The organism is Gluconacetobacter tumulicola, from assembly GCF_014174215.1.
GTDB classification, from domain to species: Bacteria; Pseudomonadota; Alphaproteobacteria; order Acetobacterales; family Acetobacteraceae; genus Gluconacetobacter; species Gluconacetobacter tumulicola.
Genome location: NZ_JABEQL010000013.1, coordinates 1 through 56,345, shown reverse-complemented (window position 1 = coordinate 56,345; position 56,345 = coordinate 1). Strand labels below are relative to the sequence as shown.

Genomic DNA, 56,345 nt, shown 5'->3' with positions numbered 1-56,345 from the left:
CCGCCCGGGCAGCGATCATGCGGCCGGCCGACCCGGCATGGAAGAGAGGGTGCGACATGGTCGCCTCCGATCAGTTGCGATGCGCCCGACCGTATCCGCACCCCCGACGCCGCACACTCCGAACCGTGCGATCAAATCCGATCATATCCCACTCACGCGCGCCCGATAATGGTCCAGAACCGGCGCAACCCCCTCGGGCGAAAAGGCCCCGTCTTTTCAGGTCCTGTCGGGGGCGTGGTCCCTGTCGGAACGTTTCATCAGGACGGCAAGCACGAGTGCGACCAGCAGCAGCGCGGGAACGTCCCCTGCAAGATGCCCGTGATGCATATCCTGACTCAGCGCCTGCAATGCCATCACAACGGCATGCACAACACTCGACCAGACGGTGAACCAGATGAGGGACCGATTGTCGAAGGGCTTCCACGCCGCGCGGATCAGGAAGACGCCGAGGGTCGCATACACGCCGACGATCATCATGAAATAGTTGCTGGAGGCGGGCGACCCTGTGTGCCAGGCCCACCCGGACGGCCAGACGACCGCGAGCGGATAGACCAGGCAGAACGTCACGCCGAACACGATCAGGGCGGTGGAAAGAAGGCGATCATTGCGAACCATGGCGCTACTCCTGGTCGGGGATGGCAAGGTCAATGCAAGGTCGAACGGGTCCGGCATGCCGGAGATGCGGAACGTGCGACCTGCCGTTGAGAGCGTCCTGAAGCGTCGCGGGTTTTCCGGCAGCTCCTATCCATGAGGGGGGAGCCTTATGGATGGATACCTCTATGCCCGCGCCAGGATGGTATGGGGGTCAGCCTGTGTGCTATCCCGACAACGGCGTGTCGAAGCGTTTTTGCAACTGGGCGGCCTCCTATGTCGGGTGGCCTGCCAAATAGAACACCCGGACCTGTGGTCCTGTGGTGAACCGCCTCGGCTGTTCACCACGGGGGAATAGGCAGGAGGTGCGTACGCCCACTGTGAAACACCTTTCGACCGCCCGACGCCAGGCGGGGCGCGGGAAGGCGTGTCCGCCGAGGCTTTTATCGCCATGCCGGTCCCTGCATCGCGGCTCATGGGGTCTCCGTTCCGAACGGGAGACGCTTTCTCCCTCTGGTGCTTGCCCATCCAAAGGCATTGTCTTTCCTCCCTGTCGAACAAGCCTGGCGTACGCGCAATGCCCTCTATGAGCCCTTGCGAGGGTGGTATGGGGCCAGCCTGTGTGCTATTCTGGTAACGGCGTGTCGAAACGCTTTTTGCAACTGAGCGGCCTCCTATGTCGGGTGGCCTGCCAAATAGAACACCCGGACCTATGGTCCTGCGGTGAACCGCCTCGGCTGTTCACCACGGGGAAATAGGCAGGAGGTGCGTATGCTCAGTGCAAAACACCTTTCGACCCGCCCGACGCCAGGCGGGTCGTGGGGGACGTGTGTCCCTCCTGCTTCCGTCGTCGTCATGTCTTGCGAGGGTGGGGAGCGGATTGGCGATACAAAAAGATGACGATATATCCAATGAAATGTCTGCATCGGACATGGCTGTTGCCCTGGTCCGAGCCTGCGGATGGAGCCGTGCGCGGAAAAAGGCGCATACGCATGTCATGCGATGCATCGAGACGGATCGGACGGACGAGGCGGCATTCTGGATGGCCGTTCGCAACATCCTGGATCATCCGATGAACGTCGATCCAGAAGAGAACGATATGATTCATTGATAAAAAAGGAGTTTTTCGAATGCACGGGGTTCGAATGGAATCCATGGTGAAGACATGGATCGGGCGGAGCCTTCATGAGCGATTCGATCACGTTGTCGAAGAGCCCGTTCCTGAAGCATTCATACGTTTTCTCGATGGAATAGATAGAGATAATGAAATCTGTTCTGCCGTGGCCGAGTGATCCTGCCAGGACGTGGATTTAATTTTAATAACTCACGTAATGTCAGAGCGTAATTGTCCGTATTTATTTTTGAATTCCATGAGTCTATTGATGTTCATTAAAATTACTGAAATGTTGTAACTGAAGGGTGAACGTTGGTTACGCCAGTTCGATTTGGAAAACGCCAGTCGCTTTGCCGCCTGTGGATCGGCAGGCGATTGTGGGTTGGCGCCGTGGTCGCCGTTGTGCTGTCCACCACGATGGCCGGCATCATTCTGGTCCATGTCTGCCAGCGTTTCCTGCACGCCCGGCACAACGTGGCGGGCCTGGAGCAGCTTCGCCAGGTCCTGGACACCGCCAATCGCATCAGCACCGAACGCGCCCCATCGAATGTGCTGATGTCGGGCGAGCCCGGCCTGGCATCCGCCCGCGACAGGCTGCGTGCCGCGCGCGCCGAAACCGACCGTGCCCTGGCGCGCGACGCCGCCATCGTGCCGGCGGCGCAGTTCCAGAATGCCGTGCGCTATCTGGCGCAGGCACGGGTACTGGTCGATCGGGCTGCCAGCCAGGCCCCGGCCGGCTATGATACCGTCCAGCACGCGGTCGATGCCCTCTTCGCGGCTTATGACACCTACCAGGCGGCAATCATGTGGGAGGCCGCCTCACTCATCCGCTCCGATCCCGAATTGGCCGGCTCTGTCCAGCACGCATTGCTCCTTTCCACCCTGCGCGACGATGCCGGGCGCCTGGGGTCGACCATCATCGCGCCCCTGGTCGTCCGGACCGCAATCCCACCGCCCAATATCGCGGCTGGCGACCGCCTGGCCGGACGCATCGCCATGCAGTGGCAGATGCTGGCGCTCAATCCCGACCTGACGGATCGTGGCCCACGCCTGACGGCCCTTCGGACCGAAGCCGAGGCCGCGTTCTTCGGCGATGGGCTGCCGCTGGTCACCCGGTTGATCGCCGAGGGAACGCATGGCGGCGCCTATACGCGAAGCGCCGCCGCATTTTCCAATCATTATGTCGAAACGCTGACGCCACTGGAAATCTGGCGGACCGCCTGCCTGGACACGCTTCTTTCCCATTACAGGCAGAGGGCGCGGCGGGCGCTGGCGCTGGCATGGGTGGTCGGGGCCATGATGCTGGCTGTCGTCGGCCTGATCGCCGGCGGGGTGCTGCTGGTACATCTACGGGTGCTGCGTCCCCTTCTGGAGGCCAGCGAGGCCGTTGTGGCCCTGGTCCATGACCAGCCCGTTCGCCTGCCTCTCCCCCATCGCGGCAGCCCGGAACTGCGGCCGCTCTTCGCGGCCGTGGAGCTTCTGGACGTCAAGCTGCGGGAGCGTGCCGCGCATGCGCGGCTCCTGAAGCACCAGGCCGAGACCGACGAACTGACCCGCCTGCTCAACCGGCGGGCCTTCCGGATGCTGGGGAAACCAAGACTGGATGTCGCGGGATCGGGCAGGCGCGCCTTTCTCATCCTGCTGGATATCGACCATTTCAAATCCATCAACGACCGGTATGGCCATACCGAAGGCGACCGGGTGCTGGCCGCGGTTGCCGCCGTCTTGCGCGCGCATGTGCGACCTGACGATCTGGTCGCGCGGATCGGCGGCGAGGAATTCGCCATCCTGATCCAGGCACACACGCAAGGAACCGCGCTGTCCCTGGCGCACCGCCTGCGCCGGGGCGTGGACGATCTCGAGATCCTGTCCGCCGATGGTGCCAGGATCTCCGTCACCGCCAGTTTCGGCGTCGCGGCGGGTGACGGCCTCCCATGGCGGCAACTCATCGCGAAGGCGGATGCCGCCCTGTATGCCGCCAAACGGGCAGGGCGCAACCGCGTTCGCCTGGCCGAACAGGATGTCTTCAGTTGGCCGCAGCCGCTTCCTGCAAAGACCGATCCAGCGCGACATCTCGCCTGATCGGGGCACCCGGACGATCATGGGCAGGATTGAATCCTGCTCGAAGCCCCGTCCGGATCGGTATATCCGGGCGGGGCGTCTGCTCTTTTTTGAAGAAAAGAAGGGACTTCACCCCTTGGCAAACGCCAGCAGATCCGCATTCAGCCGATCCGCATGCGTCACCGCAAAACCATGCGGCGCCCCTTCATAGATCGTCAGCGTCGCATTTTTGATCATCTTCGCCGCCAGCGCCCCGGTGGCCTCCAGCGGCACCACCTGATCGTCATCGCCATGGATAATCAGTGTGGGTACGTCGATCTTCGCCATGTCCGGACGGAAATCGGTTTCGGAAAAGGCGGTGACGCAATCGATCGTGGCCTTCAGCGACCCCTGAAGCGCAATCTGCAACGTCTGCTCCAGCACACCGTCCGAAACCTGCGCCCCGTGATTGATCCCGTAGAAAACCGGTGAAAAATCCTTGAGGAATTGCGCCCGGTCGGCCCGCAATCCAGCCCGGATACCATCGAAGACGCTCTTCTCCGGGCCAGCCGGATGGTCGTCCGTCTTCATGAACAGCGGCGTCACGGCTCCCAGCAGCGCCAGCTTGGCCACGCGTTCGCTGCCATGGCGGGCGATATAGCGGGTCACGTCGCCACCCCCCATCGAAAACCCGACCAGGATCACGTCGTGCAGATCCAGATGCGTGATCAGTTCGGCAATATCGTCGGCCAGGCGGTCATAATCATGGCCCTGCCAGGGCTGATCCGACCGCCCGAAGCCCCGCCGATCGAAGGCAATGGCGCGAAAGCCGCTTTCCGCCAGATGCAGCATCTGCCCATCCCACATATCGGCGCTGAGCGGCCAGCCATGGCTGAACAGGACGGGCTGCCCCTTGCCCCAGTCCTTGTAATAGAGGCCAACCCCATCGGAGGTGGTAAACCGTGTCATGGTCCCGTCCTTTTCGGATTCGCGTTTGCGGTTACAGGGAATGAAGAAGGTTCAGAGAGCAGGCGTTTTCGCGAACCGGCCCAGCCGCAGGGCAAACCGCCCCGGCCCCGCCACGGCAAGGGCGATCAGCCCGCCGGCAATGCCGATATTCTTGTAGAAATGGATCATCATGTCGTACCGGAGCATCCCCTCCATGGTCCAGAAATGATGGCCGATAAACCCGGTCACAACGGTATAGGCAGCCAGCAGCAGCGCCAGCGGCTCGACGAACACGCCCAGCACCAGCGCCACGCCGATGCCCAGCTCCACACCCGTCGCCACCAGCGCGGACAGGGCAGGCAGGGGCGCACCGGTCTGCGCCATATAGGCGACGGCGCCGGAGTAATCCGACAGCTTGCCCCACCCCATGACGAGGAACAGGACAGAGAGGGCAATGCGGGAAGCGAGCAGCGCTGCATCGCGGGTGGCGGGCGTGATCATGGCAGGTAATTCCTGTGGCAAGGTCCGGTGAAACGGAAGGTTCGTGTCCGTCGGTTGACGTTGCAGTCACGTTATGAGCGATCGGGATGCAATGAAACGGAAACAACAGAAATTCATCGATTCCGTTTCTTTGCATTCGCCGGTCACGCCCCCGCCCGCTGCACGTCGTGGAACGGATAATCGGTGTAACCCCGCGCATCGCCGCCATAGAACGTCGCTCGGTCATACCGGTTGAGCGGCCAGTCATGGCGCAGGCGCGCCACCAGATCGGGATTGGCGATGAAATTCCGCCCGAACGCGATCAGATCGGCATCGCCCGACGCCAGCAGCCGCTCCGCACTGTCCCGCGTAAACCCGCCCGCCGCGATGATCGTTCGCGTAAACAGCGGCCGCAGCGTGGCGACATCGACCGGATTGTCCTCCGCATCCGCCCCGATCCGGGGCTGCACCACATGCAGATACCCCACCCCCATGCGGTCCAGCATCGCCGCGACATACCCGAAGGTCGCATGCCGGTCGCTGTCGGCCATCGACCCATAGGCCCCGCTGGGCGTCAGCCGCACCCCCACACGCGCCGCCCCCCACACATCGACGGCCGCCTGCGTCACCTCGCGCAGAAACCGCGCCCGGTTCTCGATCGGGCCGCCATAATCGTCCGTCCGCCGGTTCGTCCCATCCTGCAGGAACTGATCGGGCAGATACCCATTGGCCCCATGGATCTCCACCCCATCGAACCCCGCCTTCAGTGCCCGCTCCGCCGCATCGCGATAGGCGGCAATCAGCCCCGGAATCTCATCGCGATCCAGCGCCCGCGGCATGTCGTACGGCACGGTGCCGTTCAGCGTCCAGGCCGTGCCCTCCGCCCGAATGGCCGAGGGCGCGACCGGCGCCACACCCCCCGGCTGCAGCACCCGGGCCGACTGGCGCCCCACATGCCACAATTGCAGCACCATCCGCCCACCCTTGGCATGCACCGCATCGGTAATGCGCCGCCAGCCGGCGATCTGCGCATCGTCATAGATCCCGGCCGCACGCTCGAACCCATATCCCGTCAGCGCGACGGGCGAGGCCTCGGAAATCAGCAGCCCACCCGGCGTCGCGCGCTGGCTGTAATAGGTCCGCATCAGGTCATTGGGCAGGTCGCCGGCGCTGGACCGCATGCGCGTCAGCGGCGCCATGACGATGCGATGGTCCAGCCGCATCGGGCCCACGAATTTCGGTGAGAACAGCAGGTCGGTCATATCGAAATTATCCTGTCATCAGCTCGCCACCCGGCGGATGGCGCGGCGGCGAGGGGCCGCCGTTGCAATCAAGGATGGACAGTTCCAGATCGGATTGGCAGACAGGATAATTCCATAGTCACCATTCCAGTCTGGAATAATAATGGACCGTCTCCAGGCCATGACCGCCTTCGTGCGGGTCGTCGAAACCGGCTCGTTCACCGCCGCCGCGCGCCGGATGCACATGGGCCAGCCGGCGGTCTCCAAGGCCATCGCCCAACTGGAAGGCCAGCTCGGCGTCCAGCTCCTGCTGCGTTCCTCCCACGGCCTCACCCCGACCAGCGCCGGCCAGCGCTATTTCGAACGCGTCGCCCGCATCATCGCCGAGGCCGAGGAAGCCGACCGCGCGGCGCGCGACAGCACCGCCAGCCTCGACGGCCGCCTGCGCGTGGCGCTGCCGACAACCTTCGGCCGTATCCAGATCGTGCCCCGGCTGGGCGCCTTCCTGGCCGCCCACCCCAGGCTGGACGTCGATATCGAACTCGACGATCGAAGGGTGGACCTGGTCACGGAAGGCATCGACATCGCCATCCGCATCGGCCCGATGAACGACAGCGCCGTCATCGCCAGACGCCTGGCCCAGGGCCGCCGATCACTGATCGCCACCCCTCAATATCTCGCCACCGCCCCATTGCTGGACACACCGGAAGACCTTCCCAATCACCAGGCGATCCTCTACACGCGCGGCGGCACCCTCAAACCCACCTTCCGCCGCCCCGACGGCACGGAAATGACCATCCCCCTCCACGCCCGCCTGCACCTCAGCGCCGCCGAAGGCATCCGCGCCGCCACCCTGGCCCATCTCGGCCTGACCATCGCCGCCGACTGGATGTTCCAACCCGAACTGGCAAGCGGCACGGTCGTGCGGTGCCTGAAAGACTGGGACCTCACACAAGTGGACCTCTGGGCCCTCTACCCAGCCGGACGGCTGACAAGCGCAAGGGCGCGGACGTTCTCGGATTTCGTGCAGCGCATCGTCAACGCGGCGCCCGAGCAGCGGCCACCGTAGTAGAAAGCGGCAGGCAGAGGCGATCGCGAGCCGCCGTGCAAGACAGCGCAACACCGCAAGCGGGCGTTCCATGCGCGTCAACGCCAACCCCGGCTGGGCGACGCACGCCGAGCCGGGCCCCGATCGGCAGGCTATTTCACCGCCGCCAGACCGGCCTGGGCGATCTGTTCGTCATGATCCGGCGTGTCGACCGAGACGCCGATACCGCCGACCAATTGATCCTTGATGAAAATGGGTTCGCCCCCTTTCATCATGACAAGGCCCTGGGCGCTGAGCAGGGCCGGCCGCGCCCCGGCGATCGCAGCTTCCAGGGTGGCGGTCGGGCGTCGGAACATCACGGCGGAACGGGCCTTGCCTGGTGCGAGCGTTCCGCTGGCCCGCATAAAGGCATGATCCATCCGGATCTGGACGATTACTTCGCCCGCATCGTCCACAACCGCGATTACGCCGGGCGTGTGCAGGGATTCAGCCTGCTGTTGTGCCGCCGCCGCAATGCGCTGCGCGACAGCCAGTGTCAGGACCGGCCGCGTGGGCAGGTCGGGCACGTCCGCGTGCGCCTCCCGATATGGAGCCTGGCACAGGGTCGCCAGCGCCAGGGCGCAGATCGCCATGCTGGTGCGCGTCGTCCGCCGGCCCGGATTCGATATCATGTGTTTCATGGTCATCCCTATCTGTGAACCAAAACGGGCGTGGAGCACGTCGTGCCCCACGCCCTTTGTCGCTGGCGCCGCCCTTACAACGTCTTCTTGACGGGCGACGGTGCGATCAGCCTGCGGAATTTCGCAACATCCTCGGTATTGATGGCAGACGCCTGATTGCCCCAGTTCGAACGGATGAACGTCACCACATCCGCGATCTCCTGATCAGACAATCTGTCACCGAACGGCGGCATCGCGAAATGTGTGGGCTCGCTGACCGTGCTGGGAATGGTGCCACCGATCAGCACGAGATGAAGCAGCGAGGACGGGTCCGCCGCATTCACGACCGGATTGTTGGCCAGGGCAGGGAATGTGTCGTCGTACCCCTTGCCGGACGTCCGGTGGCAGGCCGCGCAATTGTCGATATAGGTCCGTGCCCCGCGCCGGCTGACATTGCCGGCGAACAGTTCCTGTGCCGCCGCCGGGTTGTAGGTAAATGCCGGGCCGGCCTTCGTCGCGGGAATCGTCTTCAGGAAATGGGCGATCGCCTGAAGGTCGGCATCGCTCATATGCTGCGTGCTCTGGAAAACGACATCCGCCATGCCGCCGAAGACGGCGGCATGGCGGTTGCGGCCGGATTTGAGGAATCTGACGATATCCTCCTCGTTCCACGACCCCAGTCCGCTCAGATCATCGCCGCGCAGCGTGTTCGCGGTATAATTGTCGATCTGACCGCCTGCCAGAAAAGCCGTTCCGTCACGCGGCGAAAGCGCCTTCTGCTGCAACGCCATGCCGCGTGGGGTGTGGCAGGTGCCGCAATGGCCCGGCCCTTCCACCAAATAGGCGCCCCGGTCGGCGAGCGCATCGCCATCCGTCGAAGCGACGGCGGGCTGCACCTTCGGCACGAAGACCCAGCGCCACCACGCCAGCGGCCAGCGCATCGAGAGCGGCCAGGAAATGCCGGCCGCCTTGTTGGGTGCATGCGCCGGTTTGAGGCCAGACATGAAAAACGCATAGAGCGCATGCATGTCCCCGTCGCTGATGCGCGAGAAATCCGGATAGGGCATCGCCGGATAAAGCGTTTTGCCATCCTTGCGGATGCCGCGCCGCACGGCCCGCTCGAAATCGTCGTAGCTGTAGGTGCCGATGCCCGTATCCGGGTCGGGCGTGATGTTGGTGGAATAGATGGTTCCAAGCGGAGAGGCGATGGGCAGCCCGCCCGCATAAGGCCGGTCATCCTGTGCCGTATGGCAGGCGACGCAATCGCCCAATATGGCGACATAGGCGCCATGCTCAACAAGTTTCGGGTCGACCGAAGCCGGCGCTCGGGCATGCGCCCGCCCATCCAGGCAGGCGGCGCCGCTCATGTTCAGAAACAGGGCCAGGGCACCGAGAAAAGTCGCTGGTTTCTTGAATGTCGCTGTCATGGCACGATACCTCAGACCGGAACCAGCGGGCCGGGTGCCTTGAGATACCGCTCCCGGATGGCATGGGCACCCATGAAGGTCAGCCCACCGATAAGGCCCGTCGGGTTGTACCCGAAATTCTGCGGAAAGGCGGATGCCCCGAACACGAACAGGTTCGGCACGTCCCAGCTCTGGCAATAGCGGTTGACCGCGCTGGTGCGGGGATCTGCCCCGGTGATGACGCCGCCGGTAATATGCGTTGTCTGATACTGCCGCGTATTGAAATGGTCTCCAGCCTTGCGCATGGTGAGCGTGTGCGATTTCGGGTTCATCTTCTCGACGATCTCAAGCGCACGGTCGGTCACGAAACGGGTCATCCTGTATTCGTTTTCGTGCCAGTCGAACGTGATGCGTGCCAGCGGCATGCCCAGCGCATTGCGATAGGTCGGATCGAGGTCGACATATGCGCCGCGATAGGCCATCACCGAAGAGTGCGTCTGTACACGGCTGGTGTGCAGATAGTTCTCCTTCGCCGCCTTCTTCCACGCCGCCCCCCACATCGGCGTGCCTGCCGGCACGTTGAGCTGCTGGAGCGGCCGCCCGCCCGTGGTCCCCCCCAGAATGTAGCCACCGCCGATGAAACCATGGGGAGCATGGTCGAAATGGTCGGCATTGAATTCGTCGATGATCTGCTGCCCGCCGGAGCCGGCGCCGATGAAGGGGTTGATCGCCACGTCCTTGTCGAAGAACAGGGCGGATTCGCTCATCATCTGGTAGGCGAAATTCTTGCCGATCACCCCTTCGCCGGTTCTGGGGTCATAGGGCGTGCCGATACCCGACAGCAGCATGAGCCGGACATTGTTGATCTGGAACGAAGAGAGGATGACCAGATCCGCCGGCTGGATGAACTCCTGCCCCGCGGCATCGACATAGGTCACACCCGTTGCGCGCTTGCCATCGGGCGAAAGATTGATTTTCGTGACCGTACTGTGCGTACGCATCTCGAAATTGGATTTCTGCATCAGGGCCGGCAGGATCGTCGTCTGCGGAGAGGCCTTGGAGTAGAGATAGCACCCGTAGCGTTCGCAATATCCGCACAGATTGCACGGACCCAGCCGGACGCCGTACTGGTTGGTCCAGGGCTGCGAACAGTTGGCGGAAGGCTGGGGAAAGGGAGAATAGCCCAGCTCCCTGGCCGCCTTTGCAAAACGAAGCGCCCCTTCGGTATCGGGCAGCGCCGGCGTGGGGTAGCCACGCGAGCGCGGCCCCTCGAACGGGTTGCCGCCGGGCTGCAACGTCCCGCGAATGTTGCCGGCCTGGCCCGAGGTGCCGCACAGGCGCTCGAATTCGTCCAGATACGGCTCAAGCTCGTCGTACGTCACGTCGTAATCCTGAATCGTCATGTCTTCAGGAAGAAATTTCGCACCGTAGCGTTCGACGTTATGGCTGAGGAATTTGAGGTCCTCGGGCGAAGGGCGATAATGCTGGCCATTCCAGTGAACGCCCGCGCCGCCCACATTGTCGGGCAGCAGGAACGCGTTGAGCTGACGATAAGGAACGGCCACGCCATCGGTGGAATGGCGGATCGAGACGGTGTCCTTCGACAGGCGCTGGAACAGGTCGCCGCGAATGCCGTATTTCAGCTCGTCGGCGGCCTTGGGGTAGCTCCAGTTGGGTGAGGTGTCGCGATAGGCGCCGCGCTCCAGCGCCACGACATGCAGGCCGGCGTTCGCAAGCTCCATGCTCAGGATCGATCCGGTCCAGCCCAGCCCGATCACCACGGCATCGACGGATTTCAGTGTTGTGGCCACGGGATTATGCCCTCTCGCCAAGAATGGAAACCGGACCCAGTGGATAGACTTTCCCCGGCTGCTGCATCCAGTCGGCAAAATCGGCACGCGCCCCCGGAAAGCCGATCATCTTCCAGCTTCCCATATGTTTGTTGCCGCCATACATCGGATCGGCGAAGTAGCCCTCCTTGGTATTCGCCAGAAGCTGAATAAAGAATTCGGCCGGCTTCGCGATGTGGGGCAATGCGAGCGTGCCTTTCTGAAGCGATGTCAGCACGTCATCCTGCGTGGTTGCATTCAGCGCGTGAAAGGGGTGGCCATGCGCCTCGGTGCAGACCTGGTCGATGTCGGCGATCGCCGCCCGGTAGAACGCCCGTGGCGTGTATTGAAGCTGGTAGCCAAGCGTGGGATCGACATCCGTCACGAACGGCCCGCTCAGGTACCAGAATTCACCATGCCCGTAGCCGCTTTCCATCTGCCGGTCGATAAACTCGGGAACGCCGAGTTCGACGGCGCCCGGTCCATCCTCGTTCGACGGTATGAGCCGGTCGGTCGCCGCGTTGAGGAACGTCCATTCGGCGGATGTGAAAAAGGTCGGCTGGTATGGAACGGAAGGCTGTTCGGTCGGTGCGGCCCGCGCCCCATTCGCGGTCAGAAGTTCGGAAGCGCTGCCGATGAACGTCACGCTCGGTACAACGGAAATGGCCTGTCGGAGGAATGTCCGACGGTTCCTGAATTTATCAATGGGCATGGTGAACGTCTCCGCGCGAAGCCATCGCGGCCCGCACATGATGGGCCAGAGCTCAGGCTCTGCTTGTTGTTCTCTTTATATCCCGAAGATGATTGTCCGCGTTCGGACATGTTCCGAGTCCGTATCTTTTTTCTTGATAAGAATTTGAGACTTGTCCCCGCGCATTTGTAAATATTTTATTTCCAGACGAGCGGTATAATAAAAAAACCGTGATTTGGAATGGAAAATGATATTGTGTATTAATTGCAAATAGAGAATGAATGGAAAAATCTGAGCCGGTGTGGGGGATGATCCGCCATGAAGGTGCTGCGGGTCGTTGAATGCCGGCTGCCATGGGTGCCTTCATTCTGGTTCCTGCCTGGGCGTTTCTGGAAGACTGTTTAAAAATGCACGGATACCAATTCGCTGTGCATTTTTAAACAGGCTCAGAGGACATTTCATCTGTTATTCTCATGAACTTGTGATTTCCGTCTCATCCCGAATCGCCCGTAGGGGGCGAGCCTGCCGCATAATCGGTTCGTCATCAGCGTCGATCTTCCATATCTGATAATCATCGGATGATCGTACGCGGCATGCTCAACGTCGCAAGCCTTGCCGCCATTCTCGATAATCCAGTTTGGAAGATTCCGGCAATTCTGCGCGATCAGTGGGAACTTGTTAACATATTGCGCGTTGAGATTCCTGCGGCACGCCGCAATTGTCCGGGTTCGGCGCCTTTCGGGTCTGGCATGAAATCCGCGACGTTCAGGCGCATGCGCTCTTGGCGCGTGGCCACTCTGAATTGACGGAACAGAGGGAAGACATCATGGCGCTGGACAGATTGTCTCGCTTCAAGGACCGAAAGGTGATCGTAACCGGGGCCGCTTAGGGTATCGGTCGCGCAACGTCATTGCGTTTTCTGCAAGAGGGCGCCAGCGTCATCCTCGTGGACCGCGATGCCAAGGCCCTCGATGCCGTCATGACCGGCCTGGACCCGAAACGGGCCATCCCCTCCCTGACGGACATTTCGATTCCCGCCCAGGTCAGGACGCTGCTGGGCCTGACCCGCCGTCATTTCGGCACGCGGGACGTACTGGTGAACAATGCCGGCGTAACGGCAATGGGCACGGTGCTGGATTGCGATCCGCAATCGTGGAACATCGTCTGCGCCACGATCCTGAACGGCACGATCGACGTCAGCCGCACATTCCTCTCGATGCTCATCAACTCGGTCGGCAACATCGTCAACGTCGCCTCCGTCTCAGGAATGCGCGGGGACTGGAATACGGCCTATTACGATGTGGCGAAGGGCGGCGTCGTCAATCTCACGCGCGTCATGGCCATGGACCACGGGCGCACGGGCGTGCGCATAAACGCCATCTGCCCATCCGTGACCCGCACAGGCATGACCAAGGACGCCGTAAAGGACGGGGCCTTCGTCAAGCGTGTCGAAGACCGTATCCCTCTCGGCCGCCTGGGAGAACCCGAAGACATGGTAGCCCGCAGAGACGACAGCATGACAAGACGCATGCCGGAACCGCCTCGTTCCGGCAAACCGACAGGCTTACGCAAAACGCGAAAAAGCGGCAGAAAGCGTGCACTTGGCACTGACGATCCTGTCACTCCTATGCATAAGATCAGCGGGAAAAGCCCTTCGCCGCGCCACGAATGCCGTCACGTGACCCCGCTCAGGGGCGCCTCAGGGCAGCGCCTGTTGCAAATTCCCCATAACTGAGTCTCCGTGTCGCGGGTTCGGTCCTCCCCGACTTTCGTACGTCTCGCGGCGCCCGAAACTCTTCAGGATTCCGGTCAGTCCGCTAATCGGTTCCGAAAGCGATAAGCGGACGTCATGATAGCGGAAGAACCTGTCAGGTCGCGCGATCAGGTTCACGGCGCGCGTGCTGAGTGAAGTCGCTACTGCTTCAATGAAAGCCGTGAGGTCAGGAGATCAATAAAGGCGCGCAGCTTAGGCGCGAGTTGTTTGCTGGTCGGCCATAAAATCGTCATGGCACGGGGCATGGAAGTCTCTGTGACCAGAAGTCGCTCCAGCTTATTATCAGCGAGGGCCGACTTCACCTCAAAATCGGGCAAGCAAGCAACTCCTTGTCCTTGAAGAGCAAAATACGTGAGCGTCTCGATCGAGTTACAACTGACGGTCGATAGCTGCCCGCTGCCCAAGATACGCTCCCACCCTGGGACCGGCCATGATTCGATCTTTCCAGTCGTGGGAAATCGGTAGAGCAGGCACGTATGGCGCAGTAGCTCTGTCGCGCTTTTTGGTCGTCCCGTCTTCTTTAAATAACCGGGTGATGCGACGAGGTTGCGATGAAAGACACCGAGCCGGCGGCTGAGCAATCGCGTGTCATCCGTTTCGCCAATGCGGACTGCCGCATCGAAGCCTTCGTCGATCAGATCCACTTTCCGATCCGAAAAGTCGATGTCGAGTTCAACGTCGGGGTAGCGCTGGATGAATTCCGAGAGCGCAGGCAACAGCAGCGTGCCGATCGCCGGAAGGCTCACGCGTAGCTTTCCTTTTGGCGCAGCCCGTATATCGCTCAGCTCCTGCTCGGCAGCATCCAGTTCTCCCAGAATGCGATGACACCGTTGAAGGAAGAGCGTCCCCTCCGCCGTCAGTTTCATGCTCCGGGTGTTGCGGTGGAACAGGCGTGCATCCAGTCGCGCTTCAAGACGGGCAATCGTTTTTCCGATTGCCGACGCGGAAACACCAAGCAGGCGGCCAGCCTCCACGAAACTCAGGGTCTCCGCTGCAGAGACGAACGCCGAAATGCCAGAGAGATTGTCCATTTTCCGATCTTAAATCGGACGATTGCGGACGTAAACGTCCGATCTGATCGGAACCAGAGCCTGTTTTTCGGCTCTGAAACAATGCCTATCCTGTCGCATGTGGCGACGTCGCGTGATGCGCCTCAATAACATTCACCAGCAGCTTCCCAGGAATGGCATGAACCAGACCGACTTATTTCCCTACTCCGGACGCTCGTTCGTCGTGAATTACGGCGAAGGCCTCGTCTTTCGGAACACCTATGCCGACGACGGCACAAACGTTACCGCTGAATTCCTCGAGGGCCCGCAGACAGGCGCCAAAATGACGGTGCCTTTCCAATGGACGGCTCTGGAGGGAGGATCGTATCTGCTCTCCTGGCAGGAAGAAGACAAATCCACCGTTGTCCATTGCGACAACTTCGAAGCGAAGACCACCCGTTCCTTCTACACGATGATGGACGGCAGCTTCTACGTCATGTCCGGCACGATCTCAGAGTAAGAAACAACGCAAGGAAGAACACCATGGCTCAACTTCATGGCAGGAAAGCCTTGGTCACGGGCGCGTCCCGTGGCATGGGCCGCGCGACGGCGCTCGCTCTCGCATCTGCCGGCGCCGAGGTGCTGGTCCACTACAGTTCAAGCGGGCAGGCAGCACATGCCGTAGTCGCGGAGATCATAGGCAACGGTGGGAAGGCCCATGCCATTCCGGCTGACTTGCGCGATATTCAAGGAACTTTCGACTTATCCGAACGCGCTCGTGAGATTTTTTCCGGCAAACTCGATATTCTCGTCGCCAATGCCGGAATTGCGCGCCCGGCCCGTCTCGAAGATACGACAGTTGAAGACTTCGACGACATGTTTTCCGTAAACGTCAAAGCACCATTCTTTCTGGTACAGCAGTTATCGCCCATTATGAGTGCTGGAAGCAGCATCATTCTCACCTCGTCGCTGGCGACCCGCACGACCGTTGGCGAACTGTCAGCCTATGCCGCCTCGAAGGGTGCGATCTCAACATTGGTGACCCATTTCGCAGCGGAGCTGGGCTTGCGTGGCATCCGCGTGAACGCGGTCGCGCCGGGTGTCGTCGCCACTGATATGTCGCGTTTCGTCGAAACGAACGAAGGTCGGGAATTCACGCTGGGTATCCAGGCGATCAAGCGTGTGGCGACGCCGGAGGACATTGCCGGGGTGATCGTGTTCCTTGCGGGTGATGATGCCCGTTGGGTCACGGGGGACGTCATCCGGGCCGACGGTGGTTCCAAACTGTGACGGTGACGGCGCGTCAGGCGCACCGGGATGCATCGGCATCCAGCTTGCCAATGCGGATTTTGACCGCGATCTCCGACAGGGAGACGATGCTGACCAGAATATCGTGCGCCGGGTCCGCAATGATCTCTCTGCCCTTGCCACCCAGCCTGCCGGAGTCCGAGAGCCACCAGAGCAGGGCATGCGTATCCAGCAGAACTTTCACAGATCGCGGTCCAAACTGTCGAGAACGTCCTGCGGCGTCCGATCGAAATCGTCACTGATCCTGATCCGGCCACGAAGCGCTCCGGGTTGGCGACGGGGACGATAAGACGGTGCCGGGGGGCGGAGTTCCGCCATGACCTGATCATGGGACGTCACCAGGATCGTGGCTCCCTGCCTGACCTGACGAAGATAGGCGGTCAGGTTCCCACGAAACTCCCGCACGCCCACTTTCTGCGGGATCTGTGCATTTTCCGAACGTTGTTCGCTGATATGTCCCTCCGCGCGTGTTACCATATCATGTACACACATGCGGAGGGCAATCGACAAATCGGGGCACCCCCACGCCCCAACAGCCTATCTCCACAACGCTACAACCGCGTCTCCGCCGCAATCTCCTGCATATCCAGATCCTGCTCCATCTCCCGCAGCACATGGTCATGGATCTGCCCATGATGATACGATGCCAGGATCTCGGCGCGGGCCGCCTGAATGGCCGCCAGCACCGCCTGATAATGCGCGATCTCCTCCGGCCGGTGGATCGGCATGTCCTGCGCATATTCGCGGGTCACACGCAGGCGATGGCGATATTGTTCCAGCAGCCGAGGGTGGCGTTCCGTGCCGTCGGGCTGGCGGGAAGCCTGTTCGATCGTCCGAAGTTGAGCTTCCGCCACCCGCACCCAGGCCGCGTTTTCGTCGCTCTGGATACGCGCCGCGTCGTCATCGGTCAGTTTCAGCGCCCGCACCAGCGGCTCCAGCGTGATCCCCTGCAACAGCACCGTCACCAGAATGGCCGCGAAGGCACAGCAGAGCGCCAGATCACGGCCGGGCAGGGCCTCGGGCAGCGACAGCGCCGCCGCCAGCGTGACGACACCGCGCATCCCCGACCACGCCATGACAATCGTCTCGGGCAGGGAAGGGGTCGCGAACTTGCGCGGCCACCAGCGCCGCAGCACCGCCCGCACGGCATCGGTGCCGAACAGCCACACGAAGCGCGAGACGATCATGGTCGCCAGAATGGCGGCAATCGGAATCACCAGCCGGTGCAACAGGTCCGCCGTGCCCTCCAGCCGATGCAGCACCCCGCGCAGCGACAGGCCGATCAGGATGAACAGCACCGATTGCAGCAGAAACACCATCACCTTCCAGAACGCCTGCGCCCGCACGCGCGTGCCGGCGCTGAAATCGGCATGCTGGTTCCACCCCAGCATCAGCCCGGTGGTCACGGTCGCCAGCACGCCCGAGACATGCAGCCGGTCGGCCCCGATATAAGACGCCGCCGCCAGCAGCACGGTCGCGGTAATGATCAGGTCGCTGTCCCGCAACCGGCGGATCAGGAACAGCCCGCCCCACCCCAGCACGACCCCGATCGCCACCCCGCCCACCGAAACAAGACAGAACGCTCCCACCGCCGCCATCGGGTCGAACAGCCCGGTCAGCGCCGCCGCCAGCGCAAAGCGGAACAGCACCAGCCCGGTGGCATCGTTCAGCAGGCTCTCCCCCAGCAGCAGCGAGGTGATCCGCCCCGGCAGGTTCAACCGCTCCATCGCCGCCTCGGCCGCCACCGCATCGGGCGGCGAGACGATGGCCCCCAGCGTGAAGCACACCGCCCAGGGCAGCGACGGCACCGCCAGCCGCGCGGCAATGCCCACCGCCAGCGTGGTGAACAAAGTGGTGCCGACCGCCAGCGCCAGAATGCCCCGCAGGTTGCGGCGGAATTCATGCCACGCCGTAAACCACGCGCTGCTCATCAGCAGGGGCGGCAGAAACACGACCATGACCAGGTCGGGGTCCAGCGTCAGCTCCGGCGTGCCCGGCAGCAGGGCCAGCCCCGTGCCGCCCAGGATGAAGGCGGCCGCCGGCGGCAGCGCCAGCCGCCGCGCCAGCCGCTCCAACGCCAGGATCACCAGCAGCAGGAACAGGAAATACTCATAGCGGGCGACATCGGACATGGGGGCGATCCGCAAGGGGGGGGGGCATATCGATCACGATACAGCCCCCGCATACATCATTTCCCGCATACATCATATGAAGGGGCAGGGGGAACGGCCCCATGGCCCCGGCCCGGCTCGTTCCCCGGCTGGATAGGACTGTCTCAGCTTTGCGACAGTCGCGACGGGCCGGGACACGTTCGTGTGAAAGAGCTTACTGGATCGTAGCGATCCGAAAACCTTCGTGACGATAAGCACGCTGGTCGGCAATAGCCATGGGGCCGCAGCCTCACGAGTTGTTCCGGATCACGGAAACTTTAATAAAGAATAGGAACATACGCGAGATGATTACGAGTGTGTTCTCGATCGTCACCTCGATCCTGATGGCCCTTGTGGGGCTTTTTCTTTTCCTGGGTGGTGGATACCTGCTCGTCCTGGGCGGGTCCTGGTTCTACGCCCTGGCGGGCGCCGTCATGATCGGCTCCGCGCTGGCGGGATTCAAATCGCCCAAACTGGCGCTGCGCCTCTATGCCGGCCTGCTCCTGTTCGCCACCTTGTGGTCGCTCTACGAGGTCGGCTTCAACATCTGGAACCTCGAAGTCCGCCTGCTCACGCTGGTGGGCATCGGTGTGTGGATGCTGCTGCCATGGGTCTGGCGGCAGGGCGGAACCTGGCTGGCCGACAAGCGCGAAATGCTGGGCGCGGTCGGCGTCGGCACCCTGGCGCTGGTGGTCAGCTGCTTCACCGCCTACTCGATCGACGGCACGGTGCCGGCCGACCGTATGGCCCCGCAGGAAGCCGCCGATTCCGCCGCCGACGGCATCCCCGCCGGCGACTGGCAGGCCTATGGCCGCACCATGGGCGGTGACCGTTATTCGCCGCTGGGCCAGATCACGCCGGCCAATGTCGGCCATCTGAAACGCGCGTGGCTGACGCGGACGGGCGATGTCCAGCAGATCGGCGAAGGCACGGTCGCCGGCCCCGACCAGGGGCATGAATTCAACCTGGAAGTCACGCCCATCAAGGTCGGCGACACGCTGTACATGTGCACGCCCCATAGCTGGGTGATGGCGCTGGACGCGGCGACCGGCAAGGTCAAATGGAAGTTCGACCCGCAGCCCGCGAAGGCCGACCAGGAAAAGAACGTCTATCTCTCCTGCCGTGGCGTGACCTATTACAAGATCCCGGACGAAATCCAGACCAGCTGCCGCACGCGCATCTACTCGCCGGTGGCCGATGTGCGCATCGTGGCGCTCGATGCCGAAACCGGCAAACCGTGCGACGATTTCGGCGATCATGGCTTCATCTCGCTGCGCCAGTATCTGGGCCATGTGCCGCACGGATTCCATTTCGTCACCTCGCCGCCGCTGGTGGCGAAGAACCGCCTGATCACCGGCGGCTGGATCTTCGACAACCAGGCCAATTTCGAACCCTCGGGCGCGGTGCGCGGCTTCGACGCCACGACGGGCGCGATCGCCTGGGCCTGGGATGCCGGCCACACGCCGGAAACCTGGACACCCGGCCCGGATGACGTGCTGACGCGCGACACGCCGAACGCCTGGGGCGTCTATACGGCCGACCCCGACCTGGGCCTGGTCTATATCCCCACCGGCAACGCCCCGCCGGATAACTGGGGCGGCTCGCGCCGTCCGTTCGACGACGCCACCTCCTCGGCGACGATCGCGCTGGATATCGTGACCGGCGAACGCCGCTGGACCTACCAGACCGTGCATCACGACCTGTGGGACATGGACATTCCGTCCGGCCCGTCGATGGTCGACCTCCCCGGCCCGAATGGCGAGATGATCCCCGCCCTGGTGCAGAGCACCAAGCGCGGCGAATTCTTCGTCCTGGACCGCCGCACCGGCCAGCCGGTCCCCGGCTACCCGGTCGAGGAACGCAAGGTGCCGACCGCCGGCGTCGCCCCCGACGACCATGTCACGCCGACCCAGCCCTACCCGACCGCGATGCCCTCGGTCTCGCCGCCGGACCTGAAAGAGACCGACATGTGGGGCGCGACGCTGCTGGATCAGATGATCTGCCGCATCCAGTACCGCCAGTCGGCCTATGACGGGCAGTTCACCCCGCCGCATATCGGCCAGACCACGATCGTCTACCCGGCCTTCTACGGCATCGTCGACTGGCAGGGCATCACGATCGACCCGCAGCGCAAGATCATGCTGGCGAATGCGAGCTACCTGCCGTTCCGCATCAAGCTCGATCACCGCCAGACGCTGGAAGGGCCGGGCATCCTGCCCAAATGGAACGGCCAGGGCGAAGAGCCCGCGGCCAAGGGTGACGCGCTGTCGGTCTCGCCGGATTACGGCACGCCCTACATCGCCTACACCAACCCGTGGCTGAACCCGCTGCAGATCCCCTGCAAGGGCCCGGTCTGGGGCACGCTGACGGCGATCGACCTGGTGACGAAGAAGATCGTCTGGCAGCACCCGGTCGGCACCACCCGCGACACCGGCCCGTTCCGGACGCACGACAACCTGCCTTTGCCCACCGGCATGTATAATATCGGCGGCAACATCGTGACCAAGGGCGGCGTCGTCTTCATGGGCGCCACCGCCGACGACTACCTGCGGGCCTTCGACCTTGCGACGGGCAAGGTGATCTGGCGCGACCGCCTGCCGGCGGGCGGCCAGGCCACCCCGATGTCCTACGAGATCGGCGGCAAGCAGTATGTCCTGATCGCGGCTGGCGGCCATGGCGGCCTGGGCACGCGCAGCGGCGACTACATCATCGCCTATACACTCGACGGCGCGCCGGGAACCGGCGCGACCGCCCAATAATCAATAATAAACAACAACAGGTGCCGGGCGCGCATTATGCGCGCCCGGCACCGCCCCCAACGGAATCAAACCAATGCGTTTGACAGAACGGCCGGAATGGCTTCGGACCCTGGTCCGGCTTTCCATCCCCGGTATCGCATTGCTCGGCGCAGCCCCCGCGGCGCATGCCGCGGACGTCACGCTCGGCATCATCGGCCCTCACGAATATGACCTGCCGGTCGATTTCCAGCCCTTCAACGTGCTGGTGCAGTACGGCGACGGCAACGCGGCCGGCTCCTATTACAACGGCTCGGGCCAGCGCACGGCAGGGCAGGGCAGCCACACCTGGTCGGGCCTGACCAAATACGTCCATTTCCGCAGCTTCGAGGCCATTCCCCATGTGGGCTTCGCCTTCGAAATCATCCAGGCCGAAAGCTTCACCCTGGCCAACGGCAAGAACTATGGCGGCCTGGGCCCCACCATCGTCGGCCCCGCCGCCTGGTTCAAGCCGAACGCCCACAGCACCTTCGGCTTCCAGACCTTCATGCAGACCCCGGTGGGCACGCGTGACGCCACCTCGCCCAATTACTGGTCCAACATCTCCAGCTTCATCTTCGACTATGAATGGAAACATTTCAGCTTCGACGGCGACGTGGGCACCGTCGTGGGCTCGACGAAGCATATCAGGGGCCAGAACAGCTATTTCCCCGGTGTCGTCTTCTATTCCAACCTGCGCTGGAGCTGGAAGGCCACCAAACTGCTCGAACCGTTCTTCGCGCTCGACTGGCAGAACGTCACCGGCACCTACAACAACACGCACCGCACCTACGTCAAGGATTCCAGCAGCCGCGAGGTCGCGCTGGGCGTGGGCATGATGTTCAATATCGCGAAGAACTTCTCCTTCACCACCCGCTACACGCATTCGGTCGAAGGCCGCAACACGCCCGAAAGCAACGCCTATTACATCAAGCTGGTCTATCTCTGGTAACCCGCCCGCTGGTAACCCGCCTGTAGCCGGTTCCCATCATCACGACTTCTTGCCGCCGCGCCTTGTGCCGGGCATTGACCTGGCGGCGGCCAGAAGATGTATATGTATTATGCGTACATGCAGGACCGGAACGTCCTGGCAAATCTTGTGGGGACGCCGTCGCCGGCCCGATGCGGCCGGTCCGGCGCTCCACAGCGTGTTGTGAAGAAGCGGGCGCGGCGGCAGGCGATGGAACAGGCAGGTCTCCTGAGAGGCAGCGCTGGCACGGTGCGAAACAGCGCCGGCGGCTTCATGGTGGAACGCTCGTGGCAGCGCTGCGCCGCCGCCCACAATGTCGATCCGGCCCAGGGCTGGGCGGCCGACATCCTCAGCGGTGCCGAATTCCGCCAGGTCAGCGGGCGCTCCGTCCCGCTGATGCGGGCAGCCCTGCCCGAAATGCGGCGCCTGTTCGACCTGGTCTATCCCATGGGCCTGCTGGTGCTGCTGGCTGACCCCGACGCCACGCTGCTGGCCCGCTGCGCGGACGAGGCCCAGTCCGCCCATTGCCGCCGGATGGGCCTGCAACAGGGCGCGATGTGGGACGAGGCCCTCGCCGGCACCAACGGCGTGGGCACCTGCGTGCGCGACGGCGACCCGATCTTCCTCGGCCAGGGCGAGCATTGGCGTTTCTGCCTGTCGCTGCTGGCCAGTTTCGCGGCCCCGATCTTCGACGCGCAGGGGCAGATGGTCGGGGCGCTCAACCTCGCCGCCTTCCACGGCGATTCGTCCCGCCCCGCCGCCCCCCTGCTGCTGGACACGCTCACCCTGGCCGGCCGCCGGATCGAGGAACAATTGTTCCGTACCCGCTATGACGGGCGCAAGGTGCTGCTGCTGGACGCGGCCGACGGCTGCTCCGCCCCACTGGTCGCGATCGACGAAGACGGGCAGGTGGTCGGCGCCACCCGCGCCGCGCGCACGCTGATGCACTGGACGGACGAGATGATCCGCGAGCAGCCCAACCTGCTCTCGGCGCTGGAAGGCGACGATTCCCCCAGCTTCCGCAAGGCGGAAGAAAGCGTCATCCGCACCGCCCTCGCCGCCACCCAGGGCAACGTCACCCGCGCGGCCCGCACCCTCGGCATCAGCCGCGCCACCTTCTATCGCAAGATGCGGATGCTGGACATCGCATAAGCGCCTGTCAGCCTCCTCCCGCGTCCGCCTCATTGCGGACATGGAGCACAAAAACCTGCGCTCCCGATAGCGGACGGTCTGCAACAATTCTGGAGTTTATCATGCCGAATCACTCCTAAGGCAATTGCTGACCCGGGCGATCCGGTCCGGTCCTTGCTGGCCGATGGAGACCATATTGGCCGAATCGCTTCGTTCAAGGCGCGGCAATCCAATACCATTCCGATCTGCTTTTATTGTCAGTCGTTGGTGTTCGCGTGGGAATTGTCTGACCACATATCCCGATGAATTTTCCACTCCCCGCCTTGTTTGAGTAGGACAATGGTCTGCTTACCGCGTTCAACGACATGGCCTTTGTTATCAAGCATCCTGATTTGAGAGATGCTGGCTGCTGCCTCGGGGCCCCCATAGATCTCGTAATGATCAAACCGGGCCCCTCCAACGAGATCCGGCCGCAGGGTCTTCTCGAAATAGGCGAGGATTGCAGCACGGCCGGAAATTGCCTCTTCGTTGGGAGGAAGCAGCTTGGCGTCATCGGTGTAGAGAAGCGAGATCGCCTTGAGATCGCCCCTGGCGAGGTCTGCGGCAAACTGTTCGGTCACCGCCTTCACCGCAGCCGCATCAGGCGATTGCGAATTGGCCGCCAAAGCTGGGACGCATGGCAGGGCAAGAGCCATTGAGGCGCCCAGAAGATAAGAGAAGGGTTTTGTGAATGTCATGACGATTGTCCCAAAAATAATCGTGCATAGTTGCTATCGAACGCCGGTTTCAAAGCTGCGAACAACCACCGTCGACGACCAGCTCTGTCCCGACGACGTATCGGGATTCGTCGCTCGCAAGATAGAGAACTGCCGCAGCAATCTCCTCTGCCCGGCCCATTCGCCCCACCGGCACAGTCGAGGCAAACTGCGATTTGAAAGCCGCCACCTCGGCTTCGGACATGCCAAGTTTATTCAGCAGCGGTGTCTCGATGCCTCCGGGGGCAACCGCATTGACCCGGATTTTGCGGTCGAGCAGTTCGTAGGACCAGCTCCGCGCAAATGAACGGACGGCCGCTTTGGCAGCGGCGACCAGAGACAGACCATGTTTGCCGGTCTGATCGATGAACGAGGTCGTCAGAACGACGGATGCGCCTTCACGCAGTATTGGCAACGCAGCCTGCATGGTAAACATGGCTCCCTTGACGCTGACGTCCATGATGTCGTCGTACTGGCGCACATCGATCGACTGTAGCGGGGTCGGAATAACGTAACCGGCATTCGCAAACAGAATGTCGAGCTCACCGAACGCTCTTTGGACCCGGCTTGTAGCTGCTTGCATCTCCTCGACAGATCGAACGTCGGCGGCAAGGACCAGAGCCTCACCGCCTAGTTCCGCATGCACGTCGGCAAACCGGGTTTCGTCGCGGCCGGTGACGGCAACGCGAGCACCCTCCTCGATGAAACGCTTTGCAGTAGCAAGACCGATACCGCTTGTACCGCCCGTGATGAAAGCGGTTTTTCCCGAAAGTCTCATGCCCGATTCCTCATAAAAAAACGCAACAGGCGCCCCAGACGCGCCCACCGCTCCTGTCGATCCTAACGGGCCGGTCAGTGACCTAAAGGACATATTTCCCTCGAATAGAGACATCCACAATCAACGGTCTCGTTGTGGCGCAAAATGAGGGAATTAGGTCCTTTGGGAAATTCATATCCAGAATTAGATGTCGAGCCTGTCCAATCGCCAACCCCGTGCGGAGGGGATAGATCAGGAGGCCGCTATGTCTGGAATTTTCGATGAAACGACCCATGAAAAATTAAGCGAGGAAGGGCGTGCACGGCGGCATGCAATGCTCATGGGGGGTGCAGCGATCGCGGCAACCGCGGCGGGTGGCCTGATGCCGGGAGGGGCACGTGCCGAAGCGATCGGTAAAACCGAGAAACCTATTCAATTTCTGTTTGCGATCTATCCGAACGGGACACTTCTCGATTTCGCCGGTCCCAATGAAATTCTTTCGCGCATCCCCAACACGAAAGTTCGTTTCGCCAGTCCGGACGGTGGCCCCGTCACGCTGGAGAAAGGCATCGTCTTCGGTCCAACAGAGAAACTTTCCGATATCAATGAGGTGGATGTTATCTGCGTTCCCGGTGCTCTTGACCTCTCGGCGATGATGAAGCCTGAGATGTTGGGACACGTCCGACGCCTGTCTGAGACTGCAAGATATGTCACGTCAGTCTGTACCGGCTCGATCATCCTTGCCGCTTCGGGTGTACTGAAAGGCAAGCGCAGCGCCTGTCATTGGGCGTTCCTGAACGTGCTCAAGGAATACGGAGCTATTCCGGATCCGGCCCGTATCGTGAAAGACGGCCGCTTCATGAGTGGCGGCGGCGTCACTGCCGGTATCGATTTCGGCATGGCGATAGCGGCGGAACTTCGAGGAGCCCAGGCTGCGCAAGAGGTGCAGCTGCTCGTCCAGTACGATCCGCAACCTCCGTTCCATGCAGGCAATCCTCTGATTGCACCGCCGAAAATTCGCGACGCCGTTTACAAAATACTGCCAGGCTCCAAAGATGGACTGATGCGTCCGATTATCTAGCTGTCAGGTTGCGAGACGTCATTGGCGTAGATCATGATGCGCTCGACATCGTCCATGATATCGGTCTCTTTATCGGAAGTGTAGCTGCGATTACGAAGACGTGGTCGCAACCGGATGCGTTCGGTCACCTTTGCGGCCGGCGGTTGGGACCTGCGTCCTTCAGGATACGCCAGACACTGTCTCGGTTGAGGTGCGGCAGGAAATGGCACACCCTGAAGGTCAGGTCATCGAGCCCGAATGCGGTCGCTCGCCGCAGGTGACGGACGATCGCGCGCTCTTCCTGCGTCGCCTTCCAGGCCAACGATCGGGGCCTGCTGCTCCGGTCCGTGCATCCCTCCACGCCGCGCTCGCGTCATTAACGTCAAACCAGCGGGCGTAGGCGGTAAGAGCCCACGCCACACTATCCCGATGACGTCTCAAACCTGACAGCTAGACAGCGTTCTCTTGGCGGCCAGCGCGCCGGATCGCTTGCGGCGGATGACCGTGTAGCTTGACGAACGCCCGGCGCATGCGTTCCGGGTCGGAAAAACCAACAGCTTTTGCGATCTGTTCGATCGGCTCCGACCCGCTCTGCAAGCGAACGCATGCTACCTCAACACGCAAACGCTCTACCGCTTTGGCCGGGGTTTCGCCGGTCTGGCGACGGAAGGCGCGCCCAAATTGACGGACACTTAACCTAGCGGCTTCCGCCAGCCGCTCGATCGGTAGCGGCTCGACCAGATGATCGCGCGCGAATGCAAGCGCCATGCGGATACGGTCCGATTCCGGTTCCATTTGTGACATGGCCGAAAACTGTGACTGCCCCCCAGAGCGTCGATAGGGAACGACGAGTTCACGCGCGACCTCGCGCGCAATTTCGGTCCCACAGTCGGTCTCGATGAGCGCCAACGCCAGATCGATACCTGCCGAAATTCCCGCGGAGGTCCAGAAATTATCATCCGCGATGAAGATACGATCGGCCTCGACCCTGATCAAAGGGTATCGCTGCTGCAGTTCTGGTGCGAGACGCCAGTGGGTCGTTGCACGACGGCCGTCGAGATGCCCTGTTGCTGCAAGGAGGAAGGCGCCCGTGCAGACGCTCGCAACGCGGGCAGTGCGCGCAGCGAGGTCCTTTGCGGCTGCGATGACGCCAGGGCTTTGAAAAGGAGCGATGTTTCCACCGATGAAAATAACCGTGTCGAACGCCGTGTTGCGGAAGGACTGAGTGTGAATGGGAACCCCTGAACTCCCGACAACGGCGCCTCCGACCTCGGAAATCACCGACAAGCGATAGGCGTTATCCTCAACGAAAATATTCGCCTCTTCAAAAGCGCCCAGGGGTCCCGCGAGATCGAGAATCCGGTGGTTTGGGCAAACAAAAAATCCGATATGATGCATAGTCCGAATTTAAGGGAAAATCATAATCCCGGCCATATGTTTTTTCTCGAAACGATCTGGGGCCTGTTAGATCTTGATCCAATCTGCGGCTGCGGCGAGATGAAGGACAGCGAGGAAAGAGGTGGCGGTCTTTTCGTATCGGGTTGCGACGGCGCGCCATTCCTTCAGACGGGCCCAGAGGTTTTCCACCAGATGCCGGTTTCGATAAGCCCATTGTGGGCAGGCGACGGCAGCGTCCCGGCCGCTTGGGCGGGATCGCTGGTCGCGCTCCCATGGTCCAGACATGCTCCCGAAAAGCATTGGAAGCATACCCCTTGTCACCGACGACGCATAATGGCTCGCGTGGCAGGCGATCGAGCATGGCTGGTGCGAGCGGCAGTTCGCGCGCCTGACAGGGAGCCAGGCTGAAGGTGACGGCACGGCCACGTCCGTCAGCGACTAAGCAGACCTTGGTTCCATAGCCACCACGAGAGCGGCCAAGTGCTTCACGATGGTCTCGTTGTCGGCTGCCGTCTCCTTTTTTTTGGCTCCCGCCGCCTTGTGATGGGCACGAATGTTGGTGCCATCGAGAAAGACCATGCCCAGAGCCTGTCCACGTTCCTGCACCAGGGCAAACAGGCGTTCCCAGACTCCGCGTTTGGCCCAGCGGATGAACAACTGCGCCGCCAGCCACCACGGGCCCAATTCCGAAGGAATGCTGCGCCATTTCGCACCGTTCTGATGACGCCGGAACACCGCCGATATCGTCCGCCGCAGGTCTTTCGGCGGCGTCTTGCCCTGCGGGCGTACCGCTTCGATTAGTGGCTCCCAAACCGCTCAGGCTTCGTCGGTGAAAATCTGTGTCGCATTGCTGTCTGTCATTCCCCATATATAGGAACAAACTGCAAGATCTGACAGGCCCTACAAGGTAAGAGGATAGGTTCTTCTTCAGTGGATCATTGAAGACGCCGATAGTCGTGACAGGAGGTGAAAATGTGAGATGCTCGGTCGGGATATCGACTGCCACGATCTTCCGCGCGAAAGCCGACACTCCAGTTCCCGACCGTAGCGTGTAAACGGTCGCAGCACGGTCCGGAAGGCGGACCGGGCGTTCAATCAGGTTCCCTCAAGCTGCTCCAGATCGGCAATCAGTCCCGGACCGGTGGGTTCCCATCCCAATGCCTGCCGCGTCAGCTCGCTGGAAGCGCGCATATCGAACCCCGCGAACATCGCGAACTGCCCGAAGAAAGCCGGGGCCTCTTCCAGGCTGATGGATCGGACCGGCAGATCCAGGCGTCGGCCCAGCGTCTCGACGATATCGCGCATCGCCACACCCTCTTCGGCCACCGCATGCCAGGCCGCGCCCGTCGCCCCCTTCTCGATGGCCAGCCTGTAAAGACGGGCGACATCGTGCACATGCGCCGCGGGCCAGAGATTGCTTCCATCGCCGACATAGGCGCACGTGCCTTTCTCACGAAAAGTCGCTATGAGCGGGGTGATGAGCCCCTGCTTCGCCCGGTCATGGACCTGGGGAAGACGTACCACCGAAGCACGGATGCCACGCGCAATCAGCGCCAGCGCCGTCTGTTCGGAGACGCGCGGGAACGGAAAGTCGGGCGGGATGACATCCTTCTCGGTCGCCGTCCGGCCCGGTGGCGCCAGTCCGGCCAGTCCGCCCGTGGCGAGGAAGGGTTTGCCGGAACTGGCGAGCGCGGAACCCAGCGCTTCGATGGCGCGGCGATCCGTCTCGCAACTCGCCGCGAAATTCGACCAATCATGGATAAAGGCCAGGTGAATGACGGCGTCCGACGTTGATGCGCCTTTTTGAAGGATATCGAGATCCTCAAGCGACCCACGCAGCACGTCCGCACCGATGGCGGCGAGCGATTGAGCCCCTTCTGCCGAACGTGCCAGGCCGAGCACCTCATGGCCGGCGGCAAGCAACTCCCTGACAGTCGGCATGCCGATAAATCCGGTAGCGCCGGTGACAAATACGCGCATGACCAGTGTCTCCCGTTTTCAGATGAAGACAGATCTCGGTCCATGTCCTATTCTGGTAAAGTAGTGACCTTATCGTATTATAGAGACTAACAGGATGAGCGAGCATCAGGGCGGCGAGAAGCGGCTTGGCGCATATCTGAAAGATCGTCGCGCGAAACTCGATCCGATCGCCTTCGGCCTTCCCTCGGAGCGCCGCCGCACGCCCGGCCTGCGGCGCGAGGAAGTGGCGCAGAGGGCCAATATCAGCCCGACCTGGTACACTTGGCTCGAACAGGGGCGTGGGGGTGCCCCGTCTGCCGACGTGCTGGACCGGATCGCGCAGGCCCTCATGCTGACCGACGTCGAGCGCGAGCATCTGTTCCTGCTCGGCCTCGGTCGGGCGCCCGGGGCGCGGTATCGCAGGGGCGGCACCGTCACGCCACGCCTGCAACGCGTGCTCGATGCGCTGGATCCCAGTCCAGCGCTGATCCGGACCGCAACCTGGGATGTCCCGGCCTGGAACCGGGCGGCGACCATCATGCTCGGGGACTACAGCGTCCTGCCGCCAGCCGAGCGCAACATCCTACGAATCATCTTCCTCGATCCACGCTCCCGCGCCATGCAACCCGATTGGGAAAGCATGGCACGCTACGTGGTTGGTGCCTTCCGCATCGAGACGACGCGCGCCGGTGCGGCGGATGAGGTCGCCCCTCTGGTGACGGAACTCTGCCGGCTCAGCCCCGAGTTTCACACGATGTGGCATGAGAATAGCGTCACCGAGGCACCCGTCGACATCGTCAAGCACATCGACCATCCGGTCCTCGGCCCCTTCGCCTTCGAACATTCGACGTTCTCGGTCGATGGTCGGCCGGATCTGACCCTGGTGGTCTACAATCCGGCGACACCGGTTGACGCCGGGAAGCTCCAGATTGCCATCAATGCCATCCCGCCTCAGGGACCCTAGTAATTTGCGCTTTATCCCGGTGCCCGAACCGGCCCTGACCGCCGGTCCTTCACTCCTATGGCAGCCTCCTGCTGCGGGCTTTCCATGATATCGAATGGGGTGTGCCAGAGCCTGATTGACGCAGGCTGAGGGAAACCTGTCTCTCCATATCCCATATTCATTTCTATGGCATTTCTTGTCGTTCGCCGTCCGTTACCGGACATTCCCCCTTTCCCCGCATTGCCGTCATTTTCCGCCGGGAATAACGGATTTATTAGCCGCATATTATGCGGATATAGTCTTGCGGCTTGCGGCGATTGGGTGCCATATTCTCCGTATGGAGTGCAGAGAATATGGCGCGATACATTCATCAGCATGGAGAATGGCCGAACTTCCAATGGGATAAGGACACCATTTCCCATGAACTGGCCACCGTGCGTCATCGGCAGGGGCGGCTCCTGGGGCGTATGGAAAGTCTGGGATTCGATTTCAGATCTGAAGCCGTACTCCACATCCTGACCGAAGACGTCATCAAGTCGAGCGAGATTGAGGGCGAAAACCTCGACCGTGAGCAGGTGCGGTCTTCCATCGCCCGACGACTGGGCATGGATATCGGTGCGTCGGCACCGGTGGATCGGAACGTTGAAGGTGTGGTGGAGATGATGCTGGACGCGACCCGCCATTATGCCGATCCACTGACCGAAGAGAGGCTGTTCGCCTGGCATGCGGCTTTGTTTCCGACCGGACGAAACGGGATGTCACGTATTCTGGTCGGAGAGTGGCGTGATGACAGAACCGGCCCCATGCAGGTCGTGTCAGGTCCAGTCGGACGGGAGAAGGTCCATTATGAGGCACCGGCAGCCAGCAGGGTGCCCGCGGAGATGCAGGCCTTTCTCGACTGGTGCAATGCAACGCAGACACTGGACCCTGTGCTGAAGGCAGCCATTGCGCATCTGTGGTTTGTCACCATTCATCCGTTTGAGGACGGAAACGGGCGCATGGCGCGGGCCATCGGCGACCTCATGCTGGCGCGTTCGGAACAGACAGACCAGCGTTTCTATAGCCTGTCGGCCCAGATCCGTCACGAACGGAAGGATTACTATGCAACCCTTGCGGCTGCGCAGAAGGGTGATATGGACATCACGCTCTGGCTGCACTGGTTTCTGGGGGCTCTGGATCGTGCCTTTGACCGTGCTGACCATGTTCTGGGGAAAGTTATCCAGAAGGCCCGTTTCTGGGACAATCTGGCCGGTCAATCGATCAATGACCGACAACGCCTCATGCTTAACCGTCTGCTGGACGGGTTTGAGGGTAAACTGACCTCATCCAAATGGGCGAAGCTGGCGAAGACGTCACCGGATACAGCCCTGCGTGATATCAATGATCTCGTGTCGCGCAATATTCTGGCCCGGGAGGCTGCAGGAGGAAGAAGCACCAGCTACGTGCTGGTTTTTCCTACAGTGTAAAATTCCTCGACGATGGTCTCCGAAGCTGGATAAAGCGGTACGTCAAGTAATCAAGGATCGACGTCAAAAAGCTGATTTTCCGCTTCTTCCGCAAAATCGCCTGTCTGCTATGCGTGTAGACAGGCAACGTCCGCCTCCATGCGGGCCTCCGGTCATAGTCATGTCTGCCCCGCAATGCGGTCGTTCTTCACGACCCCCGGCCGCTCCAAAGGAGGTAGGGCGTCGCCCCACCTGCCCGCGCGTTCTACAAACCCAGTGCCGAGAGCGAGGGATGGTCGTCCGGGCGCCTCCCCTGCGGCCAGTGGAACAGGCGCTGTTCCGCCGAAATCGGCTGGTCGTTGATCGAGGCGACGCGACGGCGCATCAGCCCGGCCTCGTCGAACTCCCAGTTTTCATTGCCGTGGGAACGGAACCACTGGCCCGTCTCGTCATGCCATTCGTAGGCGAAGCGTACCGCAATCCGGTTTTCGCGGAACGCCCAGACTTCCTTGATCAGCCGGTACTCATGCTCCCGCGCCCATTTGCGGGTCAGGAACAGGACGATTTCCTCCCTGCCACAAAGAAACTCCGTGCGGTTGCGCCACTGGCTGTCGGGCGTATAGGCCAGCGCGACCTTCTGCGGGTCGCGACTGTTCCAGGCATCTTCGGCCAGACGCGCCTTCAGCGCGGCGGTTTCGGTATCGAAGGGCGGAAAAGGCGGGCGGGACATTGGCGGACCTCCGGGTTCAGAACCTGATGAACAGACAGGCTTCGGCCCTGCATGCCTGCGTTTCGCGCCTGGGGAAAGCGGCGCGATCCCCGCATGATAGCACACCAGGATCGCCAGCGGAGCCGCCTCGGGCCGATATCGAACGGCGATACCGGTGCGTATGCGAACCCGCGTGGGACTGTCAGCACGAAATCGATGCCCCCATCACGCCGCCCGCCTGCCACGAACCATCCCGACCGTTACCGGTTATGCCAGCGGCAAAGCCGTCGAAACGGTGCACGCCAGGGGCAGGGACCCGCCGGCCGCCATCGGGCGCCCTTATGACGTCCGGTCAGAACCACCCCAATGAACCGCGCCGGATCACCCAACCCTGGCGCCCGGACATGAAGGCCATGCTGCCATCAGGCCCGTCATGGGCTTTACCCGCGTCCACCGCCATGGTCTCGCCAACGTCACACCCGAATGGACGCTGGCAGGCTCAGCACCGCTGATTGCCGCATAAACTGCCGACATCAATTGTTACTATTGCGCCGGATCAAACGGCCTATAATCAACCCGCACATCTTGCGCGAACCTTGCCTGTCCGATAATATGAGAATAATTCTCATTATCGTGGTGGCGCGTGCTTCGGAAAATTCATCGCTGGATCGGGCTGGCCCTGATCCTGCCGTTCGCGTTGCAGGGCCTGACCGGGCTCCTGCTGGTGGTCCTGCCGCTGCTGCTGGCCGGCCGTCCCGCCGTTCCGGCCCCCGGGTCGACGACCGCGCCGGGCATCAGCGCCGAGGCCATGATCGCCGCCGCCCGCAGCGCGGCCCCCGCCGGCACGCAGCCCCTGCGCTTCGACCCGCCACGCTGGCCGGGTGACAGCGCGGTCGTCGCCTTCGGCCCGGCCGGCGAGCGCCACCCGGAATTCGAGGTGATGGTCGACCCGGCCCACGCCGCAATCCTGCGCACCCACATCGTGCCGCATATCCTGCGCGTGCTGCACAATCTGCACGCCGACCTGCTGCTGCTGCCCTACGGCCAGAACGCGACCGGTGTCATGGGCGTGCTGCTGAGTGTGATGGCCATCACCGGGCTGATCCTGTGGTGGCCGCACCCGGCGCTGTGGGCATCGGGCAAATGGCGCCGCACGATCACTATCTCCCCCCGTGCCAGGGGCTATCGCCTGTGGCGCGAAACCCATCTCAGCCTGGGCTTCTGGACCTTCGGGATCATGCTGTTCCTCGCCCTCAGCGGCACGGTCCTGGCCTTCCCCTTCGCCCGCCCGCTCTTCGGCGTGCAGGGCGGCGACCGCCCGGCCCACACCCGCGCGCACCATGCCGACCACACGCCTGCCATCCCCGGCGAGCAGGGGCTGGACACCGCCATGGCCGCCGTGCAGGCCCAGATGCCCGACGCAATCCTGACCTCGGCCCGCCTGGGCGCCCGCCCGGCCGAGCAATCCTTCACCATCATCCTGCCCGCCTACGGCCCCAACCGCCCGGCAACCGTGCGCTACGATGCCGATGCCGACACGGTGCGCTTCATCCGCGACCCCGGCCAGCAGCGCACGGGCGAACTCACCTTCATGTGGCTGCACACGCTGCACGAGGCCAAGCTGGCCGGCCCCGCCGTCATCGCCGGCCTGTGGCGCACCGCCGTCGGCCTCGCCGGCGCCGCCCTGTTCTTCTTCTCGCTCTCCGGCGGCGTCATGTGGGTCCTGCGCCGCCGCGCCGCCGCCACCCGCAAGGCCCGGGTAGCCGCCGTGCCGGACGCCTCCGGCACCCCAGACCGCATGCAGGCGCGCCACGCCCGGTCCCGCGGCGGCAACAAAGGCTGAAACGCAATCTCAAACTGGAGCGCCAGATGCAGCTGGCGCGTGAGACGCTGCGGGAACAGGCGGACGTCCTTCAGGAACTGGCCAAGCGATAAAACGCCCGCTTGACCCGATACTGATCATAAAGCGCACGGTGCCGTCGATCGCGTGATCAGGCGGCCAGCGACGGAAATGGCGGGGTAGGGGGAAAGCACAGTTTCCCCAACAAGCGCCCTCCGTCCACAGCCATTCCCGACACATTCAACTCCGCATTTGCTGGCCTATGTTTTTCTGCAGACGCACGATGGCCACACTGGCCGCCAGCAAGCTGCCAAGCACCAGGGCGAACCCCGCCAGGCTCCCGGCGAACGATGGCGGCACAGCGAAATGCATACCCTCGACGCGCCAGATCATCATGACGGGATAACCGAGCAGATAGACAGCAAGCGCCTTCCGCCCGGCATCGGGGGCAATGGCGTCGAGCCAGGCAGGGCGCGCGCAGGAAGCGCCAAACCAGACCAGCAGGGGCACGCCGACCCCCAGCAACGGCCAGCCGATAAACCGGGTCGTCAGCAGGAGCATGCCCATGAATGACGCGAGAACCCAGACCGGATGGAGCTGCGGGGTGCGCGCGCCATAGCGGTCATGGAGATGCCACAACAACGCCCCACCGAAGAACCCCAGACTCATCCGGGGCCACCCGCCCCAATAATGCACCGTGGACCAGCCCGCATTGGGATCATGCCAGACCGCGGCAAGCACAAGGCAGACCGACACCGCCCCGGCCCACACCGCGAACAGCCGTCGCGGAGAACCAGGAACGCGCAGCAGGGCCAGAAACGCAAAGCCGAACAGTTCCAGCACGATGGCCCAGCTCGGCGGATTGAGCGGAAAGACCGAACCATGAACAAGCGTCGAGAAGACCGGCAGCAGGACCAGGCCCGAGAAAAAGGCACCGATCCAGTTCGCTACCGTCCACCCGTCCGCATTGGCGAATGCAAAGGGCGCGAACGCGCAGAAGCCCGCGACGAGCGCTATTGCATATATCGGGTAGATATGGGCGATACGGTCACCGACAACCCGCCACCTGTTCGCAACCATAACAGCCGGCTGCGACAGATAACGCATCGAGAGAAAGCCCTCGATCATGAAAAAAATGTCGATCGGGACCTGCCCCTGCGGCAACAGCCGCGCAACATAGGGCTCCGACCAATGACCGATAAAAATGCTGATACCGACGAGCAAGCGCAGTATCTGCAGCGTCGGATAGCCCTCATTCTGTCCGCGCGCGGGCAGCCGCGCCACAGCAATCCTTGTCGTCATGCGTCCGCGTCCTTCATTGTTCCGGAGGGAGCGGCCTGGACGTCGAACGCCCGTTAGCCACGCTGCTGAAAGAAGGCCGCGTCACCGGAACATCGCCTCCGCGTCCCGGGCATCCTTCGCCTTTCCAGCACGTGCAGCAACCCGCCGGCGCACACTTCGTTGCGCGCGCACACAATTTAGTGACTGAACGGTTAACCGCCTCCGGCCTGATGTTCCGCCTTTTTCCTCCTTCCCAGACGCCGGCTAATGTCAGGACGGGTCCGGCCCGATGCGGCCATCCGCGCGATCCAGACCGGCGATCCGCTTCATATCCTCCGCAGGGGCTTTCGGCCCCCGCGCCCCGTCAAAGGGGGGGCGGCCTCCGGAAACCCGTTCGTTGCGGCCTGGGCTCAGATCTGCGCGGCAAGTTCTTCCAATTGCGTAAGGCATGTGCCCCATCCTTGGAAGAATCCCATCTCTTCATGCTTCGCCCGATCTTGCTGGCTCTTGTGGCGCACCAGTGCGCGATAGCGCGTGCCGTCCGCAACCGGCTCCATGGTGACTTCCACAGTCATGAAGGCTTCAGCGTTCGGCCGGAACTGTGGGCCGAGGCCATCAGTCCAGACCAGGCGCCGTTCAGGCTCGACAACAAGAACGCAGCCCGGCTTTTCCGGAAAAGCATCTCCTTCCGGCGAGCACATGACAATATTGAACGTCCCCCCCGGTACAAGGTCGACCGAGGCTTTGGCCACGCCATAAGGCCGGGGGGCGAACCATTGCGTCAGCAAATCCGGCTCCGTCCATGCGCGCCAGAGTTGGGCTGGCGTGGCCTTTACCGTACGTTCGAGGACAAGGTCGCGTTCGTTATCGATTTCCACGTGCATTTTCCTTTTCAGACAATGTTTCGATAAAGCTATCCAACTGGTCCAGGCGGGTTTCCCAAACGCGCCGCTCCCGTTCCAGCCAGCCTTGTGCGGCTGTGAGCGCGTCGGGACGCAATTGACACATACGAACGCGGCCCGTTTTGCGGGAGATGACGACCTCGCTCTCTTCAAGCACACGGATATGCTTCATGAAGCTGGGCAGAGCCATGTGATGTCGTCGCGCAAGCTCGCCAACGCTCGCCGGCCCGCTGGCAAGCTGCGCGATGACCGCGCGACGGGTGCCGTCCGATAAACAATGAAAGACGCGGTCAAGGTAAGCCATATGGATAACTAATCCCATTCGGGATATCCCGTCAAGACAGTAAGCCATCCGGCTAAATATCTCCATGGAGAGCAAGGATAGGGACGTGGCAGGGTCCGCTTATTGTGGTCGATGGCAGCCAGTTGGGTCATCATCGAACGACACCGCCATGCCTTTCGGAAGGCGAGAAATGAAGTGGGAGAACCAGGTGCCGGGTCGCGCCGCTGGAAAGTGCATTTGCATCACCTCTGCTGGCGGAGAAGTTGGGGCTCTTCTGGCGCCTTCAACGACGAGAAACTGCGGGAGTTCACTCACGGCGGCATTCAATGCAACCAATGCAGCGATGACAAGCCTCACCCGATCAGCAGCGATCGCTCTTGCCGCCCACGGGATCAGGATCAACGGCATCGCGCCAGGACCGCTCCGGATGCCCATGTGGCACGCGTTGGATGCAGCCTTTGCGGCCGCCGAAGGGGAGGGGAGACAAGATCAGGAGCGTCACCGACTCCATTCCCCAGAAGCGGTTCGGCGAGGCGTCGGATCTCCTCGGCGCGATGCTCTTCCTCGCTTCGGACGAGTCTGCCTTCGTGACCGGCCAGACAATCGATGTCGATGGAGGCCACAGACTCATGTCATAAGAACCGGTTGCAACGCGCGCTCTCTTGCCGCCGGTTCACGATAGCGGCGAACCGTTCCCGGGTTCTCGCATCGTGTCGAACGTCCGCGTGTTTCCCTTTCGGACGATGACTGAATCCGGGGGGCAACCCGGCTTCATTTTGCCCGGGAGGGATCGTCCGCCGGGTTGACGTAGGTCATGCCGAAGGGGCCGACGCCGGAAACTTCCACCACGACCGGTGAATCGGCCGTCCGCAGGGCATGCGGCGTGCCCTTGGGCAGATGGACGAAGCCACCGGCCGCAAGCGCATCCTCCCGCGCGCCGGTAAAGCTCCTGCCAATGAAATGGGTGAAGCGACCGGATAGAACGGTCAAGGTCTCGTCCATATTATGGGTGTGGGGCGCGATCTGCGCATGCGCCGGCATCCTCACGCGAATGACGAACGGGCCGGGGGCCGAGGCATTTCCATACACATAGGCAATCTCGACATGTTTTGGAAAATCGGCTGGTGCTGCCACCCACCTGACCTGCTCCTGCGTCAGAACGATGGATGCATCATCGGCATGGGCCGATCCGGCAGCCACGAGGCCCGCAAGGATCGGGAGGGCAAGAAGAGCGTTGCGGAACATTCTTTTTCGCCCTTCTCAAGTGCCGCCTAATATATGGACGGGTCCGGCCCGATCCGGCCATCCGCCCGATCCAGACCGGCGATCTGCCGCATATCCTCCGCATCGAGCGTAAAATCGAAGACGGCAATATTCTCGTCAAGCCGCTTCGGCGTGGCCGATTTGGGAATGACGATCAGCCCACTGTCGATATGCCAGCGGATGATCACCTGCGCGGCGGTCCTGCCGTGTTTCGCGGCAATCTTCGCAATCACCGGATCGTCCAGCACCTGCCCCTGGCCGAGCGGGCTCCAGGATTCGGTCCTGATCCCATGTGTTTCATTGACGGCACGCAGCGCACGCTGCTGAAAACGCGGATGCAGTTCGATCTGGTTGACCGCCGGCACCACGCCGGTCGCATCGATGATGCGCGCCAGATCCTCGGCCCGGAAATTCGAAACGCCGATCGATTTCACCCGCCCCTCCCGCCGGAGCGCGACCATCGCCTTCCAGGTCTCGACGAACCGCCCCTCGGCAGGCTTGGGCCAGTGGATCAGATAGAGGTCGAGCCTCTCGCGGCGCAGCCTGCGCAGGCTGGCGTCGAACGCCCGCAACGTCGTGTCATAACCCTGCTCATCATTCCGGATCTTGGTCGTCACATAGATGTCGGGCCGGCCCGCCAACCCCTCTCCCACGCCCTCTTCGTTGCCATAGATCGCGGCCGTGTCCACGGCCAGATACCCGGCCGCGACCGCATGCCGCACGATCGCCGCCGTCTCCCCGGCCAGCATCTGCCACACGCCAAGGCCCATCTGCGGCATCGTCGTGCCGTCATTGAGCGGGATATGCGGCTGGGCACGCTTGCCGGGCGTATGGGGCATGTCGTTCATCTTCCGTCTCTCATCCTCTCTTCATGATCGTTTCACGACGCCACGGCCGCTCGCAAGCTGCCTGAAACCACCTCCTTGATCTATTCTCGCATAATGGCGATTTTGTATCGTCTTATTAAAAACCGGAAAACTCTTCCCAGGCAGTGCCAAGCCCGCACGCTGCCTGATGACGATTCCACGTTTTCGAGGAAAACCCAACTGTTTCCTTTTTCTTCCAAAATCCGGCGTGTCTCGCCCCTTCAAGAGATCGTGTAAAAGAAAATCCCGTCTTCCCTTGTCCGGCGCATGATCGTGCCGACCTACCCACCGTGGTCCAAGCAACAGGAGGCCATCATGGCGGATACCACAACCAGAATTGACGAGACGCACGAACTCATCGCCTCCGACAAGGTCGAGGGCACGGCGGTCTATTCACCAGCCAACGAAAAGCTGGGAACGATCAGTCACTTCATGGTCGATAAACAGACCGGCCACGTGGCCTATGCCGTCATGAGTTTCGGCGGCTTTCTCGGAATGGGCAACAGCTACCACCCCCTTCCATGGCGGGCCCTGCACTACGACGTGAATCGTCAGGGTTATGTCGTCGACCTGACACCGGATCAGCTGAAGGGGGCTCCGAGTTACACCTCGGAAACCATGCCCAACTGGAGCGATCAACTATACGGTCACCAGATCGAAAAATATTACGAAGGCCCCCTGGGGCATTAACGCCCTTCCGGGCCCAAGCGCGCATCCGGCGTGGCAACAGGCATGACGATGCAGCTCATGGCCCCCGCCACGTCGAGATGCCGCTCCCGATTCGAAAAATACCATATGAAAGAACAGCATTAACGAATCAGAGAAGGGGCCTCACCCGGGGTACCCCAGCAGCTCGAACTCGCCGATCGTCGCCGGATGTGCCCCTTCAGGCCGCCAGCGATACAGAAGATGCGGGCGCGGGTCCGCGATCAGGAAGGGCCGGGTCTGCCGCTTCCATGCGAAATGCTGGGCCTCGCGATGGTCGATGACCGTCCAGTTCACACCATCATCCGATGCCGCCAGATCCCACGCCTGCGCACCATCGTTCAGGTCGCCGCCCGACGTGACCGTATAGGCCAGCGCGGTCGCCGCACGAGGAAACACCGCCTTCAGGCCGTCGCCCGGCACCGGCGCACTGGTCATCGCATCATTGTCGAACAGCGCGGCAGGTCCCTCCCTGCGCGCCTGTTCCCGGTCTATCAGGTCCATGGCCGGTTCGGGCATGGCGCTCCCACGGGTCAGGGAGGGCAGGGCGGCATCCGCCCCCGTCCCCCACGGCGACGGCCGGTCGCCCATCGTGAAATGCAATGTGCCGCCAGCGGCGATGTCCGCATGGGACAGCCACCACCGCGTCAGCTTCCTGCCGTTCAGCGTCACGGATTGGATAAACCGCCTGCGGTCGCTCACGCCCGGCGCCTCGATGGTCAGGCGCCGCCCATTGTCGAAGGCAAGCTGCATCGTCTCGAAACGCGGCGCGCCGATCGCGTAGGTCGGCGTGCCAACCCGCAACGGGTAGAAACCGGCGGCGCTGAACACCCACCAGGCAGACATCTCGCCATTATCCTCGTCGCCCGGATAGCCCTGCCCGATCGCCGTGCCGCGATACAGCCGGTTCATGACATCGCGGATCTTGTCTTGGGCCTTCCACGGCAGCCCCGCGAAATCGTACATATAGAGGATATGATGCGCCGGCTGGTTACTGTGGCTGTATTGTCCCATGCGGATATCGTGCATCTCCCGCATCTCATGGATAACGCCGCCATACGCGCCCACATGATAGACGCCCGGCGTTGCGAAATACGCATCGAGCTTGCGGGCCAGCCCGTCGCGACCGCCATAGAGGTTCATCAGCCCCTGCACGTCCTGAACCGGATCGAACGCCATGGTCCAGGCATTCGTCTCCGTATAATCTCCACCCCACGCCAGAGGGTCGAATATGTCCTTCCCGACACGCCACGCGCCATCCGGCCGCCGCCCGACAAAGAATCCAACGTCGCGGTCGAACAGATTGACATAGTTCAGCGCGCGATTCCGCAGATACCAGGCCTCCGCCTCGAAATCCGCCCGTTCCGCCGATCCCGCACGCGCCATCCGCGCCAGATCCGCCGCCATCGTGCCGATCGCGAAATCATTGAGCGTGGAGGCACTGGACCAGGACAGCGCCTCGTCCGTGTCGGTGTCCGTGTAACCCCGGAAGATGGAACGCGCCAACCCCTTGCGCCCCACACCCGGATCATCCGGCACCACGGTCGCATCCTTCAACGCGGCCTGGTAAAAGCTGGAAATATCGAAATGGCGCACCCCCTTGCCCCAGGCATCGGCGAAGGCGACATCCGCACTCGTCCCCGTCATCAGGTCCGCATAGCCCGGCGAAGACCAGCGCGCGATCCACCCGCCTTCGCGATATTGCTGCACGAACCCATCGATCAGCGTCCCCGCCTCGTCGGGGGTCAACAGCGCATAGGCAGGCCACGCCGTCCGATATGTGTCCCAGAACCCGTTATTGACGAAGAGCTTCCCCGTCTCGACCCGCGCTCCCGTATGCGTCTCGCTGTTCGGCCCTACCGGCGCCGCGAATGGGCTGGCATGCACGAAGGACGGCGCCTGCGGGCTGCCGGCATTTTCGTAAGCCGCGTTCGGATAGAGATAGAGACGATAAAGATTGCCGTAGAGCGTCCTCTGCTCGTCAATCGGCGCGCCGGGAATCGCCACCCGCGTCAGAGTCCTGTTCCATTCGGCCTTTGCCGCCGCCGCCACGGCGTCGAATGTCGTCCCCTCCGGCAATTCCATCGCCATCGTGTGCCGCGCCTGGTCGATGCCGATCAGCGATGTCGCGATCCGCAGCGTCACCGGCCGACCACCGGAGGTATCGAACGCCGTCCATGCCTGCACATCGTCGCGCTTCTGGCCCGTCAGGCGCCCCTGCGCCCTGGCGGGACGATCGAAGACGATATGGACGAACATGCGCGTCGCCCCGGTCGACAGGTCGCTGGCAACATCCGTGTATCCATCGGCGCTCATGCCGTCCTGCGCGATGACGATGCGCCCATGATCGCCGATATTGTCGAATGCGATCTGTCCTTGGTCACCCGTATAGGAAAAACGCATGATGGCAGCATGATCCGTCGGCGCAACTTCCGCGACGATCCCATTGTCGAGCGCCACCCTGTAACGATAGGGTAACGCCGCCTCATGCGCATGGTCGAAACCTGCCGACCTTAACCCCCGGTCGGCGGAGGGCGGCGCACCACCCGGCACGGGCATGATCTGGAATGTCTGCCGGTCCCCCATCCAGGGGCTGGGCTCGTGGCTGAGCGAGATCGCCTGAAGCCTCGGCCTGTTCTGCGCGTCGTTTCGGTCCTGATACTGATAAAGCCAGTCGGAATCGCCGCGCGTAACCGGCGTCCAGAAATTGAATCCATGCGGCACGGCAACGGCGGGAAAATTGTTCCCGCGCGAATAATGGCCGTTCGCATTGGTGCCGCGCCGTGTATCGACCAGATCGGCAGGCGTGGCCCCTTGCATGCTTTCCGCATCGCCGATGCTGATATCATCGAAATAGACGTGATACGCACCCCCGCCGGGCCGCCCCGCCTGCACCTCGATCGCCGCGATACGTTTGTGGCGCGCGATCGCCCCCAGGGGCACTTCGACCATGTTCCACTGGTTCGGATACAGGCTCCGTCCCTGTCCCTGCGGGGTCAGCGGCGCGCCGGCAATATCCCGCGCCCCCAGCGACGAGGCCCGGGTGCCATCGTCAAAGACGATATCGAGCGCCGTCGCGGTCGCAGGGTCGGTCAGGGACAGCGGATCATCGACGGGAAAGATCATATAGCGCAGCACGCTATCCGGCGTGACCGCCACCCGGTCCGCCGGCGGCACTGTCTTCACGACCGCACGCACCGGCACGCCGCGCGCATCGAACCGCATCGCGTGCAGGCCCGTAAACCCGCTATCGGGATGCGCCGTCACCACCTCGTTTCTTCCCGGCCCCGCAACCAGTGAAGCTGCCCAGCCAGGACCCGAGAGGGGAGGGAAGCTGTCAGCACCATCGAAGCGCTCGGACAGGACAGGCGCCCCCTTCGCAGCCGAGACCACAGCGCATGCGGATGAAAGGGCGATCAGCGCGGCATATCCCGCCCCAAAATGGCGTTTCATGGTCATGATTCCTGCGAATGGGACCGAACGAGGCCCATTCCGCCTCTCCGTCCAGGCGCCTCATGAAAGACCGGCCACACGCAATGATCAACCGGCCGCCCATGCGGATTCAAAACATCCATTCAGGAACGATGCCCGTTCAAAAAACAAAATCCCAAAAAAGATAAGAAGTTTTTTGGTTCTTTTTTTCAAAAAAGAACAGAAACAACCGCCGCTTCCCCCCTCAGCCCCCCATATCCAGAAGCGCCTGAAGCTCCCCAATCCCGCTCTCCGCAAAAACCCGCACGCCATGGGCGCGCAACAGCGCCGTCGTCACACCCACACCGTCATGCCGCCCGCCGCCGAAGCTCCCGTCATAAATGAAGCGGCTTCCGCAGGAGGGGCTGCCATCGGTCAGGATGGCAAACCGGCACGCATGCTCCCGGGCCAGGCTCAGAGCAATTTCGGCCCCTGCAATAAAGAGATCCGACACATCCGCGCCGCCCGCTGTGATCACACGGGCCATCCGCGCCAGCACCGCCTGACCGGACCGCCCACCGGCGATTTCGGCAGGCGGGCGCGGCACAGGGAAGCCCGCCGAAAGCTCGGGGCAGACGGGCACCAGCCGCCCTTCGGCCTGCCACCGGTCCAGGGCCGGGTGCCGGGCGGATTTGGCCCCCCCGTCATAGCGGACAGGGTGGCCCAGAAGACAGGCACTGATCAGGATCTTCGTGTTCGCCATGGCCAACCCTACCATGGCAGCGGGCAGATCGTTACCGCCTCAAACGAGTTCGGCCAGTGCCGCGCGGTCGAAGCCCTTCAGATTCCCATGGTCCCCGGCCTTGACCTTCACCACCCAGTCCGGATCGCTGAGCAGCGCACGGCCGACGGCGATCAGGTCGAACTCGTCACGTTCCATCCGCGCGATCAGCGGCGCGATTCCGGTCGAATCCGCACCTTCCCCGTTAAAGGTCGCCACCATATCCCCCGACAGCCCGACCGAACCGACACTGATGGTCGCGGCCCCGGTCAGCTTCTTCGCCCAGCCGGCAAAATTCAGGCCGTTCTCGCCGTCGATTTCCGGAAATTCAGGTTCCCAGAAGCGCCGCTGCGAGCAATGCAGAATGTCCACACCGGCCTCGACCAGCGGCGCCAGCCAGTCCGCCATCAGGTCCGGCGTCTCGGCCAGCCGGGCGGCAAAATCCTGCTGCTTCCACTGGCTGACACGCAGGATGATGGGGAAATCATCGCCCACGGCCCGGCGCACCGCCGCCACCACTTCGGCCGCAAAGCGCGACCGTTCCCGGATGGTGGCACCGCCATAGCGGTCGGTCCGCCCATTGGTGCCCGACCAGAAGAACTGGTCGATCAGATACCCATGCGCCCCATGAAGCTCCAGCGTGTCGAATCCAAGCTTCCTGGCCTCCACCGCCGCCTTCGCGAATGCCGCCACGGTGTCGGCAATCGCTTCCTCGCTCATGGCCTCGCCACGCGGCGCCTCAGGGGCCAGCAGGCCGGACGGGCTTTCGATTGGCGTCTCCGGCTGCCAGCCGGTCATGCCCGGTATGGACCCGGTATGCCAGATCTGCGGCCCCATGCGCCCACCGGCTTCATGCACGGCATCGATCACCTGCTTCCACCCCGCCAGCGCGGCATCGCCATGAAAGAAGGGAATGGTGGGCTCGTTGCGCGAAGTCGGCCGATCGATCACGGTCCCTTCGGACAGGATCAGCCCCACCTCCCGCTCGGCGCGACGACGATAATAGGCGGCATTGGCCTCTCCCGGCACGCCCTCGGGCGCGAACAGCCGGGTCATGGGGGCCATGACGATCCGGTTTTTGAGTTCGAGCCCCTTGAGGCGGAAGGGGCGAAAAAGCACGCTGTTTTCGGCACGAGACATCGACAGGCTCCGTTGTGATCCGGCGCCGGACGGTATACATCGTAGACCTGACGTCAATCAGGCACCTGAAGTCGCCCAGGTATATGCAAGGAAACCGCAGATGACGGTCTGCAACCCGCAACGTTTCGCCGGCGATTGCCCCAGCCGCATACTCTTCGACCAGATCGCGGACAAATGGTCGATGATGGTGCTGGCGGTCCTCCATCCCGGCCCCTTGCGCTTCAACGCCATCCGCCGCCTGCTGGAAGGCGTGACGCAAAAGGCGCTCACCCAGTGCCTGCGCCGTCTGGAACGCAACGGCCTGGTCTCCCGCCGCGTGATCACGACCTCCCCGGTCGCCGTCGAATACGAAATCACCCCCCTGGGCCGCACCCTCCAGGACCCCCTCAAGGCCCTCTACGCCTGGACCTACGCAAAAATGCCGGAGGTCGAACTGGCCCGACAGGCGTTCGATCAACGAAACGGCAAGGGGTCCTGCTCCAGCGACGCCCGCAGCATGCAGACCGGATCGACCATCCGCGCCGGCTCCGATGACGGCACGTCCAGCGACAGCGGCGCCAGCGGGGCGGCGACATAAAAGCCCGCACCGGGGCGGGAGCGGATAACCCCTTCGGCATGCAGCCGGTCATAAGCCTCCACGACGGTGGATTTCGACACCCCGGCACCATCCGCCATGGCGCGGATCGAGGGCAGGCGGGCACCCGGCGTCAGCAACCGCCGCTCGATCCGGTGGCGCACCAGCCCCATCACCTGCGCCACCCGCGTCCCATCCGCCTGCTGAACGTCCATCCGTATCGGTCCCCTGAACAATACAGTTCATTGTAATTGTACCGGACCGTATCTGGAAACCCGTCGCCGCCCGCCGCATCACCGATCGGCACGAAAGGACGGAACGATGCAGGACAGAACAACGGAAGGCTGGATCGCAGGCCTGATCGGCATGACGATCTTCAGCGGGTCGATGCCGGCCACCAAGCTGGCCATCGCGGGGTTCGACCCGCTGTTCCTCACGGCGGCACGCGCCGCCCTGGCGGGGCTTCTGGCGGGGCTGTGCCTGTGGCGGTGCCGGGCCGGCGTGCCGGCGCCGCGCGACCTGCTCGCCCTGGCCGTCGTCGCGCTGTGCGTGGTGCTGGGCTTTCCGCTGCTCAGCGCCCTGGCGCTGCAGGCCATGCCCTCCACCCGCTCGATCCTGTTCCTCGGCCTGCTGCCGCTGGCCACGGCAACGTTCGGCGTGCTGCGCGGGGGCGAGCGCCCCTCCGCCGCCTTCTGGGCCTGGTCGGTTGCCGGAGCGGCCCTGGTCTGCGGCTTTGCCGCACGCCGGGGCGGGGCGGGGTCCTACGGCGCCGACCTGACGATGATCCTGTCCGTCATCGTCTGCGGACTGGGCTACGCCGAGGGCGGCCGCCTGTCACGCACGCTCGGCGGCCTGCGCGTCATCTGCTGGGCGCTGGTGGTGGCGCTGCCAGTATCGGCGGCAGGCGCGATGGCGACGGCGCCGGCCCAGTGGGGCGACATCGCGCCCTCCGCATGGGCGGGGCTGGTCTATGTCACCCTGTTCTCGATGTTCCTGGGGTTCGTGTTCTGGTATCGCGGGCTGGCGCTGGGCGGCATCGCGGCGGTGGGGCAGTTGCAGCTCCTCCAGCCGTTCCTCGGCTTCTTCCTCGCCTTCCTGACCCTGCACGAACCGGTCGGCGGCCAACTCGTGCTGACCGCCATGGGGGTCGTACTCTGCGTGGCGGGGGCGCGGCATTTCTCCCCCGCCCGCACGCCGGCCCGCTAGGGCCGGCACCCGCTTCCGCTTGGCCTGCCTACAAAGGCGGCGTCGGAACGCTGGCCCCGACAAAGGGCCCGACGACGATCAGCTGGTTGGTCACCGACGTCACCCCCGGCGTGTTCTCCGCCGCCACCCGCGTGGCCGAGACCAGCCGCTCATCGGTCACGGCGCCGCTCAGGACAACCGCCCCATGATAGACCTCGACCTTCACGAGGTCCCGAACCCCGGCACCCAGCCCCCTTTCCAGCGCGGCCTCGACCGACTGCCGGATCACATCGTCATCGGTGGCCACGGGTGGCTCGGCGGCCAGCGGCAGCAGCGCGCGCAGCACATCGGCCCGCGCCAGAATACCGACCACCCTGCCATCCTGAAGCACCGGCAGGCGCCGGACGTGATGGACGGTCATCATGTCGATGGCGTCCGACAGGCGCGCATCCGGCTCGATGGTGACCGGCTGGTCGGTCATCACGTCGGCCACCTTGCGACCATGGGTGTGGACATATTCCTCCGCCCGGCTGCCGGGCGAGAGGAAGAGGTCCTTCAGCCACGAATGCGCGCCGACCGTGCCCAGCTCGTGCCGTCGCAACAGGTCGCCTTCGGTCACGATGCCGACCAGTTCCCCCTGCGAGGTGGTGACGGGCACCCCGCTGATCCTGCGCTCCAGCATCAGCTGGATCGCGTCGGAGATGCCCTGCGTCGGTTGGAGGCAGAACACCGGTGATGTCATGATGTCCCGGACTTTCATGGCGTGCAGCCTTTGCTCTAGAGACTCACCGATGGTGGGCACGCACCCCGGCCCCCGCAATCACAGTCCGGATTTTGTGAAGAGCGCCCCGCGCCCACGGCAGGCGCGGGGGAAAAGGCTGGACGGAAATGCAGGTTCCGTGGAAGGTGCGGCCATGCGCGCCGGTGACGGGACAGGGAGAATGCAGGGGGTCATCTCGACAGCGACGGGACGGATGCTGGCCAGCCTGCTGCTGCTGGTCGGGCTGATGCTGCCCGCCACCCTGTCGCACGCCACCTCCGCGCCCCCCGCCATGGCGGCAATGCCCGGCATGGACCCCGGCATGGACATGGGATGCAACACCCCATCCACCACGGCGCCCGACAGACCCATCTCCTGCCACCCCCCCAGCCATCACGACGGCCATGCCGGCGATTCCTGTTGCCCGCAGGGCACGTGCGCCGCCGCCTGGCTCCCCGCCCCAACCGCCCAGGCCCCGCCCGCCCTGCGCCGCGTGGCCTCGGTGCAGCCTATCCACACCCACCGCCTCGCCGGCCGCATCTGCGCGCCGGGACTACGCCCACCCAGAAACCGCGCCTGAGAGCCTGACCGTAAATGTGCGCTGGCGGCGCGTCCTGTGCGCGTTTCCTGCGCTTCGGTGCTCACGGCCATCAAGGCCGCTCCGCTCCGATGCTCGGAAACCCACGCCGGGCGCGGCCCTCTGGGCCGCTCTCGCTCACCAGCCCACATTTCCGGTCAGGCTCCGGGACCCTGTCTGGAAATGTGCGCTGGCGGCGATCCGACGCGCGTTTCCTCTGCTTCGGTGCTCATTTCCGGTCAGGCCCCTGAACTCCGCGGCGATTAGGCCCACAAGGCCCCTCGTACGCGCGAGATTGCGGATCGTTCTTCCTGGCGGATGACCAAGACATGATTTCTCTTCCCCTTGCGCGGCGGGGGGCGCTGACGCGCCGCCGCTTCGTCATCGGCGCCGGCCTGGGCGGCACCGGCCTGTGCCGCGCGGGCGCCCTCGCGGCCCCGGCCACCCCGGCACCGCCTTCCTCGGGCATTCCCCCGGCGGTGCCGGATACGCGCTTCGACCTCGCGATCGGCCCGGTCGGCGTCAACGTTACCGGCCGGCCGGCGCGCGCCATCGGCATCAACGGCACCACCCCGGCCCCGATCCTGCGCTGGCGGCAGGGCGACACGGTGGAACTGACGGTGACCAACCAGCTGCGCGAACCCAGTTCCATCCACTGGCACGGCATCCGCCTGCCGGCGGACATGGACGGCGTGCCGGGCCTCAGCTTCGCCGGCATCCCGCCGGGCGGCCGCTTCACCTACCGGTTCCGCCTGCATCAGAGCGGCACCTACTGGTACCACAGCCATTCCGGCTTCCAGGAACAGATCGGCCTCTACGGCGCGCTGATCGTCGACCCCAGGGCCGGCTACGCCCAACCGTTCGACCGAGAATACGTGATCGTCCTGTCAGACTGGACGGACGTGGACCCGGCCGACATCGTCTCGAACCTGAAATTCCAGAGCGACTATTACAATTTCCGCCAGCGCACGGTCGGCACCTTCGTCCGTGACGCAGCAGGGCAGGGGCTGGGCCCCACCATTGCCGACCGGCTGCGCTGGGGCGCGATGAACATGGCCCCGACCGATATTTCGGACGTGTCCGGCATCATCTACACCTATCTGGTCAATGGCTGCGCCCCCGCCGCCAACTGGACCGGCCTGTTCCGCCCCGGCGAGCGCGTGCGCCTGCGCGTGATCAACGCGGCGTCGATGACGCTGTTCGACATGCGGATTCCCGGCCTGACGATGCAGGTGGTGCAGGCCGACGGCAACGATGTCGAGCCGGTACCGGTCGACGAATTCCGCATCGCCCCCGCCGAGACCTACGACGTGATCGTCACCCCCTCCGGCCCCGGCCCCTACACGATCTTCGCCCAGTCCGAAGACCGCACCGGCTACGCACGCGGCACCCTGGCCACCACCCCCGGCCAGACCGGCCCGATCCCCCCCATGGACCCGCGCCCCCTGCGCACGATGGCCGACATGGGCATGGCCGGCATGGACACGCCCCATGGAGATGCAGCCCACAGCGACATGCCCCGAATGGACATGCCCGGCAAAGAACAAGGCGACATGCCCGGCATGAAGATGGACACCATGCCCGCGCCCGCCCCAACGCCGTCCACACCACCCGCCCCACCGCTGGGCGTCGAAATGCAGAATATCGCCCAGATGCCCACCAACCGGCTGGCGGAACCGGGCGCGGGGCTCGAAGGCAACGGCAGGCGCGTCCTCACCTATGCCGACCTGCGCGCCACCATCCCGGGCGCCGATCCGCGCCCCCCCTCGCGCGAGATCACCCTGCGCCTGACCGGCAACATGGAGCGCTTCATCTGGGGCTTCGACGGGCGGAAATTCTCCGAAGCCCCGCCGATCCGCCTGCGCGTGGGCGAGCGCGTGCGCTTCGTGCTGATCAACGACACGATGATGGAACACCCGATCCACCTGCATGGATTATGGAGCGAGCTGGAAAACGGCCACGGCGCCTTCCGCCCCTACAAGCACACGATCATCGTCAAGCCCGGCGAAAGGCTCAGCTACCTGGTCACCGCCGACGAGCCCGGCTTGTGGGCCTATCACTGCCATCTGCTCTATCACATGGAGGTCGGCATGTTCCGCACCGTGGTGGTGGCATGAGGGCGCGGCTCCCGGCCACGCTGGCCCTCATTCTCTGCACAGGCACCGCCCACGCGGCCGATGGCAACACAACGGGCACCATGGACGATGCCCCCGTCGCCTATGTCGGCGGCATGCCACCCGTCATGGATCGCATGCTCTACAGCCACGCCCTGCTCGACGAGTTCGAAGCCCGCGCCAACAGCGATGGCGGCCAGTTCCGCTATGACGGCCAGGCCTGGTTCGGCACCGACTACGACAAGCTGTGGCTGAAATCCGAAGGCACGGTCGGCACAGACGGCCGCTTCGGCGACGGCGACCACGAAGTGCTGTACGACCGCGCCGTCTCCCGCTATTTCGACGTGCAGTCCGGCGTGCGGGTCGATATCGATGCCGGACCAACCCGCGCCTGGGGCGCGGTGGGCGTCGAAGGGCTGGCGCTGTATTTCTTCCAGCTCGAAGCCACCGCTTATTTCAGCGATCGCGGCGCGGCGGCCCGCCTGCAGGGATCGTACGACCTGCTGCTGACCAACCGACTGATCCTCCAGCCGCAGGTGGAAATGAACGTCTATTCCACCAACGACCGCGCCCGCGGCAACGGGCGCGGCCTGTCGGATCTCGATACCGGATTGCGCCTGCGCTACGAATGGCACCGCAAGATCGCCCCCTATCTGGGCGTGACCTACACCAGCAGCTTCGACCAGGCCGCCAGCATGGCCCGCGCGCGCGGGCAACGGGTCCACGGCGTGAACGTCACCGCCGGAATCAGACTATGGTTCTGACCCCGCCCGTGATCACCATGATAGTCTCAAAGCAAGACAGAAGGAAAATCTCTCCGATGCGCCCATCCATTCTCAGGACCGCGCTCCCGCTGGCCGCCCTGCTGGCCGGGCTCCACGCCGTTCAGGCTGCCGCGCAAGGCACCGCCGGCACGGCGCAGAGCATGTCCGGTATGGCCGGCATGGACATGTCCGGCATGGACCACGGGTCCATGAGCATGAAGGGGCCGATGGAGACTATGCAGGGCATGCAGATGGCCGGCCCATCCCCCACACCCAACCGGACGCAGAACGCCGCCCCGCAGGGCGATTGCCGTGCCATGCCGATGGCCATGCAGGGCGGCCGGTCCGGGGCAGGGTGCGGCACGCAGGGCGCGGCAGCCAGCCCCGAACCGCAGCCCATGCCCGAGGCCGTGCGCGAGCGTTGACGGGGCCGCGTTAACGCCCCACCCGGCGCGCCTGCTCCGCGCGCCGGTCTTCAATCTCGGGCGCGCGATCAGCCAAACCGTTCGCCGACCATCTCCTCGCTCTCCGCCCATAGCGCCTCCGCACGGGCCGGATCGACGGCATAGGCCCGCACCCCGCCCTCGATCAGGCTGATCGGCAGGTCGTCGGGCACCACGGCGCTGACATGGCAATCCTCGCAATAATGCCCGCCCACGGCGTCGGCGTCCGCCACCACACCGGCCCAGACCGAGGTCGCGGCCCCCTGCGGAATGGTCTTGAACTGGAAGGGCGGCTTGCCCACGGCGTCGGCGCGTTCATTGATCTGCGCCACCATGGCCTCGATCTGCCCGGGGCCCATATGGCGGACCAGCTCCGTCATGATCCCGCCGGGATGCACGGCCGTCGCCCGCACGCCCCGCGCCCGATGCCGCGCATCGAACGCAACCGCGAACAGGATATTGGCGGTCTTGGACCGTCCATAGGCCAGGAACGGATCATAGGCCGTCCGCTCGAAATTCGGATCGTCGAGGTCCACATCGGAAAACCGATGACCCGCCGAGGCCAGATTCACCAGCCGCGCCCCGTCATGCATCAGCCCGGCAATCCGGTTGACCAGCACGAAATGTCCCAGATGATTGGTGCCGAACTGCGTCTCGAACCCATCCTTGGTATGGCCGAACGGCGTGGCCATCACGCCCGCATTGGCAATCACCAGGTCGAAGGGCAGGGCGCGCGCGTTCAGCGCGTCCGCACAGGCCCGCACGCTGGCCAGGTCCGCCAGGTCCAGCGCAACCAGCTCCAGCGCACCGCCGCCGCGTTCCGCATCCGCGCGCACCTGCGCGGTCGCCCGATGCGCCTTGTCCAGATCGCGCGCCGCACCCACCACATGCGCGCCATGGGCCGCCAGCGCCCGCGCCGTCTCGACGCCGAGCCCGGCGGAAACACCGGTCACCAGCACGCGCCTGCCCGCAAGGGAAAGCCCGGAAAGAACATCCTCGGTCGTGGATGTCGCGCCAAAATCCTGTGCCATCATTGGCCTCCAGCAGGAAAGGGAGTTATGTGGAAGCATGCTCCGCTTATAGATATGCGGAGGATTACTCCGCTTAACAAGGGGCAGAGGCGTGGACGGGGAAAAAATATCGCGCCGCAAACCGCGCAGCGACGGCCAGCGCAACCGCCAGCACCTGCTGGACACGGCGAAAGCCGCCTTCCAGTCCGGCGAGACCGACATCCCGCTGGACGAGGTCGCACGCCGCGCCGGGGTCGGAATCGGCACGCTCTACCGCCATTTCGCCAACCGCGACGCCTTGATCGAGGCCGTCTATCGCAACGAGCTGGACCGCCTCGCCGTTGCCGCGACCCAGCTTGCGGGCACGCATCCGCCGGTCGAGGCCCTGCGCGCGTGGATGCTCCTGTTCGTGGACTATATCGCCGCCAAGCAGGTCATCGCCCCCGCCCTGAACGGGCTGGTCGGCGGCACGGGCGCGCTCTACGCGGCCTCGACCGAGATCATCAAGGGCACGATCGACGGGCTGGTCTCCCGCGCGGTCAAAAACGGCGACATCCGCCCCGACCTCGACCCGCTGGATTTCCTCCGCGCCCTGGTCGGCGTCTCCAACGTCGCCGCCGCCCCAGGCTGGGAAGCCAGCGCCCGGCGCCTGGTCGATATCCTCATCGCCGGATCACGGCCTCCAACCGCGTCCCGAAGCCGGACATGACAGCTCTATAGGCCGGTTTGCGGGGCCTCGGCCATGTCATCGCCGATGCCGGAGAGGAAGCATGCCAAAGCGATCGAATGGCAGTTGAAGGCCATCATGTGCCCGATCATCTTGCAACATGTCGGACAGGCCGCTTTCACCCTCTTTGTGAGTCGTACCGATAGATTGCCGGTGCCGAAAAATTGAAATGACAAATGCTGCGTCATCGGTCAGATCGAGAAACCCAGTATGGTAGGATTGGTGATTCGTATCTTCCAATCCAGTAAGCATGTGAATGGCCATTTTTAAGCGGTCAATGCTGAATTCAAGTACTATTTCTGTTCTATTTTTGTTGAAATGCCCTGTCTTGTCAGTCGGCAGGGGTTGGCGTAACTGGGGTCCGAACCTTAAGCCGACTTGACCATGTCCGGTTTGCGGGGCCGCATTTCAGGCCCATACACCTCAATGACGGTGGGATTGCGATGAACGCCTATTCAGATTACCTGACCGAAATCAAGGACAGAGCAAATCAGGGGCTCGCTCCCAAGCCGATCGACGACGGCGCGCTCGTCCGTGACATGATCACATTGATCGAGGACGCCGGTAACGAACACCGGGCAGATGCCCTCAAGTTCTTCATTTACAACACGCTGCCCGGCACCACGAGCGCCGCCGGCGTCAAGGCGGCGTTCCTGAAGAAGATCGTCCTGGGTGAGGCGGTCGTCCCGGAGATCACCCCCGCCTTCGCCCTCGAACTGCTGTCGCACATGAAGGGCGGCCCCTCGATCGAGGTGCTGCTTGACATCGCCCTCGGCGATGGCGGCCCGATCGCCGAGCAGGCAGGCGAGGTGCTGAAGACCCAGGTCTTCCTCTATGACGCCGACATGTTCCGGCTGCGCGACGCCTTCAAGGCGGGCAACGCCATCGCGAAGGACGTGCTCGAGAGCTATGCCAGGGCCGAATTCTTCACCAAGCTTCCGGATGTCGAGGACGAGATCAAGGTCGTGACCTTCGTCGCGGCCGAAGGCGATATCTCGACCGACCTCCTGTCGCCGGGCAACCAGGCGCATTCGCGTTCGGACCGCGAGCTGCACGGCAAATGCATGATTTCGCCGGAAGCACAGCGGGAAATCGTCGCGCTGCAGAAGCAGCACCCCGGCAAGCGGGTGATGATGATCGCCGAAAAGGGCACGATGGGCGTCGGCTCGTCGCGCATGTCGGGCGTGAACAACGTGGCGCTCTGGACCGGCAAGCAGGCCAGCCCCTACGTTCCCTTCGTCAATTTCGCCCCTGTCGTCGCGGGTACCAACGGCATCTCGCCGATCTTCGCGACCACGGTCGACGTGACCGGCGGCATCGGCCTGAACCTCAGGAACTGGGTCAAGAAGACCGGCGCGGACGGCAAGCCGATCCTCAATAACGACGGCAATCCCATCCTCGAGCAGAAATACTCGGTCGAGACCGGCACCGTCCTGAAGATCGATGTAAAGAACAAGCAGCTCCGCGACGAGAACGGCAACGAGCTGGTCGATGTCGCCGCCGCGTTCACGCCCCAGAAGATGGAGTTCATGAAGGCGGGCAGCTCCTACGCCATCGTCTTCGGCAAGAAGCTCCAGACATTCGCGGCCCAGACGCTGGGGATCGAAGCGACCCCCGTCTTCGCACCGAACAAGGAGATTACGGTCAAGGATCAGGGCCTGACCGCGGTCGAGAAGATCTTCAACCGCAACGCCGTCGGCGTGGCGCCGGGCAAGGTCCTGCATGCAGGGTCGGATGTCCGCGTGAAGGTGAATATCGTCGGCTCCCAGGACACGACCGGCCTGATGACGGCGCAGGAGCTTGAGGCGATGGCGGCCACCATCATCTCGCCGCTCGTGGATGGCGCATACCAGTCGGGCTGCCATACGGCATCCGTCTGGGACAAGAAGGCCCAGGCGAACATCCCGAAACTCATGAAATTCATGAACGATTTCGGCCTGATCACCGCGCGTGACCCCAAGGGCGTCTATCACGCGATGACGGACGTGATTCACAAGGTGCTGAACGACATCACCGTGGATGATTGGGCGATCATCATCGGCGGCGACAGCCATACCCGCATGTCCAAGGGCGTGGCCTTCGGCGCCGACTCCGGCACCGTGGCCCTGGCACTGGCCACGGGCCAGGCGACGATGCCGATCCCGCAATCGGTCAAGGTCACGTTCAAGGGCACGATGCAGCCGCACATGGACTTCCGTGACGTGGTGCACGCGACCCAGGCGCAGATGCTCAAGCAATGCGGCGACAACGTCTTCCAGGGCCGCGTCATCGAAGTGCATATCGGCACGCTGCTCGCCGACCAGGCCTTCACCTTCACCGACTGGACAGCCGAGATGAAGGCCAAGGCGGCGATCTGCATCTCGCAGGATGAGCCGCTGATCGAATCGCTGGAAATCGCCAAGTCGCGCATCCAGATCATGATCGACAAGGGCATGGAAAATGCCGCGGGCACACTCAAGGGCCTGATCGCCAAGGCCGACAGGCGCATTGCCGAGATCCGCTCGGGCGAAAAGCCCGCGCTGGCGCCCGATGACAATGCGAAATATTTTGCCGAGGTCGTGGTCGATCTCGATCTGATCGACGAGCCGATGATCGCCGATCCCGACGTGAACAACCCCGATGTGTCCAAGCGCTACACACACGACACGATCCGCCCGGTTTCGTACTATGGCGGTACCAAGAAGGTGGACCTTGGTTTCGTGGGCTCCTGCATGGTGCACAAGGGCGACATGAAAATCGTGGCCCAGATGCTCAAGAACCTGGAGAAGGCGCAGGGAAAGGTCGAGTTCAAGGCACCGCTGGTTGTCGCCGCCCCGACCTACAACATCATCGATGAACTGAAGACCGAGGGGGATTGGGAAATCCTCGAGCGCTATTCCGGCTTCGAATTCAATGACCTGCTCCCGAAGGCCACCGCGCGGACCGAATACGAGAACATCCTCTACCTGGAACGTCCGGGCTGCAACCTGTGCATGGGCAACCAGGAGAAGGCCGAAAAGGGCGATACCGTTCTGGCGACGTCGACCCGCCTGTTCCAGGGACGGGTCGTCGAGGATTCCGGCGAGAAGAAGGGTGAATCGCTTCTGGCCTCGACCCCGGTCGTGGTGTTGTCGGCGATCCTTGGCCGGATGCCGAACAATGAGGAATACAAGGCTGCCGTGGAAGGGATCGATCTGACCACGTTCGCTCCGCCGAAGGCGACGCCGATCGATTCCTTGTCTGTCCATTACTGATACGAGGTATCTGGTCCCCGGGTTTGGCCGTTCGGCAGCCGTGACGGAGTCCTGTTGGGCACGTTGCCACTCCTGATACGGACATTCGGCTAACCCGGCCCCGTGCTTCGGTGTTCACTTCCATCAAGGCCGTTCCGCTCCCATGCGCGGAAAGGCAACCCCGGGCGCGGCCCTCTGGGCCGCTCCCGCTCATCAGCCCATATTTTCGGTCAGGCTCTAAGCTGGGCTTTGGTGTTTTATGCGGCGTAGCAGGCATTGTTCAGCAACGAGTTGAACAGGGCGAGTGGTATTTTTCGTTGCTCGAGGTTGGACGGCGA

General features: G+C 63.2%; 50 protein-coding genes and 6 pseudogenes. 25 read left to right on the top strand and 31 right to left on the bottom strand.

All coding sequences use genetic code 11. The features are described from left to right. Positions 1-216 precede the first annotated feature (216 nt). Positions 217-615, bottom strand: a complete 399-nt coding sequence (locus HLH29_RS11060) for a DUF6632 domain-containing protein (protein WP_182966735.1) — start codon at positions 613-615, stop codon at positions 217-219. 856 nt (positions 616-1,471) lie between these two features. Here HLH29_RS11060 and HLH29_RS11055 point away from each other — a divergent pair. Further along, entirely contained in the window at positions 1,472-1,702 is a 231-nt protein-coding gene (locus HLH29_RS11055) for a hypothetical protein (RefSeq protein WP_182966733.1), read from the top strand. Between the two features lie 213 nt (positions 1,703-1,915). Here the strand turns inward: HLH29_RS11055 and HLH29_RS11050 are convergent, their stop codons facing one another. Next, on the bottom strand, positions 1,916-2,146 hold the full coding sequence (locus HLH29_RS11050) for a hypothetical protein (RefSeq protein WP_182966731.1): 231 nt from the start codon (positions 2,144-2,146) through the stop codon (positions 1,916-1,918). On the opposite strand from HLH29_RS11050, the gene HLH29_RS11045 reads away from it, so the two are divergent. Then, positions 2,123-3,787 (top strand): diguanylate cyclase, encoded by a 1,665-nt coding sequence (locus tag HLH29_RS11045; RefSeq protein WP_182966728.1) that lies wholly within the window; start codon positions 2,123-2,125, stop codon positions 3,785-3,787. The two genes, HLH29_RS11050 and HLH29_RS11045, sit on opposite strands and share 24 nt — an antisense overlap. 108 nt (positions 3,788-3,895) lie before the next feature. Here HLH29_RS11045 and HLH29_RS11040 read toward each other — a convergent pair whose 3' ends face one another. The 3 genes from HLH29_RS11040 to HLH29_RS11030 form a co-directional block, all read right to left on the bottom strand. Beyond that, a complete protein-coding gene (locus HLH29_RS11040) occupies positions 3,896-4,714 on the bottom strand; it encodes an alpha/beta fold hydrolase (RefSeq protein ID WP_182966726.1) in 819 nt (272 codons plus the stop codon). A 51-nt stretch (positions 4,715-4,765) separates the two neighbouring features. Beyond that, positions 4,766-5,194 (bottom strand): DoxX family protein, encoded by a 429-nt coding sequence (locus HLH29_RS11035; RefSeq protein ID WP_182966724.1) that lies wholly within the window; start codon positions 5,192-5,194, stop codon positions 4,766-4,768. A gap of 143 nt (positions 5,195-5,337) precedes the next feature. Next, on the bottom strand, positions 5,338-6,435 hold the full coding sequence (locus tag HLH29_RS11030; RefSeq protein WP_182966722.1) for an alkene reductase: 1,098 nt from the start codon (positions 6,433-6,435) through the stop codon (positions 5,338-5,340). Between the two features lie 142 nt (positions 6,436-6,577). Between HLH29_RS11030 and HLH29_RS11025 the strand changes: the two genes are divergently transcribed. Further along, on the top strand, positions 6,578-7,483 hold the full coding sequence (locus tag HLH29_RS11025) for a LysR family transcriptional regulator (protein ID WP_182966720.1): 906 nt from the start codon (positions 6,578-6,580) through the stop codon (positions 7,481-7,483). A 131-nt stretch (positions 7,484-7,614) separates the two neighbouring features. On the opposite strand, the gene HLH29_RS11020 is transcribed toward HLH29_RS11025, so the two are convergent. The 4 genes from HLH29_RS11020 to HLH29_RS11005 all read right to left on the bottom strand — a co-directional run bounded on the left by HLH29_RS11020 (position 7,615) and on the right by HLH29_RS11005 (position 12,068). Beyond that, positions 7,615-8,142 carry a GlcG/HbpS family heme-binding protein gene (locus HLH29_RS11020; protein ID WP_220791481.1) on the bottom strand — a complete coding sequence of 176 codons (528 nt, stop codon included), beginning with the start codon at positions 8,140-8,142 and terminating at the stop codon, positions 7,615-7,617. A gap of 74 nt (positions 8,143-8,216) precedes the next feature. Further along, complete coding sequence (locus tag HLH29_RS11015) at positions 8,217-9,548, bottom strand: cytochrome c (RefSeq protein WP_220791480.1); 1,332 nt, start codon at positions 9,546-9,548, stop codon at positions 8,217-8,219. A gap of 11 nt (positions 9,549-9,559) precedes the next feature. Continuing rightward, complete coding sequence (locus tag HLH29_RS11010; protein WP_338030223.1) at positions 9,560-11,338, bottom strand: GMC family oxidoreductase; 1,779 nt, start codon at positions 11,336-11,338, stop codon at positions 9,560-9,562. 4 nt (positions 11,339-11,342) lie between these two features. Then, entirely contained in the window at positions 11,343-12,068 is a 726-nt protein-coding gene (locus HLH29_RS11005; protein WP_220791479.1) for a gluconate 2-dehydrogenase subunit 3 family protein, read from the bottom strand. Positions 12,069-12,939: 871 nt separating this feature from the next. Here HLH29_RS11005 and HLH29_RS11000 point away from each other — a divergent pair. Continuing rightward, positions 12,940-13,782 (top strand): SDR family NAD(P)-dependent oxidoreductase, encoded by an 843-nt coding sequence (locus tag HLH29_RS11000; protein WP_338030225.1) that lies wholly within the window; start codon positions 12,940-12,942, stop codon positions 13,780-13,782. 179 nt (positions 13,783-13,961) lie between these two features. Here the strand turns inward: HLH29_RS11000 and HLH29_RS10995 are convergent, their stop codons facing one another. Then, positions 13,962-14,852: a LysR family transcriptional regulator gene (locus tag HLH29_RS10995; protein ID WP_182966716.1), complete on the bottom strand. Its 891-nt coding sequence runs from the start codon at positions 14,850-14,852 to the stop codon at positions 13,962-13,964. Positions 14,853-15,009: 157 nt separating this feature from the next. On the opposite strand from HLH29_RS10995, the gene HLH29_RS10990 reads away from it, so the two are divergent. Both HLH29_RS10990 and HLH29_RS10985 read left to right on the top strand, forming a co-directional pair. Next, positions 15,010-15,330: a MoaF-related domain-containing protein gene (locus HLH29_RS10990; RefSeq protein WP_182966714.1), complete on the top strand. Its 321-nt coding sequence runs from the start codon at positions 15,010-15,012 to the stop codon at positions 15,328-15,330. A gap of 23 nt (positions 15,331-15,353) precedes the next feature. After that, positions 15,354-16,100: an SDR family NAD(P)-dependent oxidoreductase gene (locus HLH29_RS10985; protein ID WP_182966712.1), complete on the top strand. Its 747-nt coding sequence runs from the start codon at positions 15,354-15,356 to the stop codon at positions 16,098-16,100. Between the two features lie 31 nt (positions 16,101-16,131). Here the strand turns inward: HLH29_RS10985 and HLH29_RS10980 are convergent. From HLH29_RS10980 to HLH29_RS10975, 3 genes and pseudogenes are all read right to left on the bottom strand, one after another. Beyond that, positions 16,132-16,302: pseudogene (locus tag HLH29_RS10980) on the bottom strand (type II toxin-antitoxin system VapC family toxin); the annotation flags it as partial. Then, the gene (locus tag HLH29_RS20005; protein WP_408871967.1) at positions 16,299-16,610 is read right to left on the bottom strand and encodes a prevent-host-death protein; all 312 of its coding nucleotides are present in this window, start codon (positions 16,608-16,610) and stop codon (positions 16,299-16,301) included. The pseudogene HLH29_RS10980 and the gene HLH29_RS20005, both read right to left, overlap by 4 nt. Positions 16,611-16,669: 59 nt before the next feature. Further along, positions 16,670-18,250 carry a Na+/H+ antiporter gene (locus HLH29_RS10975; protein WP_182966710.1) on the bottom strand — a complete coding sequence of 527 codons (1,581 nt, stop codon included), beginning with the start codon at positions 18,248-18,250 and terminating at the stop codon, positions 16,670-16,672. Positions 18,251-18,573: 323 nt separating this feature from the next. Here HLH29_RS10975 and HLH29_RS10970 point away from each other — a divergent pair, with 323 nt between their 5' ends. From HLH29_RS10970 to HLH29_RS10960, 3 genes are all read left to right on the top strand, one after another. Further along, positions 18,574-21,027 carry a membrane-bound PQQ-dependent dehydrogenase, glucose/quinate/shikimate family gene (locus HLH29_RS10970; RefSeq protein ID WP_182966708.1) on the top strand — a complete coding sequence of 818 codons (2,454 nt, stop codon included), beginning with the start codon at positions 18,574-18,576 and terminating at the stop codon, positions 21,025-21,027. Between the two features lie 73 nt (positions 21,028-21,100). Continuing rightward, positions 21,101-21,994 (top strand): transporter, encoded by an 894-nt coding sequence (locus tag HLH29_RS10965; protein WP_182966706.1) that lies wholly within the window; start codon positions 21,101-21,103, stop codon positions 21,992-21,994. A gap of 267 nt (positions 21,995-22,261) precedes the next feature. Then, positions 22,262-23,164, top strand: a complete 903-nt coding sequence (locus HLH29_RS10960; protein ID WP_338030222.1) for a helix-turn-helix domain-containing protein — start codon at positions 22,262-22,264, stop codon at positions 23,162-23,164. Between the two features lie 236 nt (positions 23,165-23,400). On the opposite strand, the gene HLH29_RS10955 is transcribed toward HLH29_RS10960, so the two are convergent. Next, entirely contained in the window at positions 23,401-23,880 is a 480-nt protein-coding gene (locus HLH29_RS10955; RefSeq protein WP_182966702.1) for a YybH family protein, read from the bottom strand. A 49-nt stretch (positions 23,881-23,929) separates the two neighbouring features. Continuing rightward, positions 23,930-24,676: an SDR family oxidoreductase gene (locus HLH29_RS10950; protein ID WP_182966700.1), complete on the bottom strand. Its 747-nt coding sequence runs from the start codon at positions 24,674-24,676 to the stop codon at positions 23,930-23,932. A gap of 244 nt (positions 24,677-24,920) precedes the next feature. Here HLH29_RS10950 and HLH29_RS10945 point away from each other — a divergent pair, with 244 nt between their 5' ends. Further along, a complete protein-coding gene (locus tag HLH29_RS10945) occupies positions 24,921-25,736 on the top strand; it encodes a DJ-1/PfpI family protein (RefSeq protein WP_182966699.1) in 816 nt (271 codons plus the stop codon). A 127-nt stretch (positions 25,737-25,863) separates the two neighbouring features. Here the strand turns inward: HLH29_RS10945 and HLH29_RS19630 are convergent. The 4 genes and pseudogenes from HLH29_RS19630 to HLH29_RS10930 form a co-directional block, all read right to left on the bottom strand. Beyond that, a pseudogene (locus HLH29_RS19630) lies at positions 25,864-26,088 on the bottom strand (IS481 family transposase); the annotation flags it as partial. A gap of 77 nt (positions 26,089-26,165) precedes the next feature. Beyond that, the gene (locus tag HLH29_RS10940; RefSeq protein ID WP_182966697.1) at positions 26,166-27,113 is read right to left on the bottom strand and encodes a GlxA family transcriptional regulator; all 948 of its coding nucleotides are present in this window, start codon (positions 27,111-27,113) and stop codon (positions 26,166-26,168) included. A gap of 66 nt (positions 27,114-27,179) precedes the next feature. After that, positions 27,180-27,920, bottom strand: a pseudogene (locus tag HLH29_RS10935) (IS5 family transposase); the annotation flags it as partial. 288 nt (positions 27,921-28,208) lie between these two features. Then, on the bottom strand, positions 28,209-29,093 hold the full coding sequence (locus HLH29_RS10930) for an SDR family oxidoreductase (RefSeq protein WP_182966695.1): 885 nt from the start codon (positions 29,091-29,093) through the stop codon (positions 28,209-28,211). A 94-nt stretch (positions 29,094-29,187) separates the two neighbouring features. On the opposite strand from HLH29_RS10930, the gene HLH29_RS10925 reads away from it, so the two are divergent. After that, positions 29,188-30,036, top strand: coding sequence for a helix-turn-helix transcriptional regulator (locus HLH29_RS10925; RefSeq protein ID WP_182966693.1), 849 nt, complete (start codon positions 29,188-29,190; stop codon positions 30,034-30,036). Between the two features lie 332 nt (positions 30,037-30,368). Beyond that, positions 30,369-31,481 (top strand): Fic family protein, encoded by a 1,113-nt coding sequence (locus HLH29_RS10920; RefSeq protein ID WP_182966691.1) that lies wholly within the window; start codon positions 30,369-30,371, stop codon positions 31,479-31,481. A 244-nt stretch (positions 31,482-31,725) separates the two neighbouring features. Here the strand turns inward: HLH29_RS10920 and HLH29_RS10915 are convergent, their stop codons facing one another. Next, positions 31,726-32,190 carry a nuclear transport factor 2 family protein gene (locus HLH29_RS10915; protein WP_182966689.1) on the bottom strand — a complete coding sequence of 155 codons (465 nt, stop codon included), beginning with the start codon at positions 32,188-32,190 and terminating at the stop codon, positions 31,726-31,728. A 217-nt stretch (positions 32,191-32,407) separates the two neighbouring features. Between HLH29_RS10915 and HLH29_RS19625 the strand changes: the two are divergent. Then, positions 32,408-32,692 (top strand): annotated as a pseudogene (locus HLH29_RS19625) (IS5/IS1182 family transposase); the annotation flags it as partial. Between the two features lie 120 nt (positions 32,693-32,812). Next, positions 32,813-34,012 (top strand): PepSY domain-containing protein, encoded by a 1,200-nt coding sequence (locus tag HLH29_RS10910; protein WP_182966687.1) that lies wholly within the window; start codon positions 32,813-32,815, stop codon positions 34,010-34,012. 237 nt (positions 34,013-34,249) lie between these two features. Here HLH29_RS10910 and HLH29_RS10905 read toward each other — a convergent pair whose 3' ends face one another. From HLH29_RS10905 to HLH29_RS10895, 3 genes are all read right to left on the bottom strand, one after another. After that, a complete protein-coding gene (locus tag HLH29_RS10905; protein ID WP_246374139.1) occupies positions 34,250-35,311 on the bottom strand; it encodes an acyltransferase family protein in 1,062 nt (353 codons plus the stop codon). A gap of 389 nt (positions 35,312-35,700) precedes the next feature. Then, positions 35,701-36,168, bottom strand: coding sequence for an SRPBCC family protein (locus tag HLH29_RS10900; RefSeq protein WP_338029302.1), 468 nt, complete (start codon positions 36,166-36,168; stop codon positions 35,701-35,703). Continuing rightward, positions 36,155-36,496, bottom strand: coding sequence for an ArsR/SmtB family transcription factor (locus tag HLH29_RS10895; RefSeq protein WP_182966683.1), 342 nt, complete (start codon positions 36,494-36,496; stop codon positions 36,155-36,157). Before HLH29_RS10895 ends, HLH29_RS10900 begins: the two co-directional genes overlap by 14 nt. A gap of 322 nt (positions 36,497-36,818) precedes the next feature. Here HLH29_RS10895 and HLH29_RS19620 point away from each other — a divergent pair. Next, positions 36,819-36,941: pseudogene (locus tag HLH29_RS19620) on the top strand (SDR family oxidoreductase); the annotation flags it as partial. Continuing rightward, the gene (locus tag HLH29_RS19615; RefSeq protein WP_246374138.1) at positions 36,925-37,113 is read left to right on the top strand and encodes an SDR family oxidoreductase; all 189 of its coding nucleotides are present in this window, start codon (positions 36,925-36,927) and stop codon (positions 37,111-37,113) included. The pseudogene HLH29_RS19620 and the gene HLH29_RS19615, both read left to right, overlap by 17 nt. A gap of 133 nt (positions 37,114-37,246) precedes the next feature. Here the strand turns inward: HLH29_RS19615 and HLH29_RS10885 are convergent, their stop codons facing one another. Then, entirely contained in the window at positions 37,247-37,720 is a 474-nt protein-coding gene (locus HLH29_RS10885) for a cupin domain-containing protein (protein WP_182966679.1), read from the bottom strand. Positions 37,721-37,746: 26 nt separating this feature from the next. Beyond that, positions 37,747-38,586 (bottom strand): aldo/keto reductase, encoded by an 840-nt coding sequence (locus HLH29_RS10880; protein WP_246374137.1) that lies wholly within the window; start codon positions 38,584-38,586, stop codon positions 37,747-37,749. 333 nt (positions 38,587-38,919) lie between these two features. Between HLH29_RS10880 and HLH29_RS10875 the strand changes: the two genes are divergently transcribed. Next, positions 38,920-39,294 (top strand): PRC-barrel domain-containing protein, encoded by a 375-nt coding sequence (locus tag HLH29_RS10875; RefSeq protein ID WP_182966677.1) that lies wholly within the window; start codon positions 38,920-38,922, stop codon positions 39,292-39,294. Positions 39,295-39,435: 141 nt separating this feature from the next. Here the strand turns inward: HLH29_RS10875 and HLH29_RS10870 are convergent, their stop codons facing one another. From HLH29_RS10870 to HLH29_RS10860, 3 genes are all read right to left on the bottom strand, one after another. Further along, positions 39,436-42,762: a GH92 family glycosyl hydrolase gene (locus HLH29_RS10870; RefSeq protein ID WP_246374136.1), complete on the bottom strand. Its 3,327-nt coding sequence runs from the start codon at positions 42,760-42,762 to the stop codon at positions 39,436-39,438. 223 nt (positions 42,763-42,985) lie between these two features. Then, complete coding sequence (locus tag HLH29_RS10865; RefSeq protein ID WP_220791477.1) at positions 42,986-43,483, bottom strand: DUF523 domain-containing protein; 498 nt, start codon at positions 43,481-43,483, stop codon at positions 42,986-42,988. Positions 43,484-43,522: 39 nt separating this feature from the next. Beyond that, positions 43,523-44,641: an NADH:flavin oxidoreductase gene (locus HLH29_RS10860; RefSeq protein WP_182966671.1), complete on the bottom strand. Its 1,119-nt coding sequence runs from the start codon at positions 44,639-44,641 to the stop codon at positions 43,523-43,525. Between HLH29_RS10860 and HLH29_RS20000 the strand changes: the two are divergent. After that, a pseudogene (locus HLH29_RS20000) lies at positions 44,556-45,053 on the top strand (winged helix-turn-helix transcriptional regulator); the annotation flags it as partial. The gene HLH29_RS10860 and the pseudogene HLH29_RS20000 overlap by 86 nt on opposite strands. A gap of 41 nt (positions 45,054-45,094) precedes the next feature. Here HLH29_RS20000 and HLH29_RS19890 read toward each other — a convergent pair. Further along, positions 45,095-45,430 carry a winged helix-turn-helix domain-containing protein gene (locus tag HLH29_RS19890; protein ID WP_275944171.1) on the bottom strand — a complete coding sequence of 112 codons (336 nt, stop codon included), beginning with the start codon at positions 45,428-45,430 and terminating at the stop codon, positions 45,095-45,097. 106 nt (positions 45,431-45,536) lie between these two features. On the opposite strand from HLH29_RS19890, the gene HLH29_RS10850 reads away from it, so the two are divergent. Further along, a complete protein-coding gene (locus HLH29_RS10850) occupies positions 45,537-46,421 on the top strand; it encodes a DMT family transporter (protein ID WP_182966667.1) in 885 nt (294 codons plus the stop codon). Positions 46,422-46,449: 28 nt separating this feature from the next. Here the strand turns inward: HLH29_RS10850 and HLH29_RS10845 are convergent, their stop codons facing one another. Further along, positions 46,450-47,160: a CBS domain-containing protein gene (locus tag HLH29_RS10845; RefSeq protein WP_182966665.1), complete on the bottom strand. Its 711-nt coding sequence runs from the start codon at positions 47,158-47,160 to the stop codon at positions 46,450-46,452. Positions 47,161-47,341: 181 nt separating this feature from the next. On the opposite strand from HLH29_RS10845, the gene HLH29_RS10840 reads away from it, so the two are divergent. The 4 genes from HLH29_RS10840 to HLH29_RS10825 all read left to right on the top strand — a co-directional run bounded on the left by HLH29_RS10840 (position 47,342) and on the right by HLH29_RS10825 (position 51,040). Then, a complete protein-coding gene (locus HLH29_RS10840; RefSeq protein WP_182966663.1) occupies positions 47,342-47,740 on the top strand; it encodes a hypothetical protein in 399 nt (132 codons plus the stop codon). Between the two features lie 326 nt (positions 47,741-48,066). After that, on the top strand, positions 48,067-49,854 hold the full coding sequence (locus HLH29_RS10835; protein ID WP_182966661.1) for a copper resistance system multicopper oxidase: 1,788 nt from the start codon (positions 48,067-48,069) through the stop codon (positions 49,852-49,854). An 80-nt stretch (positions 49,855-49,934) separates the two neighbouring features. Beyond that, positions 49,935-50,615, top strand: coding sequence for a copper resistance protein B (locus HLH29_RS10830; RefSeq protein WP_246374144.1), 681 nt, complete (start codon positions 49,935-49,937; stop codon positions 50,613-50,615). 56 nt (positions 50,616-50,671) lie between these two features. Then, positions 50,672-51,040 (top strand): hypothetical protein, encoded by a 369-nt coding sequence (locus tag HLH29_RS10825; RefSeq protein WP_182966657.1) that lies wholly within the window; start codon positions 50,672-50,674, stop codon positions 51,038-51,040. A 68-nt stretch (positions 51,041-51,108) separates the two neighbouring features. Here the strand turns inward: HLH29_RS10825 and HLH29_RS10820 are convergent, their stop codons facing one another. Next, the gene (locus HLH29_RS10820) at positions 51,109-52,089 is read right to left on the bottom strand and encodes an SDR family NAD(P)-dependent oxidoreductase (protein WP_182966827.1); all 981 of its coding nucleotides are present in this window, start codon (positions 52,087-52,089) and stop codon (positions 51,109-51,111) included. Between the two features lie 91 nt (positions 52,090-52,180). On the opposite strand from HLH29_RS10820, the gene HLH29_RS10815 reads away from it, so the two are divergent. Together HLH29_RS10815 and HLH29_RS10810 are read left to right on the top strand one after the other, a co-directional pair. Next, a complete protein-coding gene (locus tag HLH29_RS10815) occupies positions 52,181-52,777 on the top strand; it encodes an SbtR family transcriptional regulator (RefSeq protein ID WP_182966655.1) in 597 nt (198 codons plus the stop codon). A gap of 461 nt (positions 52,778-53,238) precedes the next feature. Then, positions 53,239-56,028 (top strand): bifunctional aconitate hydratase 2/2-methylisocitrate dehydratase, encoded by a 2,790-nt coding sequence (locus tag HLH29_RS10810; protein WP_182966653.1) that lies wholly within the window; start codon positions 53,239-53,241, stop codon positions 56,026-56,028. Positions 56,029-56,345: the final 317 nt, after the last annotated feature.

Excerpts from the sequence above, each read along its gene's own strand:
- HLH29_RS11060 (WP_182966735.1), bottom strand. The coding sequence starts at position 615 with ATGGTTCGCAATGATCGCCTTCTTTCCACCGCCCTGATCGTGTTCGGC.
- HLH29_RS11045 (WP_182966728.1), top strand. The coding sequence starts at position 2,123 with ATGGCCGGCATCATTCTGGTCCATGTCTGCCAGCGTTTCCTGCACGCC.
- HLH29_RS11050 (WP_182966731.1), bottom strand. The coding sequence starts at position 2,146 with ATGGACCAGAATGATGCCGGCCATCGTGGTGGACAGCACAACGGCGAC.
- HLH29_RS11040 (WP_182966726.1), bottom strand. The coding sequence starts at position 4,714 with ATGACACGGTTTACCACCTCCGATGGGGTTGGCCTCTATTACAAGGAC.
- HLH29_RS11035 (WP_182966724.1), bottom strand. The coding sequence starts at position 5,194 with ATGATCACGCCCGCCACCCGCGATGCAGCGCTGCTCGCTTCCCGCATT.
- HLH29_RS11030 (WP_182966722.1), bottom strand. The coding sequence starts at position 6,435 with ATGACCGACCTGCTGTTCTCACCGAAATTCGTGGGCCCGATGCGGCTG.
- HLH29_RS11025 (WP_182966720.1), top strand. The coding sequence starts at position 6,578 with ATGGACCGTCTCCAGGCCATGACCGCCTTCGTGCGGGTCGTCGAAACC.
- HLH29_RS11020 (WP_220791481.1), bottom strand. The coding sequence starts at position 8,142 with ATGAAACACATGATATCGAATCCGGGCCGGCGGACGACGCGCACCAGC.
- HLH29_RS11015 (WP_220791480.1), bottom strand. The coding sequence starts at position 9,548 with ATGACAGCGACATTCAAGAAACCAGCGACTTTTCTCGGTGCCCTGGCC.
- HLH29_RS11005 (WP_220791479.1), bottom strand. The coding sequence starts at position 12,068 with ATGCCCATTGATAAATTCAGGAACCGTCGGACATTCCTCCGACAGGCC.
- HLH29_RS10995 (WP_182966716.1), bottom strand. The coding sequence starts at position 14,852 with ATGGACAATCTCTCTGGCATTTCGGCGTTCGTCTCTGCAGCGGAGACC.
- HLH29_RS10990 (WP_182966714.1), top strand. The coding sequence starts at position 15,010 with ATGAACCAGACCGACTTATTTCCCTACTCCGGACGCTCGTTCGTCGTG.
- HLH29_RS10985 (WP_182966712.1), top strand. The coding sequence starts at position 15,354 with ATGGCTCAACTTCATGGCAGGAAAGCCTTGGTCACGGGCGCGTCCCGT.
- HLH29_RS20005 (WP_408871967.1), bottom strand. The coding sequence starts at position 16,610 with ATGTGTGTACATGATATGGTAACACGCGCGGAGGGACATATCAGCGAA.
- HLH29_RS10975 (WP_182966710.1), bottom strand. The coding sequence starts at position 18,250 with ATGTCCGATGTCGCCCGCTATGAGTATTTCCTGTTCCTGCTGCTGGTG.
- HLH29_RS10970 (WP_182966708.1), top strand. The coding sequence starts at position 18,574 with ATGATTACGAGTGTGTTCTCGATCGTCACCTCGATCCTGATGGCCCTT.
- HLH29_RS10965 (WP_182966706.1), top strand. The coding sequence starts at position 21,101 with ATGCGTTTGACAGAACGGCCGGAATGGCTTCGGACCCTGGTCCGGCTT.
- HLH29_RS10955 (WP_182966702.1), bottom strand. The coding sequence starts at position 23,880 with ATGACATTCACAAAACCCTTCTCTTATCTTCTGGGCGCCTCAATGGCT.
- HLH29_RS10950 (WP_182966700.1), bottom strand. The coding sequence starts at position 24,676 with ATGAGACTTTCGGGAAAAACCGCTTTCATCACGGGCGGTACAAGCGGT.
- HLH29_RS10945 (WP_182966699.1), top strand. The coding sequence starts at position 24,921 with ATGTCTGGAATTTTCGATGAAACGACCCATGAAAAATTAAGCGAGGAA.
- HLH29_RS10940 (WP_182966697.1), bottom strand. The coding sequence starts at position 27,113 with ATGCATCATATCGGATTTTTTGTTTGCCCAAACCACCGGATTCTCGAT.
- HLH29_RS10930 (WP_182966695.1), bottom strand. The coding sequence starts at position 29,093 with ATGCGCGTATTTGTCACCGGCGCTACCGGATTTATCGGCATGCCGACT.
- HLH29_RS10925 (WP_182966693.1), top strand. The coding sequence starts at position 29,188 with ATGAGCGAGCATCAGGGCGGCGAGAAGCGGCTTGGCGCATATCTGAAA.
- HLH29_RS10920 (WP_182966691.1), top strand. The coding sequence starts at position 30,369 with ATGGCGCGATACATTCATCAGCATGGAGAATGGCCGAACTTCCAATGG.
- HLH29_RS10915 (WP_182966689.1), bottom strand. The coding sequence starts at position 32,190 with ATGTCCCGCCCGCCTTTTCCGCCCTTCGATACCGAAACCGCCGCGCTG.
- HLH29_RS10905 (WP_246374139.1), bottom strand. The coding sequence starts at position 35,311 with ATGACGACAAGGATTGCTGTGGCGCGGCTGCCCGCGCGCGGACAGAAT.
- HLH29_RS10895 (WP_182966683.1), bottom strand. The coding sequence starts at position 36,496 with ATGGCTTACCTTGACCGCGTCTTTCATTGTTTATCGGACGGCACCCGT.
- HLH29_RS19615 (WP_246374138.1), top strand. The coding sequence starts at position 36,925 with ATGCAGCCTTTGCGGCCGCCGAAGGGGAGGGGAGACAAGATCAGGAGC.
- HLH29_RS10885 (WP_182966679.1), bottom strand. The coding sequence starts at position 37,720 with ATGTTCCGCAACGCTCTTCTTGCCCTCCCGATCCTTGCGGGCCTCGTG.
- HLH29_RS10880 (WP_246374137.1), bottom strand. The coding sequence starts at position 38,586 with ATGAACGACATGCCCCATACGCCCGGCAAGCGTGCCCAGCCGCATATC.
- HLH29_RS10875 (WP_182966677.1), top strand. The coding sequence starts at position 38,920 with ATGGCGGATACCACAACCAGAATTGACGAGACGCACGAACTCATCGCC.
- HLH29_RS10870 (WP_246374136.1), bottom strand. The coding sequence starts at position 42,762 with ATGAAACGCCATTTTGGGGCGGGATATGCCGCGCTGATCGCCCTTTCA.
- HLH29_RS10865 (WP_220791477.1), bottom strand. The coding sequence starts at position 43,483 with ATGGCGAACACGAAGATCCTGATCAGTGCCTGTCTTCTGGGCCACCCT.
- HLH29_RS10860 (WP_182966671.1), bottom strand. The coding sequence starts at position 44,641 with ATGTCTCGTGCCGAAAACAGCGTGCTTTTTCGCCCCTTCCGCCTCAAG.
- HLH29_RS19890 (WP_275944171.1), bottom strand. The coding sequence starts at position 45,430 with ATGGACGTTCAGCAGGCGGATGGGACGCGGGTGGCGCAGGTGATGGGG.
- HLH29_RS10850 (WP_182966667.1), top strand. The coding sequence starts at position 45,537 with ATGCAGGACAGAACAACGGAAGGCTGGATCGCAGGCCTGATCGGCATG.
- HLH29_RS10845 (WP_182966665.1), bottom strand. The coding sequence starts at position 47,160 with ATGAAAGTCCGGGACATCATGACATCACCGGTGTTCTGCCTCCAACCG.
- HLH29_RS10840 (WP_182966663.1), top strand. The coding sequence starts at position 47,342 with ATGCAGGGGGTCATCTCGACAGCGACGGGACGGATGCTGGCCAGCCTG.
- HLH29_RS10835 (WP_182966661.1), top strand. The coding sequence starts at position 48,067 with ATGATTTCTCTTCCCCTTGCGCGGCGGGGGGCGCTGACGCGCCGCCGC.
- HLH29_RS10830 (WP_246374144.1), top strand. The coding sequence starts at position 49,935 with ATGGACGATGCCCCCGTCGCCTATGTCGGCGGCATGCCACCCGTCATG.
- HLH29_RS10825 (WP_182966657.1), top strand. The coding sequence starts at position 50,672 with ATGCGCCCATCCATTCTCAGGACCGCGCTCCCGCTGGCCGCCCTGCTG.
- HLH29_RS10820 (WP_182966827.1), bottom strand. The coding sequence starts at position 52,089 with ATGGCACAGGATTTTGGCGCGACATCCACGACCGAGGATGTTCTTTCC.
- HLH29_RS10810 (WP_182966653.1), top strand. The coding sequence starts at position 53,239 with ATGAACGCCTATTCAGATTACCTGACCGAAATCAAGGACAGAGCAAAT.